The 57,671-nt window shown below is 43.3% G+C and carries 45 protein-coding genes (2 of these 45 running past the window's edge); 1 reads left to right on the top strand and 44 read right to left on the bottom strand.

Annotated elements, in window-relative coordinates:
• The 14 genes from ABE504_RS14120 to ABE504_RS14185 all read right to left on the bottom strand — a co-directional run.
• Nucleotides 1-697 carry the 5' end (the start) of a response regulator transcription factor gene (locus ABE504_RS14120; RefSeq protein WP_430089413.1) on the bottom strand. Its footprint begins 884 nt before the window's first position, so only the first 697 of its 1,581 coding nucleotides appear in the window; it begins with the start codon at nt 695-697; the stop codon falls past the left edge of the window.
• 6 nt (nt 698-703) lie between these two features.
• On the bottom strand, nt 704-1,570 hold the full coding sequence (locus ABE504_RS14125; protein ID WP_430089416.1) for a carbohydrate ABC transporter permease: 867 nt from the start codon (nt 1,568-1,570) through the stop codon (nt 704-706).
• Between the two features lie 12 nt (nt 1,571-1,582).
• Nucleotides 1,583-2,533: an ABC transporter permease gene (locus ABE504_RS14130; RefSeq protein ID WP_430089419.1), complete on the bottom strand. Its 951-nt coding sequence runs from the start codon at nt 2,531-2,533 to the stop codon at nt 1,583-1,585.
• A 168-nt stretch (nt 2,534-2,701) separates the two neighbouring features.
• The gene (locus tag ABE504_RS14135) at nt 2,702-3,457 is read right to left on the bottom strand and encodes a DeoR/GlpR family DNA-binding transcription regulator (protein ID WP_430089422.1); all 756 of its coding nucleotides are present in this window, start codon (nt 3,455-3,457) and stop codon (nt 2,702-2,704) included.
• Nucleotides 3,458-3,519: 62 nt separating this feature from the next.
• Entirely contained in the window at nt 3,520-4,734 is a 1,215-nt protein-coding gene (locus tag ABE504_RS14140) for a carbohydrate kinase family protein (protein WP_430089424.1), read from the bottom strand.
• Nucleotide 4,735: 1 nt separating this feature from the next.
• A complete protein-coding gene (locus tag ABE504_RS14145) occupies nt 4,736-5,911 on the bottom strand; it encodes a Gfo/Idh/MocA family protein (RefSeq protein WP_430089426.1) in 1,176 nt (391 codons plus the stop codon).
• A complete protein-coding gene (locus ABE504_RS14150) occupies nt 5,908-6,759 on the bottom strand; it encodes a class I fructose-bisphosphate aldolase (protein WP_430089429.1) in 852 nt (283 codons plus the stop codon). Before ABE504_RS14150 ends, ABE504_RS14145 begins: the two co-directional genes overlap by 4 nt.
• A 289-nt stretch (nt 6,760-7,048) precedes the next feature.
• Nucleotides 7,049-9,028, bottom strand: a complete 1,980-nt coding sequence (locus ABE504_RS14155; protein WP_430089432.1) for a beta-galactosidase trimerization domain-containing protein — start codon at nt 9,026-9,028, stop codon at nt 7,049-7,051.
• Nucleotides 9,029-9,907: 879 nt separating this feature from the next.
• On the bottom strand, nt 9,908-10,135 hold the full coding sequence (locus tag ABE504_RS14160; RefSeq protein WP_430089434.1) for a hypothetical protein: 228 nt from the start codon (nt 10,133-10,135) through the stop codon (nt 9,908-9,910).
• 72 nt (nt 10,136-10,207) lie between these two features.
• Nucleotides 10,208-11,050: a carbohydrate ABC transporter permease gene (locus ABE504_RS14165; protein WP_430089437.1), complete on the bottom strand. Its 843-nt coding sequence runs from the start codon at nt 11,048-11,050 to the stop codon at nt 10,208-10,210.
• A 3-nt stretch (nt 11,051-11,053) separates the two neighbouring features.
• Nucleotides 11,054-11,998, bottom strand: a complete 945-nt coding sequence (locus ABE504_RS14170; protein ID WP_430089439.1) for a carbohydrate ABC transporter permease — start codon at nt 11,996-11,998, stop codon at nt 11,054-11,056.
• Nucleotides 11,999-12,073: 75 nt separating this feature from the next.
• Nucleotides 12,074-13,396: an ABC transporter substrate-binding protein gene (locus ABE504_RS14175; protein ID WP_430089442.1), complete on the bottom strand. Its 1,323-nt coding sequence runs from the start codon at nt 13,394-13,396 to the stop codon at nt 12,074-12,076.
• 34 nt (nt 13,397-13,430) lie between these two features.
• Nucleotides 13,431-14,450, bottom strand: a complete 1,020-nt coding sequence (locus ABE504_RS14180) for an NAD(P)-dependent alcohol dehydrogenase (protein WP_430089445.1) — start codon at nt 14,448-14,450, stop codon at nt 13,431-13,433.
• Entirely contained in the window at nt 14,440-15,519 is a 1,080-nt protein-coding gene (locus ABE504_RS14185; protein WP_430089946.1) for a glycoside hydrolase family 88/105 protein, read from the bottom strand. The genes ABE504_RS14180 and ABE504_RS14185 overlap by 11 nt, the downstream gene beginning before the upstream one ends.
• 147 nt (nt 15,520-15,666) lie before the next feature.
• Between ABE504_RS14185 and ABE504_RS14190 the strand changes: the two genes are divergently transcribed.
• Nucleotides 15,667-16,539, top strand: a complete 873-nt coding sequence (locus ABE504_RS14190; RefSeq protein WP_430089448.1) for an AraC family transcriptional regulator — start codon at nt 15,667-15,669, stop codon at nt 16,537-16,539.
• A gap of 114 nt (nt 16,540-16,653) precedes the next feature.
• Here ABE504_RS14190 and ABE504_RS14195 read toward each other — a convergent pair whose 3' ends face one another.
• The 30 genes from ABE504_RS14195 to ABE504_RS14340 all read right to left on the bottom strand — a co-directional run.
• Nucleotides 16,654-17,613 (bottom strand): LLM class flavin-dependent oxidoreductase, encoded by a 960-nt coding sequence (locus ABE504_RS14195; protein ID WP_430089451.1) that lies wholly within the window; start codon nt 17,611-17,613, stop codon nt 16,654-16,656.
• A 13-nt stretch (nt 17,614-17,626) separates the two neighbouring features.
• Nucleotides 17,627-18,742 carry an aminoacyl--tRNA ligase-related protein gene (locus tag ABE504_RS14200; protein ID WP_430089453.1) on the bottom strand — a complete coding sequence of 372 codons (1,116 nt, stop codon included), beginning with the start codon at nt 18,740-18,742 and terminating at the stop codon, nt 17,627-17,629.
• A 10-nt stretch (nt 18,743-18,752) separates the two neighbouring features.
• Nucleotides 18,753-19,625, bottom strand: coding sequence for a sugar phosphate isomerase/epimerase family protein (locus ABE504_RS14205; RefSeq protein ID WP_430089456.1), 873 nt, complete (start codon nt 19,623-19,625; stop codon nt 18,753-18,755).
• The gene (locus tag ABE504_RS14210) at nt 19,606-20,553 is read right to left on the bottom strand and encodes a hypothetical protein (protein WP_430089459.1); all 948 of its coding nucleotides are present in this window, start codon (nt 20,551-20,553) and stop codon (nt 19,606-19,608) included. The genes ABE504_RS14205 and ABE504_RS14210 overlap by 20 nt, the downstream gene beginning before the upstream one ends.
• A gap of 1 nt (nt 20,554) precedes the next feature.
• Entirely contained in the window at nt 20,555-21,748 is a 1,194-nt protein-coding gene (locus tag ABE504_RS14215) for a hypothetical protein (RefSeq protein ID WP_430089462.1), read from the bottom strand.
• Nucleotides 21,745-22,008 (bottom strand): acyl carrier protein, encoded by a 264-nt coding sequence (locus ABE504_RS14220; RefSeq protein WP_430089465.1) that lies wholly within the window; start codon nt 22,006-22,008, stop codon nt 21,745-21,747. The genes ABE504_RS14215 and ABE504_RS14220 overlap by 4 nt, the downstream gene beginning before the upstream one ends.
• The gene (locus ABE504_RS14225) at nt 21,992-23,572 is read right to left on the bottom strand and encodes a class I adenylate-forming enzyme family protein (RefSeq protein ID WP_430089467.1); all 1,581 of its coding nucleotides are present in this window, start codon (nt 23,570-23,572) and stop codon (nt 21,992-21,994) included. Before ABE504_RS14225 ends, ABE504_RS14220 begins: the two co-directional genes overlap by 17 nt.
• Nucleotides 23,569-25,329: an ABC transporter ATP-binding protein gene (locus ABE504_RS14230; protein WP_430089470.1), complete on the bottom strand. Its 1,761-nt coding sequence runs from the start codon at nt 25,327-25,329 to the stop codon at nt 23,569-23,571. The genes ABE504_RS14225 and ABE504_RS14230 overlap by 4 nt, the downstream gene beginning before the upstream one ends.
• Nucleotides 25,330-25,331: 2 nt before the next feature.
• Nucleotides 25,332-26,588, bottom strand: a complete 1,257-nt coding sequence (locus ABE504_RS14235) for a glycosyltransferase (protein ID WP_430089473.1) — start codon at nt 26,586-26,588, stop codon at nt 25,332-25,334.
• Between the two features lie 79 nt (nt 26,589-26,667).
• On the bottom strand, nt 26,668-27,630 hold the full coding sequence (locus tag ABE504_RS14240; RefSeq protein WP_430089476.1) for a DUF6005 family protein: 963 nt from the start codon (nt 27,628-27,630) through the stop codon (nt 26,668-26,670).
• Nucleotides 27,627-27,905 carry an acyl carrier protein gene (locus tag ABE504_RS14245; RefSeq protein ID WP_430089479.1) on the bottom strand — a complete coding sequence of 93 codons (279 nt, stop codon included), beginning with the start codon at nt 27,903-27,905 and terminating at the stop codon, nt 27,627-27,629. Before ABE504_RS14245 ends, ABE504_RS14240 begins: the two co-directional genes overlap by 4 nt.
• Nucleotides 27,906-27,948: 43 nt before the next feature.
• Complete coding sequence (locus ABE504_RS14250; protein WP_430089482.1) at nt 27,949-28,212, bottom strand: phosphopantetheine-binding protein; 264 nt, start codon at nt 28,210-28,212, stop codon at nt 27,949-27,951.
• A gap of 8 nt (nt 28,213-28,220) precedes the next feature.
• Nucleotides 28,221-29,465, bottom strand: a complete 1,245-nt coding sequence (locus ABE504_RS14255) for an AMP-binding protein (protein WP_430089485.1) — start codon at nt 29,463-29,465, stop codon at nt 28,221-28,223.
• Nucleotides 29,462-30,484: a hypothetical protein gene (locus ABE504_RS14260; protein ID WP_430089488.1), complete on the bottom strand. Its 1,023-nt coding sequence runs from the start codon at nt 30,482-30,484 to the stop codon at nt 29,462-29,464. Before ABE504_RS14260 ends, ABE504_RS14255 begins: the two co-directional genes overlap by 4 nt.
• Before the next feature lie 76 nt (nt 30,485-30,560).
• Nucleotides 30,561-32,651 (bottom strand): methyl-accepting chemotaxis protein, encoded by a 2,091-nt coding sequence (locus tag ABE504_RS14265; protein WP_430089490.1) that lies wholly within the window; start codon nt 32,649-32,651, stop codon nt 30,561-30,563.
• 225 nt (nt 32,652-32,876) lie between these two features.
• Entirely contained in the window at nt 32,877-36,152 is a 3,276-nt protein-coding gene (locus ABE504_RS14270; RefSeq protein ID WP_430089493.1) for a DUF5695 domain-containing protein, read from the bottom strand.
• A 170-nt stretch (nt 36,153-36,322) separates the two neighbouring features.
• The gene (locus tag ABE504_RS14275) at nt 36,323-37,432 is read right to left on the bottom strand and encodes a DUF4432 family protein (RefSeq protein ID WP_430089496.1); all 1,110 of its coding nucleotides are present in this window, start codon (nt 37,430-37,432) and stop codon (nt 36,323-36,325) included.
• Between the two features lie 93 nt (nt 37,433-37,525).
• Nucleotides 37,526-39,946 carry a hypothetical protein gene (locus ABE504_RS14280; protein ID WP_430089498.1) on the bottom strand — a complete coding sequence of 807 codons (2,421 nt, stop codon included), beginning with the start codon at nt 39,944-39,946 and terminating at the stop codon, nt 37,526-37,528.
• Nucleotides 39,947-40,005: 59 nt separating this feature from the next.
• Nucleotides 40,006-40,839 (bottom strand): carbohydrate ABC transporter permease, encoded by an 834-nt coding sequence (locus ABE504_RS14285; protein ID WP_430089500.1) that lies wholly within the window; start codon nt 40,837-40,839, stop codon nt 40,006-40,008.
• Entirely contained in the window at nt 40,840-41,658 is an 819-nt protein-coding gene (locus tag ABE504_RS14290) for a carbohydrate ABC transporter permease (RefSeq protein WP_430089503.1), read from the bottom strand.
• Nucleotides 41,659-41,859: 201 nt separating this feature from the next.
• Complete coding sequence (locus ABE504_RS14295) at nt 41,860-43,293, bottom strand: ABC transporter substrate-binding protein (protein WP_430089505.1); 1,434 nt, start codon at nt 43,291-43,293, stop codon at nt 41,860-41,862.
• A gap of 217 nt (nt 43,294-43,510) precedes the next feature.
• The gene (locus tag ABE504_RS14300; protein ID WP_430089508.1) at nt 43,511-45,109 is read right to left on the bottom strand and encodes a response regulator transcription factor; all 1,599 of its coding nucleotides are present in this window, start codon (nt 45,107-45,109) and stop codon (nt 43,511-43,513) included.
• Nucleotides 45,110-45,145: 36 nt separating this feature from the next.
• A complete protein-coding gene (locus tag ABE504_RS14305; RefSeq protein ID WP_430089511.1) occupies nt 45,146-46,975 on the bottom strand; it encodes a sensor histidine kinase in 1,830 nt (609 codons plus the stop codon).
• A gap of 252 nt (nt 46,976-47,227) precedes the next feature.
• Nucleotides 47,228-48,628 (bottom strand): ABC transporter substrate-binding protein, encoded by a 1,401-nt coding sequence (locus ABE504_RS14310; RefSeq protein WP_430089513.1) that lies wholly within the window; start codon nt 48,626-48,628, stop codon nt 47,228-47,230.
• A gap of 31 nt (nt 48,629-48,659) precedes the next feature.
• On the bottom strand, nt 48,660-50,498 hold the full coding sequence (locus ABE504_RS14315; protein WP_430089515.1) for a sensor histidine kinase: 1,839 nt from the start codon (nt 50,496-50,498) through the stop codon (nt 48,660-48,662).
• A gap of 171 nt (nt 50,499-50,669) precedes the next feature.
• On the bottom strand, nt 50,670-52,628 hold the full coding sequence (locus ABE504_RS14320; RefSeq protein WP_430089517.1) for a glycoside hydrolase family 127 protein: 1,959 nt from the start codon (nt 52,626-52,628) through the stop codon (nt 50,670-50,672).
• Between the two features lie 35 nt (nt 52,629-52,663).
• The gene (locus ABE504_RS14325; protein WP_430089520.1) at nt 52,664-53,497 is read right to left on the bottom strand and encodes a carbohydrate ABC transporter permease; all 834 of its coding nucleotides are present in this window, start codon (nt 53,495-53,497) and stop codon (nt 52,664-52,666) included.
• Nucleotides 53,494-54,423: a carbohydrate ABC transporter permease gene (locus ABE504_RS14330; RefSeq protein WP_430089523.1), complete on the bottom strand. Its 930-nt coding sequence runs from the start codon at nt 54,421-54,423 to the stop codon at nt 53,494-53,496. The genes ABE504_RS14325 and ABE504_RS14330 overlap by 4 nt, the downstream gene beginning before the upstream one ends.
• Nucleotides 54,424-54,509: 86 nt before the next feature.
• Nucleotides 54,510-55,934 carry an ABC transporter substrate-binding protein gene (locus ABE504_RS14335; protein ID WP_430089526.1) on the bottom strand — a complete coding sequence of 475 codons (1,425 nt, stop codon included), beginning with the start codon at nt 55,932-55,934 and terminating at the stop codon, nt 54,510-54,512.
• Between the two features lie 105 nt (nt 55,935-56,039).
• Nucleotides 56,040-57,671: the 3' portion of a sensor histidine kinase gene (locus tag ABE504_RS14340; protein WP_430089528.1), read on the bottom strand. The gene runs 189 nt beyond the window's last position; only the last 1,632 of its 1,821 coding nucleotides appear in the window; the start codon falls outside the window, past its right edge; it ends in the stop codon at nt 56,040-56,042.

Genomic DNA, 57,671 nt, shown 5'->3' on the forward strand with positions numbered 1-57,671 from the left:
GTACATTTTTTAGCAAGTAAGAAGGTGAAAAATATTGAAGTGATTCTTCAGCCACATTGCCTATTGAAAAGAGCTGAAGTTCCACTTCCTTATCGCTGAGCGGGGATTCTTCTGTTAGACCGAATGCCACAATTCTGTAAGGTGAAGTCGTCAGCCAAACTAACTGCCACATTTGCAGTCGATGATAAATATGCTCTTGTAAATAGGTTTTCTTTGTACAAAAACTAACTAGATACTGATCCATCAACACCTTACTGCCGACGCGGGCATACTCCGCCCGATGTTGATGTTCAGATTTCTTGCGGCTTTCCTCAACAATCAACTCTACCAAATGAAAGACCTTTTGAATGAAGCTTTCTCGATCAAAAGGTTTCAATACATAATCCACTGCACCGAGGCGCAAACTGCTTTGCGCATAACTGAATTCGTTATAGCTACTGATCACCATTACCTTGGGATCAAAATCAGCAAGCTCTTTAATCTGCTCGAGTAGTTCTAACCCCGACTTTTTCGGAAGTACAATATCAGTTATGATGATCAGAGGCCGAAGAATGCGGATCATTTCCATCGCATCCTCGGCATTTCCAATCGCATACACTTGACCGACGGCAGGGTGTAGGGAAAACAGAGAAGACTTTATCCCTTCAAGAACGTCAATCTCATCTTCAACAATAATAATATCGATTTTAGACTGCATATTCAATCACCCCTTCACAGCTCCCATGACAATACCTTTCACAAAATATTTCTGCAAAAACGGATAAACTAGCAAAATCGGAACCGTAGCAAATACAATTGCTGCCGACTGTATATTGGCTGGTTCAATCTTCACATTTGTTGTATCACTGCTTGCTAAATTAGTAAAATTTTGATCGAATACAATTGTTTTCAACAGCACTTGCAGCGGCCATTTACTTGAATCCGTCAAATAAAACACGCCTTTAAAAAATTCGTTCCAATGTCCTACGCCATAGAAAAGTCCGACTGTAGCGATGACGGGGGTAGATAGCGGAACCACAATTCTTACAAGCAGCGTGATTTCACTGCATCCATCAATTCTCGCAGACTCTTCAATTTCTTTAGGCAAATCCATTAAAAAGTTGCGCATCAATATCAAATAGAATGCACTCACAGCCCCAGGAAGGATCATCGCCCAGATGCTGTTTAGCAGTCCCAATGCTTTGACGTTTAAATATCCGGGAATAATGCCCGCATGAAATGTCATTGCGAAGATTAATAACACCATAAATATATTTAACCCCGGTAGAGTTCGTTTCGAAAGTGCATAAGCTCCAGTAATCGTGAAGAGCAAATTAATCGCGGTCCCTAGCACAGTGATGATAACGGTAATTCCAAAAGATTTGACTAGTGTTGGGGTGGAAAAAACATATTTGTATGCCTGTATGGTTAGTTCCTTAGGGTACAACATCAGACTGACGTCATATACTTGATCTGGCCCACTCAAGGATACAGAAAAAACATGTACCACGGGTAATAATGTAATTATACAAGAGAAGATAAGCATTGCACATATGAAAAAATCCGTAGTTGTAATACGCTTAATTGCCATTTGATTGCCCCCTTACCAGATTGATCGTTGTCCCAATTTTCTCAGTAACGTGTTCGTGCCTAGAATTAATATGAATCCAATCACACCTTTAAATAAACCAACTGCTGTCGCCAAGCTGAATTGGCCACGCTCCAACCCAATCCGATATACATAGGTATCTATAATATCCCCGACCTCATATACAGACGGGTTAATCATGACATAGATTTGCTCAAAGCCTGCATCTAACAAGTGCCCCAAATTAATAATAAACATTAAGGTTATGGTTGGCATAATTCCCGGAAGCGTGACGTGTATTAGCTGTTGATACCTGCCCGCCCCATCTACGATAGCCGAATCGTATAGCTCCGGGTTAACCCCTGCTAATGCCGCCAAGTAAATGATTGCTCCCCAACCGAATTCTTTCATTATACTTGTAAGGACAATGATTCCGCGGAAATAATGGGGACTCGTCAGAAAATCGATCGGTTGCCAACCGACTCCAACTAGTAAGGCATTAATGACACCTGATGGTGTTAAAAATGTTGTAACGATCCCGCCGAATACAACCCAAGAAAGAAAGTGAGGAAAATAAGTAATCGTCTGAACTGTGCGCTTGAACACAATCATCCTCACCTCGTTGAGCATAAGCGCGAACAGAATCGGAGCAGGAAAACCAAATACCATTTTGTACAAGCTGATAAGCAGCGTATTTACCAACAGTCTTGAAAAATCGGAGCTATGGAACAGATCATTAAAATGTTTTAGGCCGACCCATGGACTACCAGAAATACCTTGAACCGGCATAAAGTCTTTAAATGCAATAGAAAGTCCGTAATAAGGGATGAAATGGAACATAACAAAATAGATGAGTGTTGGCAAAAGCAATACATACAGCCATGCATGTCTTCTTATTTTTAGCAAAAAATCGGCTGGTTTACTTTTAGCATGTGATAACGGATGAACATTTTGAATGGTTGGCATGTCGTAGGATCCTTTCTGTTTGTATCTTTGTATCTACTAATTATAGAAGGGTATTTTGTATGCAAACAGATGGAATGCTTCATTTATTAGGGGGTTTATTCAAGTTGTACGGCATTTATAGCGCAAAAAAAGCCGTCTTTTTGAAAGACGGCTTTTCTCTATGGAGCTTCAACTTTCCAACAATTCCACTGACGCTTCGCGGCAAGCCGTCATCAGTTCCGACTCCGGCAGACGATCTGTAATGATTCGATCCGCTTTAGAAAGCTCACCGAACGAAGCCAGCATCTTGGCGCCAAATTTCGTTTGATCAACGACAATATTCACCTCTGTAGCCTGGCGAATAGCAAGTTTTTTTATTTCCGCCTCGTACATGTTGGAGTTACTGTAACCGTGTTTGCTTGTTATGCCTGTTGCACCAAGAAAAATGCGGTCAAACGACATGGAAGAAATGGTTGCCGCTGCGATTGGCCCCACCATTGTCGACGTCGTTTCAAGCATTGTACCGCCAATCACGATGGTCGAAATTTTTTTACTGATTAGTTCACTGGCTACATTTAACGCATTTGTGACAACCGTAATGTTAGATCTCGGCTTCAAAGCGCGAACAATTTGTACCGTCGTTGTGCCCCCATCAATAAATACGGAGTCACCAGCCTGGATAAGATCAGCAGCTCGTCGACCGATCCTACTTTTCTCCTCAGTCCATAGGTCTGCTCGATCCTTAAGGGCAACATCTTTACCGATCATGATGGCTCCTCCGAATGTTCTCCGCAATAGACCGATTTGTTCGAGCTTTTCCAAATCCCGACGGATTGTCATCTCAGTTACACCGAAGAAATCTTTCATTTCCCCGATCTTGACTTCACCCAGCAGCTCCAAACGTTCCTTGATTTGCTGCTGTCTAGCATTTAACATTACCTGCATAATGCGCTCTCCCGATTGAAGATTAGTTTTACTTCTTATTATTGCAACCAATCCATCAATTATCAACCTCTGCTAATTGTGCGCCTTTCAAGAACACCCAAGTATGTGTGGGAAGGGAGAAAACCGCCTAGCTGCAACTTCGGTTCGTGTTGCACCCATCCTTCGTCGATACGATGCTGTACTTCACTCCAATGAGGGATGCCGCTCGTTGCATCTGGATGCTCAACATTGCAGGCTCCTACGCCGACTGCGCCGACAAGCACCGCCTCTGGGGAGAGCCCTTGCACCCAGCCAGCGAGAAAACCAGCGATCGTACAGTCCCCGGCTCCGGTTGTGCCGGTAACATCCACTTGATAGCAAGTGGTATAAAGCTCGCGCCCCGCCCAGATGGTGGCATCCTTTGGACGATACTTACCAAAAGAAGCAAACCGTGCTTCATCCGTGGTAGTTTTCATATATAATCCATATTCACCCAGCTTTAGTACCACGACAGCCACTCCCATACCTAGTAGCTCCTCAGCCAGCATACTTAACAGTTCACTGTCAGCAAACGGCAGCAAATCCGATGTCCCATGCTCAGCCTGCAGACAATCGTACAGTTCTCGGTGAAGCATAAACAGAATTTCCTCGAAGCTCGGCAGAAACAGGTCAACATGGGGCAGCGCTGCCCGCAAAATCTCCCTCCAGTCAGCACGACCGGCGTCCGATGCAGGATCTGGCTTTGCTAGATCAAGTGAAGTGGTAGAGCCTGCGGATTTGGCGACGGCCATAATACCCGCTAACTCACTCCCGCCGCCTTGGTACATTCGCTTCATGAGCGGCGGATAGCCAAAATGGAAAAGTCCCGCTTCACGAAGCTCAACCGCCTTCAGGTCGTCTTCTCCAAACGTGTCATTCGTACCCGTGCAATGCAAAAATACGCGATCAACGCCCGGCGGGCTGATGACAATCGTATACGAGCTCGCTTCGCGAGGTGCGACAATCATGCCTTTAATCAATCTTTCGTCCTGCCCGCCAATTATATCCAGAGTTGCACGCCCGAATAGATCATCTCCCACTTTGCCCATTAATGTTACTGGCACACCAAGACGGTGTAAAGCAATGCCTGTATTGGAAACCGCTCCGCCTGTAGTCAACACCGCAGGTCCAATGTCAACAAGTTTTCCAGGCTCGAATATCGCTTCCATGCTGGACTGCCATTCGTGTAGTGTCGGAATGATGTCTAGGCAGATATGTCCCCCAACAACAACGGGATACGGTAGTTTAATCTCGCTCAACTTATTCTCCCCAGTTCAAATAGACTGTTTGCCCTGTCTTATCCGACTGGAGTGCTGCAGTAAACAGCTTATGACTGTAGGCTGTTTCTTCTGGCGTCGCGCAGTGGAGAGTTTGCTGCATCTTGACGCCATTCGAGAGCTCGTCACAGAATGCAGCCCACATTTGTAAAATTGAATCGGAAAAACCGAATTCAAAAATGCCGCCTGTGATTGTGTTATACGCTGATCTATAGGAGGCGTCAGTTACATGCCACGACTGTGCGCTGCCCGGTGTGTAGGGCAGCGATACAACTTGTTTAGGATTTTTCGTTGAGAATTCTGCCGAAAACGCGGTACCGCTTATACGAATGAACCATGTATTCGCATGTCCGGGAGCGATCCGTTTCATGGACAGCATCATAGGGAATGCCTGATCGTCCGTTTTGACTTCACAAGCCAGAATCGCGTTGTCCCATGTTTCGCAAGGCACGGAACCTCCATTATCGTCGGGACGGTTCTCCACAACTTTCGACAGCAAGGAACGTACAGATCTAGGCTTCCAGCCAAACCTTAGTGGTAAATGTAATACATGCATGCCCAGATCTCCCATACAGCCATATTCACCGTTTGTCGCGATACGCCGCTTCCAGTTAATCGGTTTCGAAGGATCGAGATCGCTAGAATGCCAGAAACCCGCTTCCACTTCGATAATTCGACCAAATCGGCCTTGGCGTACCCACTCACCAATCTGAAATGCACCTGGGTAAAACGGAAATTCAGACGAGCAGCGAACAATGATCTCCGGGTGCATAGCCATCGCCTTAAGAATAGCTGTATTCGCCTCCGCATCGATACCGAACGGCTTTTCTCCAAGAAGATGCTTGCCGGCATGAATAATATCGGTATACAACTGGGCATGCAAATTGTGCGGCACTGCACAGTATATGGCATCTACGTTCGGATTAGCCAGTAGTTCCTTGTAGTCTGAGTACACATGTTCGACGGAAGAAATAGCCTGTATGAACCACTTCGTCGCAGTCGGATTAGCATCGCATACCGCCGTAATGCGCGGTTCGAAATCAACGTCAGTCAAATGGCACCACCGAGCAGCCGCACTAGCGAATTCTTTGCCCATCAAACCGCATCCAATGACACCAAAGCGAATAATCTTGCGGGCTTTTTCCTCTTTGTTCATCATAGTAGCTTACTCCCCTCGTTCAGAATGATAAGAGCCTCCTCAGACGTAGCTCCCTCATGCACAATTTCCATGAGCGCGTTCGTCATATTCTGAGGAGACGGATGCTGGATAACGTTGCGGCCGTATACAATGCCAGATGCGCCTTGCTCCATTAGCTTCACAGTACGATAGACAATTTCCTCATCGGACGCTTTCCCGCCTCCACGTACGAGCACCGGAATTCCAGAAGCGATCTCAATGATACGATGATACTCGTCGATGTTATCACATGGGTCTGCTTTAATAACATCTGCACCAAGCTCTACGGCTTGACGGACTAAAGGCATAATTTTTGTGATGTCACCATCCACCATATAGCCGCCTTTAAGCTCATTTGGAAGCATAACAAGCGGCTCGACCATTAATACCATACCGTACTGTTCACAGTCCGATTTCAATTTTGTGATGTTTCGAACACACTGGTGGTGCAGTTCAGGCTGCTTAGGTAGCGATAACAGATTGACACATACAGCTACGGCGTCGAGTTTAACAGCATGCTCGATAGCATTGTTAATGATTTCACTAAACAGGAACTTCGGCAGCATTGTCCCATAAATATTAGCTGCATCGGCACGTAATACGAGACCCGGTTTATGCTTACCAGGTATTTCCTGCAGATGGTGAGCCTGACCAATACTTAATTGCATACAATCTGGATTGGAAGAAACAATAGTTTTGACCGCCTGCTTCATGTTTTCGATTGAATTCAAGAATGAGAATTCGTTGAAAAAACCATGATCAACTGCAACGTCAAAACATTTTCCTTTCTCGCTGAACATTCGGTTCATTCTTGCTGTGGCTGATGCCATGGGAAACTCTCCTTTTGTTCCAAGTAATGTTATTTTAGAACATATAATGTTTAAATACAACATTATCATAAGTGAATACTAACTCATTGTCTATGTTTTTGTTATTTTATCCCTCCCCTTATCTCGCTATTGCCTTCTCAGTAGAATTATTGAGCACTTCCCTAGATAAAATTGTAGTTCAAAAAAGGGAAGGTATGGCCTTACTACATCGCCTGCTTTTTTTGGGAAATAAGCGAACTGGAGCATGGAACAACACAGAAAAAAGCCTGCAATTGCAGGCTTGCTCCGTTTATACTTCCATCACGACCATTTGATGACAATCTATCCTGGGCACCTCATAGTGCACCGTCCCAGTTGAATCCATTTCGAAAGCGAGCTCAGTCATCTGTGGTGCCAGATACACCCTTTTCACTGGCTTATCCAACCGTACCGACACCTTTGTTTCGAAAAGCGGCACTAGATCTTCAATTACCTCAATGCCTTTCCCGCGTTTAACAGGTACTGCATACAATAAATGATTAACAAAGCGCTGCTCTGAGGGTTGCTCCATAAGCGTAACGATGCCCTGTGCAGGCAAGTTCGTCGAGAGCGTTTTTGAAGAGCCCAATAGCTTGTTCAGCGCATACAGAACGGTTTCCTTGAGAACAAGGCTGCCCACCGTCGCATATTCCTCGAAGACATTCCACGCTATATAAATGCCGCTGCTGCTTTCAACCATCCCTGGTCCGTTCGACTGAAGAGTACTTGGGGTATGCTGATGCGAACAGAACGTATACACGTCGCGGTTAAAATAAGGATTCTCCCGGTGCCCTAGCATCATCCCTTCCCCGCTCAATTCAACTTGCTGACCCTTGGAATAGAAGACGAAGGACGCTTCCTTCACGCTTTCCAGCGCAAAATGCGGGTGAAAATAAGAAGGTTTATACGGACTCATCCCGGTATAACGCACCCCAAGATCAATCGAAAATTCAGTTCCCTCTAGGTTTAGCCCCGATTCTCCTGAAGCTAATAGTCTTCCACCCTGCGCAAGGAAATCGTTCAGTTTGGTTTCAAGCTCTGAAGTTATCAAAATACGATCCGGCAAAATAATAACACGGTAACAATTGAAATCGCTTTCCATGTCAATGACGTCAAACAGAATATTACCTTCCAACAGCATGCGAACTGCTCCGGCATCGGAATTGCCTGTTCGATCAACTTCGTCTCCATCTGACCTTGTGGCAGCCGCTTCAATCGTGAATAGCCCGACGTCTGCAATGCTTTGAACATTCGCACACCATGGTTCCTTGCTCTCCACCTCGGCATAAGCCGCGCCAATAATTGAATAAGTTGCAGGATCCATCCTGCCTTCCGGATGCAGTTGATCACCGATGGAGCAACAAGCTCCGTTTGCAATGCTGAGTGCTGTTTCGTAACGTAGTGCATTCGGATGCTTGTAGCCACCGAATTCTCCCCACGAAGTGTGAAATTTGCCTGTCATACCGAGAAATGGCATCCCAAGACCCTGCGCATAACGTGCGGAAAGCGGGAAATGATCATATCCCCATCCTCCCGTAGGCAAAGATTCCAGCTCCAGATGAGAGTTCATTGCGGCTAAATCGCGCCGCCCGCGACGAATATGCCCGCCGTTGTGAAACACTGGCAACCCTGGCTTAACAGCGTCAACTGTTTCTCGAACTCGGCGTGTGTACTCCGCGTATATGCGTTCACCTTGATCTATCACAGCTTTCAAGTTGCGGGGATCTTTTCCCTCAGACAGTAATTGGCTGACGCATTTGTGACAGTAGCATTTGCGCACGGCGACGATATCGAGAAAAATGCCGTCTGCATCATAACGCCGAACCACTTCGTCAATTTGACGCAGAAGCACGTCTAGATACGGTGAATTCATGCAAAAATGGTGGTACCCCGGCTTCATAAAACCATCTACCCAGATCGTGTTGTCGTTTATATCCCGAATCAGCCATTCGGGATGTCGGCGCGCTAGCTTTTCATCTACTCCTGCAGATAGATAGACGGGCGTTTTGACGCCAATATCGTGCGCTGCTTCAATCATCTCCCCAAGCAGGTCGAACGTTAAATGAGGATGTGTCTCGTTGGCTTCGGAAGGATGATAGGCCCACCCATGATGACATTTGGAAAAAACCGTGATCGAATCCACATGGCCCTTACGAAGCATGTCCTGGAACTGCCCTTTGTTAAAATCGCGCCCGATCCCTGAGATTGCTTCCGACGTATGAAAATCAAGGTGAACTTGACGAAAATGCATAGAACTGTAACCCCCTAAATATGTATTTATTTTAACTATAGCTTGAAAGATAAACATGATATAGCAATAGCAACGACTTAAAATAGCACATTTTCGACCAAATGGGGTTCCCACTTATGACGAACTGCTTGCAATTGCGCATTCCGCCCTTGCCGCAATTTCTCACCATCGGATTCTCTATTTGGCGGATTGGCGCCCAGCATTTTGGACGAACTTTTGATGTATACGATTTATTGTTTGTTCGCAGTGGAATGCTGCATATGACAGAAGGAGCATACGCATTGATGTGGGCCCCGGCGGAATGCTGTTGCTCGAACCTGGCATCTCGCACATCGGCCATAAAGCTTGCGAGGAGCCGACCGAGATTTACTGGGTCCATTTTAAGCATCATGCTCCTATCACAACTGCAAGCTTCATTACGGTCAGGCCGGCTTAGCAGCCGATCTTCCGTGATCGCAGCGCAGGTGATGCTTTATTTGGAAGTGCGCCTTCGAGAACCATATCATACTGCACATATGGAAGATGAGCTGCACTTTAACGAGGACTATGCTGCGCGCTGCCTTCGTAAGCATACTGGGCTAAGCCCGCTCCAGTATCATCATGTACTGCGAATGGAGGAAGCAAAATAAGATGGATATTTCGACCTATCTTGGATTGATATAATAACGAGAAGCAAATAAGCGGCAAATAGCCCTCACCATGATGAAGGCTATTTGCCGCTTTATTATTTCTCTAATTACGGAGCCACACGCACCGCAACATCATCAAAATAAACCTTGCTCATATGCGAATACACACCGATTAGCCACTACCCCCATTATGCCGCTCGTTGAATCGTTTTCCCCTTCGCTTCTACGCTGTAGTTGGTCCCCAATAAATTTAGACTGGTATTATCCTTCCATTAATTGGCCTTCGAAGTTTTTTTACTCCCTCAGTTCCGATTAGAGAGCCTATAGTTGCAATTATCGTACTCGAAGAAATCATTTCAAGAGCATAATAAATTGCTGTTCCAAGAACGATATCGAAAAGAATAACTTTTTTTATTGTCGATCCTTTTATAGTGTAAAAAATGATTATTTGTTTGTTGTTTATCTTCAAATGTACCATCACCTTCATCCTTTTTATCAAGGTATGTACTTGATGGATTGTCTCATTCTTTACGCCCTATTCAGCTTTTTATCATCCTTTAATCCCGGAGGTAGCAATCCCTTCAACAAAGTATTTCTGGCATACAATAAATATCGCGAAACAAGGAATCAACGACAAAACCGACATCGCAAACATCGGCCCCCAGTCGGACTTCGAGCTGGAATCCAGAAATAATCTTAATCCGAGCGGTACAGTAAATTTCGTGACATCACTCAAATAAATCAGCTGACTGAAGAAATCATCCCATGTCCACAGAAACGTAAATATCGTGGTTGTGATGAGAGCAGGAACCGCGAGCGGCAGAATGATTCTCCAATAGATTTGTACGGGTCCACAACCGTCAACTGTAGCGGCTTCATCCAATTCCCGAGGTAATCCGCGGATAAACTGAATGGTTAAAAAAATAAAAAAGGCATCTGTTGCCATCCACTTCGGCAAAATCAGAGGAAAAAACGAATTCACCAAACCCAGTTTGTTGAACAAAATGTATTGTGGTATGAGGGTTACATGATGCGGCAGCATTATCGTCATCAGCATCAAGCCGAAGCCTATCGATTTAAAGCTAAATTTCAAGCGTGCAAACGCGTAAGCAGCCATCGAACACGAGATGACATTTCCCAGTACTGCGCCTAAAGAAACCGTCATTGAATTCATCAAATAACGTGAAAATGAATTACCCTGGGTTGCAAACCACCCTTGGGAATAATTCGTCAGTACCCATTTCTTAGACCAAAGCCCAATTTCCGAGAATATTTGGCTCCCTGGCTTAAAGGAGCTAGCAAGCATCCAAAGCACGGGGTACAGCATGACGAATGCGATTAAAGAGATCGCGAGATGCTTTAACCAAACCGTATTTCTATGGCTGTATTCCATTCCTTACTTCCCCCCATCCTCGTAGTGCACCCACGCTCTGCTAGTGCGGAACACGATAAATGTGAACGTGCCAATCAGTGCGACCAGCACCCAAGCCATCGCAGAGGCATACCCCATCTGAAAGAAGGCAAACCCTTTTTGGTACAAGTACAGGGAGTACATCATGGTTGAATTAACCGGACCTCCCGTGCCGTTACTAATGACAAACGATTGCGTAAACGATTGAAACGAGGTTATAATTTGCATCACCAAGTTAAAGAAAATAACAGGTGAGAGCACGGGTAACGTAATACTAAAAAATTGCCGCAATTTCCCCGCCCCGTCGACGGATGATGCTTCATAGTAATCCGCTGTTATCTGTTTTAAACCTGCGAGAAAAATAATCATGGACGAACCAAATTGCCACACCGATAACAGCACAATCGAATACAACGCATATTTAGGATTAGCTACCCAATCAGGTGCATGAATACCAATGAGAAGTAAAAATTGATTCAGAAGTCCGTCGCCGCCGAGCATTTTTCTCCACAGCATCGAGATTGCTACGCTTCCACCCAGCAAAGAGGGAATGTAATAAACACTCCGATAAAACCCCAGTCCCCGAATCCCCTTATTTAACAACTGGGCGACTCCTAATGCGAATGCCAATTTAAGGGGAACGGAGATAAAGACATAGAGAAATGTCACTTTCAATGAAGTTATAAATAGCTTGTCTGAAGTAAACATCGTTTTATAATTATCAAAGCCAACCCAAGAGGGGGCGTTGAGAATACTGTAATCCGTAAATGAAAAATAGAGCGAAGCGATCATTGGACCCAAAGTAAAAAAAATCAACCCGATCAACCACGGGGTAAGAAAGAAAAGTGCTGCTCCGTTCTGACTATAACTCAACTTGGCTATGCCCTGCCTTTTTGTCTTGACTTTACTGCTTATTGCTTGTGCGTTCATGCAATCCCCCATCCTCTATGAAAGAGCGGACTAACCGCGATCCCGCATGACGATTAGTCCTAAAAAGCTGCTTCATTATTTGTTTTTGCTTAAAATCGTATTGGTGTTGCTCGTAAACTGACTAATAACATTCTCAATCTTGTCTTGTCCAAACGAGATTTTCTCACTTGCCGTCTTAAAGTTCTTATCAATTTCCGCGTAACCTTGAGGATATGGCGGGTCAATATCGCTGGAATGCTTAGAAACGTTATCAATAAAGTCAAATACGTTCTTATCAGTTGGCGAGAGAGATGGTTTCAATTGTTCTCTAATTTGAGAGTTAACGGGAATGCCTCGTTCAGAACCAAGGATTTGGGCAGCTTCCGGGTCGTTGACGAGGAAATCAATTACCATAGCCGATTCTTTTGGATGTGCCGACTTCGCACTGGCCGAAATGAACATGCTCGGCTTTAAATATTCCCCGATCTTCTTCTCCCCGGTCAAATGAGGAACCACTTGAATCTTGAGGGTATCACTTTGATTTTTCATGGCCTTTTGAAAGGCAATAATTTGATTGGACCAGACAACATCCATGGCAGCCGTTCCCAGAGCAAGCGGGCGAGTCTCAAGCGCATTCGACATGGCAGCTGTAACCTCCGCTGAAGTGATCCCACGGTTCTTACGCAACTCATCCCACATGGAATACCAGGATGTAAAATCTTCCGCAGACGCGCCTAGCTTATTGCCGTCAAACAACGCTCTCCCGTCTTGACGAACCAACATTTCAAAAATATTCGTTGTACCTGAAATATCTGTTGAACCGTAGTACCCCTTCCCCTTCGCTTGCGCAATTTTCACCGCGGTATCACTGAACTCTTTCCATGTCCAACTTTCTTTCGGCTCTTCGACTCCCACTTCCTTAAACACATTGGCATTATAGACAACGCCTAGGGCGTTGACTCCTAACGTGATCGCATATAACTTAGAATCAACCGAACCCGCTTTTAGCATGGTTGCATCGTGATTCTCCGTTTTAAGTGCCTTACTTTGCACGTATGGCCCCAAGTCTAAGAGAGCCCCGCGTTTGGCATAGTCCGTCAGAAATGCGTAATCCATTTGAATTAAGTCAGGGGCATTCCCTCCCGCTACTTGGGTAGATAATTTATCAAAGTAGCCGTCGTATCCCGAATACTCCGCTTTAATCGTAACCTCAGGGTGCTTTTGTTCAAACAACTTCAATGCTTTCATCGTCAAGTCATGGCGAGTTGAAGATCCCCACCAGGTCATCCGAAGCTCTACTTTTTTACCGCTTTCACTACTCGCCGCAGCTTTCATGTCGGTACTTTTCCCGCCGGCAGAGCATCCGCTCATCAAGAGTGCAGTAGAAAGGGTCGCCACAACCAAAGCTTTCTTCATCATTCATTTCATCCTCGTTTCGCTTTTTTGAGTCTAATTACGCATTAACAACTACAGTCTTTACGACCTCATTTGGATGCTGACTAGTATACGCAAATGCTTGACCAATTTGATCTAGGGAATAATAAATGGTGATCAGATCCTTGACATTGATTTTTCCTTCGCAAATCCACTGGATCGCGACTGGGAATGCGTTTGCATAACGATTCACAGCAACATAATCCAATTCCTTTTCTAAAAAGGTTGCGATATCCATGTCTACGATATTCCCACCGGGCCAGCCTACCTGCACCACACACCCACCGGGGCGGCAATACTTAAACGTTGAAGAAGTCGCTGTCTTGGCACCCGCGGTTTCAAAAACAACATCTGCAGCTCCTTCTAGACTTTCATCCATTGGGCGTGCAACCCCATCAATTCCTAATTTCTTAGCCAATTCAAGCCTTGATTCATTGAAATCTACACAGATGGCTTTTCCGCCACCCGCGGCTTTAAACGCTTGTGCAGTAAGTAGACCTATTGGACCTGCGCCAATGATAATGGCTGTTGCACCAAGGTTAAATCTTGCTCGATTGACAGCATGGATCCCAACTGCGACAGGTTCGACTAATGCCGCTTCTTCAAATGACAGCGTTGTAGGAATGCGAAATACCATATCATGCCGGATCGTCATGTAGTCACAGAAAGTACCGTTAACCGGTGGCGCCGACAAGAAGACAACATCAGGACACAAATTGTACCGACCGGATTTGCAATAGCCACAGCCCCCACAAGGTATCCCGGGCTCAATCACCACGTGATCGCCTATCGTTAGACCTTTTACCTCGCTCCCCACAGCTTCAATAACCCCACTGGATTCGTGCCCTGGCACGTAAGGCTGTTCCACAATAAAATTGCCTAATCTTCCTTCAAGGTAAAAATGAATATCGGATCCGCAGATGCCATTCGCTTTAATCCTAACCAAGACTTCATTAGGTTTCGGTGTCGGAACTTCCTCTTCTACGACAGTAAATTGATGGTCCGCGTCCAGGTATGCTTTTCGATTCCTAATTCCCATACAGATCCTCCAATTTCAAGGCTTCCGTTAAAAGCAAGAGCGTTAATGCCTGGCCATAAGTCATCGGGCAAATGGGCACAACTCTGTAATCCTCCAAGCTGTCGCTAATCGCCGTACCGTAGGAAACCTCAGTTACCGTACCATCTTCAGATATTCTCTCTAAAATAGCATTCAGACCCTTCATGCCGCATTCTCGATATTTGTCAGGAATATAGCCCATTCGAACCGCTTTCAAGATGCCATAGGCAAAGCCTGCTGTAGCGGATGCCTCCACGTAAGATTCGCGGTCAATAATCAACGTATGCCACATGCCATTTTCATGCTGATAGTGTTCTAAGGCTTTGATTTGAGCTAGCAGTGTATCTACCAAGAACCCTTTGACCCCTTGATGTTCTTCCCCTAAGAGATCCAGGTAGTCGACCACGCCAGAGGTATACCAACTGTTTCCTCTTGCCCATTGAATTTCGCCAAAGCTGTGTCGTCCGTTAAAATCAAAGCCGTGATTGAACAGCCCTGTCTTTTTATTAGTTAAATATTTAACATGCAGTAAAAATTGTCGGATCGACTCTGCCACATAATCCTGTCTTCCCAGAAGCTTACCCATTCTCGCCATAAAAAGAACCGTCATAAAGAGCGTATCAATCCATATCTGACCGTCGTTTTCTACGCCGGATACGATATGCTGCAGCCCCATCTCCTCTGTGCGAGGCATATCGTGCAGGACCCACTCCGCCCATTCCTTACAAATATCCAGGTACCTCTTATCCTGTGTGTACTCATAAACATACGTTAGAGTCAACAGAGGACAAACGGTGTTAATATTCTTTTCAGGCAACCCTTTTTGAATGTTGGACTCAAACCACCCCGTTAAGAAGTCGAGAACATTCTGATTTTTAGTTTCTGCATAATACTTTTGCATACCATATAAGCCGACGCCTTGCGCCCATTCCCATGTCCCCATATCGATAATGCTGATTGGACAAACTTCACTGACCCCTGTCTCATTTTCTAAGTTCTGCATTCTATAAGACACTTTTTCAAACAAACTCAACAAGTCATTTCTTTTCATTTTCACACCTAATTCCCTTCGATTTATGAACCTTGAATTTATTATATCGAGGGCTCAAAAAATAATATTGCAATATTGATTCTGTTTATTGCATTTTTGTGAAAACCTAATTAGACTTAATCTACCGACTAAGACAGGGGAAAAATGATGGATACTACGCTAAAAAAAATCAGAGAACTCTATAATGTCGACCTTTTATTGGAACACACGACTGGTACGGATAAAACGGAGATGAACTATTATCATTTCCATAACGTATATGAAATTTATCTGGCGGTTACGCCAGGGGCTGAAATGTGGATTGGCAACCAACGCTACACGGTTTCTCCCAACGATCTTTTTCTACTAAGTACCAGTGATCAACACCGAGTCGTTGTCCATGACCGCAAGCATTACGAGAGATTTATCCTTTATTTCAATTCACTCTACATTCAGCCGTTATGTTCCAATAACGCCAATCTCCTGGATTGTTTTGGCTTGCATAATTCTAAACGAATCCATTGTTTGAAGCTCGCTCCGGAAGAAAGCCTTAAGCTAATTTCATTATATCGACAGTTAACTGAGACGCAGGCTGCCGTAAATACCTATGCTTGGGAAATCAAAGTTAAAATTATGCTTGTTGAAATTCTTATTTTCATCAACGAGGTCTTTTTAAAAGGATTTCAATCGGATCAAGCCCTATCCGCCACTTCGCATCATGTCTTGGCGAATGTGATGGAGTATATCAATGGTCATTACCATAAGGAAATAAATGCCGAACATGTGTCCGAACGCTTTGGTCTCAATCGCCACCAGTTAAATCAGTTGTTCAAGGAAATAACTGGCATCCCCTTTCATAAATATTTGGTTAATACGCGCATTATCAAGGCACGGGAGCTATTGGAGCAAGACGACATCTCCACAACTCAGGCTTGTTATGACAGTGGTTTTAACGATTATGCTCATTTTATTCGAACCTTCAGTAAAGCTGTTGGGGTATCCCCAGGGAAGTATGCCCGACAATATCGAAAACATGAGTAATAGCAAGAATGTACACTGCGACATAATGAATAAACTTCAATCAGGAAAAACGTAACTTTAAACAAGAAATACTCCCAGTATAGTTGCATCCGGGAGCATTTTTTCGATTAGCTTCTATTCTTCTCGGAAAATCTCGTAGACATCTTTACCTATTGCTGCATTATTTGCATTCTGAATAATAAAGTGTTTAACGCCCAAATCCCTATATTGGCTTACATACCGAGCAATTTGATCGTAACTGCCAATCCACATCGGTGCATTGCCTTTATCACCATTAGTCGGATAAAATATATCATTTTCTTCGTCCGACAGCTGTAATCGGTCCTTGATGACAGATTTAGTAACAGCCCGAACACGAAACTGATGCGTCTTCTTTGCTTTAGATAGGGCCTCTTCTCTTGTTTGTCCCGCGATAATATTCACCTTTATACCCAATTCAAGCTTTTTCTCGGCAATCACTTCGGAGAACTGCTGACGATACTGATGCATACTTGTAGACATGCTGACTAGCACATCTCCGACTTTGCTTGCGGCGTCGAGACTTTCCGCAGATGATGAACCGCTTGCAATAAATATTTTGGGCATCAGCTCCAAAGGGAGAGCACTATTGATTCTTAGATTTTTATACTGATAGTATTGGCCATTAAACGTAAGCGGCTCATTCGTGCTAAGGAGCAGACGAAGAATTTGTGTGAATTCAATTAATCGAAGATAACGTTCGTTTTTGCCCAGTTGATCACCAATCTCATCAAACTCGCTAGAGACTTGTCCCGAAACTATATTCAGATACACCTTCCGTTGATAGAGTGATGCAAGCGAATGTACAATCTTAGCAGCGGTAAACGGTTGTAACGTATAGGGCTGTAACGCAATTAATGGAATATGATGCTTGGTATTTTGCAAGATAAACGAAGCCGCGATAAATGGGTCCAACGACAAATGCTCATAATAGACCAATGAACCCGTAAATAAATACTCATCCAGCTCTTGTGATAACATGCAATGTTCCATTAAAACGGATTTATTAAATTTATGGTGTACGGGACTTTCCGAATAGATTTCAACAGCTGTCATCTTCTTCCTCCAATTAAGAAAGCAGGGATTGGATTTCCTGTGGCCATTGGTTAAACTCGGGACCATACGTTCTTAGCAAGGCATATACCCAACGATCAATACCAAATGCAATACAGCCCGAATTTAAGTAATTATGATCCCGATCACAAACATTAAAGGGCTTTGTTAGCGTGTCGCTCATGTGATTAAAGGAAGTAATTGAAAAAGCCTCCGTTCCCAAAGAGACGATCAATTCATATTTCATATTGCCCATAAGCTGGTGTTGACTCTTCGCAACATCCTCAGAAAAATAAAAGGGATCACTTGCCGTCTCAATTTTCCCCTGTAAGCCCAAGGATTCAAATAACCCCCAAACCTCTTCCATATAAAACTTTCGCAAGGCCTCTACATATTCAGCATCGCCGAACACTACGATTTCTCGCATACTGAACTCCTTCAAACGATGCTTTCCTAAGCGCCATGGTGCTTCATGACGATAGCAGGTACCATTCGCAGTCAGGACCAATGGCTGATCTAATCGGCTGCCTGTCAATTCCTCATAACAGTGAAAGCATACTGCCGGAGATAAAGCATAAGAGCTGAGTCTTGCGATTTCATCTATCTGTTGCTTCTCCTTAACTTGCTTTAATACTTCCAATTGATGTGGAATCTCGGAAACAAGATGAATATTCTGTGGAAACGAGGTTATATATTTGCATTTATCAAGTGTTTGTAATGGAATCATGGAAGGATATTTTCGAAGCTTGGCTTCGTGACGATAGGCAAGCTTTAGAAACAGAGTGTCCAATTTTTCAAACAGCTGCACAGCAAAATTTCGCCGTATCGAACCATCCTCCACGAAAACGTCATCCACATCAAAAAGCTTTCTGTTGATTCCTAAGCTTGTTTCACTTTCTTTATACATACGCGGCTTTATAATGCGATGATGTTTCTCCCACTCCATCATTTGACCTATCGTATTCTCTAGTAAAGCCAGATCACATTCGACTGATGTGTGAACAACAATTTCTTGACTATCTGTATCCAGATAACAATTTGAAATTCCCTCTACACTGTACATCAATTTGGAAACCAACGATTCTGCTTGCATCGCAGTTAATATTCCTTGAGTAGCATATTTTTTCTCCATATTGACTCCTTCATGAATACAGATTGGCTTGATTAACTTCCAATTCTTGCGTCTTTAGCCATATCAGCTCTTTTTTCAAACAGTTGAATGGATCCTTGCCAAACCATTCTAAAGAAATAGAATGCTGCGTTTTACTTTGTTTAAGAGCAGCTATAATGGGCTTATAATCAACGACTCCGTCTGCCAGCATAACCATCCCGTCCGTCCGTCCACTTGGCGAATACACATTTTCGGGTTTAAATACTTCTAACAAGTGACGACCTCTCACATTTTTCAAATGAAAGTTGGATGTCCAAGGCATAAGCTTCTCATAGGCCTCAAGCGGGTCGCAATGCGCCTCCCACATATGCAAAAAATCCAAATTGATACGCAAAAATGGATGTTCAACCTGTTGTGCAAGGTGTAAGGTGGAATCCAACGTGTCAGCAAAGGTTTCCGGGTGTGTCTCAACAAGGGTGTAGATACCGTAATTGGAGGATAAACTTGCTAATCTTTTCAATCTCAAGATACAAAGTTCCAACTCTTCTGCTGATGCGCTTTTACTTGATTTATTGGCTGCAAATATTCGAATTTTATCAGTTTGAAAAAGTCTAGCCAGCCTAATCAATGTATGCCATTTGCTTTCTGTCTCAGCAAATTTATCAGGTACGCCCAATAAATCAACATAATCGCTAATCATGGAGACGCCGATATGATGCTGATGCATCTCTGTAACCATCCGAGTTACCTCTAGTGGATTGGTCTCTAACATTGATTTGGCGTGCACTCCCCAGAGTTCAATCCCTGAAAAGCCGGTTTGATGAGCAAACCTAACCAAATCACGGAAGGAAACCAACCCGTGTCGGAAAGAAATTGAGCAAATGTTATATCGCAACAACTTCATCTCCCTTTAATTTAATAAATTCCACACATTCTCTTTCCTTGCTTATCAAAGTCTCCAGATTTTGAGCAATCGCCGCAATAATGTTTTTTTCATTCTGCTTCTTTTTAAGCTTTAGCAGTAAAAAATTAACTGCCATCCATAATTTTACAACCCCTTCCACCAACTCCTGTCCCGCTTGGACCGCAGTAGCTGTCATCATATTCAGCTCGCAATAGCTTTGCCAAATCATTTTGCGCATTTTAACTATGGTTGTGATCGTGATGTTATTCTGATTAATCCAAGTCTCACGCTCCTGCTGACTCCATGATGGCAATGCCTCTAAATCGGCAATGAATAAATGAAAAGCCTTTTCTCCCGTATACTTATCTGCATTAATTTGTGATTCCCGTTTGAATATTTGGCTAACGCTTGGCTGCTCGAAGGATTGTGGGAATGAGAGCGAATAATAGATAAACTCGGTTTCTTTTAACGCACAATCCCTTAATTCGCTTTCTGTAATCTCCCCAATGAAATCAGCGATCGGGTCAATGACTAAAAAACGATTGGACTCCGCTTGATACCCGTAGAGCAGAATAAAGTGCTGAAACCCGTTCGCTTCATGGCCTGTAAACTTCTCAGGGAAGAAGCGCAGCTTGGAAGCTTGGCAAGCAAACATAACCAGTTGCTCTTGCTCCATGGCTTGGATAAGATCATAAGCATTTCCGTTGTGGCATTTAATTTGAGTGCCATATGCATAGAGCAAATGATTGCGCATGATATTTACTTCTCCAGAAAGTAGATTCTTCGCATAATAATTTAAATTCCAATAGCTTAATAGATAAAAACGATAATTTAACCCTGCTATGTTTAATGCGGTCATAATGCAAGAGGCCGCACATTCCATAGGTGCTACATGAATAATATTTTCCGGAGTCGCTCTGTAGCTCACTTTATGGACGGCCTCCTTCCGAATAAATCTTTCCATTAGCATCATAAGTGGTATCCATTATCATGCTTACAAACGGCTGACATTTTCCACTGACGGGATGGGGAGATATCTGTTTCACGCATTCAATGCTGATGCTAACTTCATTGGTGAATAGCGTCTGTTTCAGCAACGCTTCTAGTTGCTTCGTTGCAGCATCTAATTTTTCCTTATGGTAGCCTTCGGTTGCAACAACCAAGCGGAAAGACGTGTAACTTACTTGAATCATCTGAAATTGTTTAATTTGCATATCTACAGCCAACTGCTGATAAAAGGCGTCGAAATATCGAAAAATGGAGGAATCGACAGTTCGGTCAGGTAATTTAATTTGTGATGTTCGAAAGGGCATCAGTTCTAAAATCTTCTTTTTTGTAGCAGGGTCATACAAAACTCTCCCTATGTCGCCTGAACGATACCTGACAAACGGCAAACTCTTCATCGCATAAGATGTAATAACGATATCACCATATTCTCCCGCATCAAGACATTGCCCCGTGTGAGGATCTATGATTTCCAGGTGGACGAACTGTTCATCAATTTCCAGTTGGCCTTGCTTATTACTGAATGCGATTAGCCACATCTCTTCCATTCCATAATAGTCCAGCAAAGGCACCCTAAAAACGGATTCAATTAATGCTCTCTGTGCAGGTTGTAAGAATTCCCCCCAATTCTGGACGAATAAGAGAGAACTGGGAACTTGCAGGCCACTCTTCTTGGAAAAGTATTCTGCAATCTTATATAGCGCCGAACAACGGCCTTGAATCATATGCGGAGAGGTTTTAATAATTTGATTAGCAAAATGCGTCACCATTCTGGGATGCGAGAAAATCGTATCACCGAGGAGTACAGAGCGGTACCGCAAGGGAAGACCCCATTTTCGCCTGTGCCTATGAATGGCCATCGACAACTTCATTTGCTCATCTTCTGTTTTAATACACCGAAAGGGAATTCCGGTGCTGCCCGACGTAAATGATTCCAGTAACGAACCTGCATCAGTCAGGCAAAGGCTGTCACGACTTTCATTGACAGTAGCTTTATCGATGATTGGAAGCTCTTCAAAGCTAACACCGGGATAATTCCATTTATGATAATAAGGATAATTTCTCACTAATTCATGTGTCAGCTCCTGCAAGCGGTCATTGCAGTTGGCCAGAGTCATTGTGCAACCACCTGACCTTTTACGAATTCAATTACAGCGCTGACCGTGCGGAATAGCTCCGGACGCAGATCATCCACTTCCAGCTCAAAGCCAAACTTATCCTCCAACTCAGCAAGCATTTCTAGAAACTGTATGGAATCCAAGCCCAAGTCATCAACCAATACATGGTTTAACTGAATCGTTTGTGCATTCCTCTTGGTTATTTGTGAAATAATCTCAAGTACGAGACGATTGACGTTTTCTTCATTCTGTGCTTGCATCACTTTGCTCCTTTACTATGAATTGCAGCCTTCTACGATCCAATTTTCCATTTACCCGTTTGGGCAGCTGTTGAATCTGGATAATTTCCTTTGGACGTTGAACTGAGCTCAAGTGCTGTTGGCAATATTGATAGAGCTCCTCCAGCAATGACGGCTCCGCTGCTCCTGACTCTGTTGGAACAACATAAGCAATTGGCAATTGTCCCCAAACCTGATCAGCTATCCCTGTAACGGCCACCTCCTGAATCCATGGATGATTGGAGATTACTTGCTCTATGGATTCGGGATAAATGCTATGCCCTGCCACATTCAATGCGTTATCAAGTCTGCCTGTTATGAACAGGTAACCTTCCTCGTCCAAATATCCAATATCTGCCGTTCTCAGTCCGTACGCAGCCAATACTTTCTCACTTCTTATCGGATCATTGTAGTACCCCAGCATGAGATTAGGGCCATTTACAATAACCTCCCCTATTTCTCCAGGGGGATTGGGCTGTCCGTTTAGGTAAATCGTAATTTCAACACCTTGAATAGGAATACCAACCGAGTTCGGTTTAAGTGCCAAAGAATGACCAGGTAAATAACTTACTCTTGGAGAAGCCTCTGTTAAACCATAGCAAGGCATAATTTCAATCCATGACAGTAGTCGACGCAGTTGAACTAACAGTTCCGCTGGCATTTGACCGCCAACGATGATTAGCTTTTTCAAACTTATGAGGGCATCAATATTCCACTTCTTTAATTTAAGCAGCGGAATTAGCGTTGATGGTACTGTACACATGAAGCTGGAATGATGATCCCGAATAAGACCAACAATTTGTAAGGGATGAGCAAAACCAACCGCCATCTGTAAATTCGCCCCCGTGAGCAATGCTAATAACCATTCGCCTGTAATCGTCGAACAATAGCCCATAGATTTGGTTAACAGAATATGATCCATCTCCGTTATATGCAAATAGGCTTGAATGGCTTCCACATTTGACAGCAGGTTCTTTTCGGTTAAAAGAATACCTTTCGGCACCCCTGTTGAACCCGAGGACATAAAAATGACTGCCGTTTGAGATGGCGGACTATACTGCCTGACTCGCGGGCGTCTGCTTCCAGCAGCAGATAGTATAGAAGCATCTAATTTTTCTCCGCTCTCCCCCTCCAACCAATACATAGGTCCGAGATACGAACCTTCTTCACTTCCTTCAGATGCTATTCTTTGAATCTGCTGGACCTGAACTTCAGAAAGCAGAACGATCTCAGCTTCCAGCTTGCGAATGATTGCTGCCGCTTCTTCACCTTTACTGGCGGGATGCAAAGGAACGGGAATACCATTCGCGAGAATAACTGAAATAAAAGCCGCCATGGATGCAGGAGACTGGTCCATCCAGAGTACAGCAATAAACCGCGGTGGAAGAGATAACGCCGCCAACTGCTTTGCTCTGGATTCTGCCTGTTGATAAAGCGTGTAGTAAGAAACCCATTGTTTTTCTAATGCTCCTGCTTGTATGTATAAGCAGCCTCGGTCTGTGCGCGCCGTCTGTTTAAAAAACTCAGCCAAATTTGCGGTTTTCATACGCTGACCCCGAACTTGTTCATTTGAACCTCTTTACTAATCAAGGTTTGATACAAACCACTGCGCTTCATTAATTCTGCATGGCTTCCGCTATCGACGATTCGCCCCGCATCCATCACATAAATCACATCCGCTGCTGCAATTGTGTCCATACGATGTGTGGAAATCAATGTCGTCTTATCCTGCATGAGATTTTTTAATGCCTGTAAGACATGATCTTCCGATTCTCTATCCAGGGAAGCGGTCGGCTCATCCAATATCAAAATGTCTGGTTTCTTCAAAATAACCCGGGCGATCGCGATACGTTGACGTTGACCGCCTGAAAGCTGAAACCCCTTATGATCGATAGGGGTATACAACCCATTCGGCAATGAATCTATCAATGATTGGAGGTTAGCTTGACAAGCTGCCTCGTAAACTTCTTCTTCCGTAGCTGACAAATTACCGAGCGCAATATTTTCAAATAAGGTGCCCGCGAATATATAGCTTTCTTGAAAAACGACTCCAATATGCTTGGACAAGGATTGCCTAGACCACTGCTCATAGGGTAAATTGCCTATGGATAAACGACCCTCATCAATGGGCATAAAGCCTAATAACGTTTTAAGTAACGTAGTTTTTCCAGAGCCGCTACGACCGACAAATGCCGCGGTCTGTCCTCTGTTAACTGTAAAATCAACTCCATTGAGTAGGGGGATGCCTTCATAGGCAACAACCATGCGCTGGCAAGAAATCATGAGGGGCTCCATAAGTTTAACCTTGACGGTTTGGTTTGCTTCGATTTGGACCGCAGGCTCTGTGTCACTTAATAAGAAGCTCTCAATACGCTGCATGGCAACCTCCCCTTTTTGCAATTCACCAAAATAATTATTCATAATCTGAATCGGATTTAGCACATTATACAAATACTGAGTAGCCGCTACCAGCATTCCGATGGATAAAGCGCCTGCCTGGATTTGTTGACTTCCGTAACCATAAATAAACACAATGATCAAGCTAATAATGAAAAAAGCGATTTGCCCGGAAAGAACATTAAATAAAGTTTCTTTTGTGCTGGCTTTAACCAATTGGCCATACATCACATCATTTCTGCGTTTTTCCCAGGCATCCAGACCAAATGCACGAATTTCCCTGGATCCTTCAACACTTTCAAACAAATGTGTGCCTATCTCTTCATTATGCTTGCGTACATGCGTTACATATCGTTTAATCGGTTTGGAGAATATTCGTGGTATCGCCAGTAAGATTGGGATACTAATCAGGGCAATCACGCCAAGCCGCCAATCCATAAAAAAGATCAGGGTAATCGAAAACAACATCGTAAACCATTGTGTGGATAATTCGACGACGATATGATTTAGAAAATTCCCCATCACCGCTGCATCCATTCCCATTATCGCGACGAACTTGCCGGCTCCGTGTTTCTCAATTTCTGTTAAAGGAATTTTTCGAATATGTGAAAGAATAACATCGCGAATGTCCAAAATATTGCGGATACACAGATAGCGGAAGGTAGCGGAACGTATGATGTTCAGAATCACCGAAAGCCCTGCACAGCCAATAGATATACCTAACAAGGGGTACAGCCACTTAAGATCCTTATCAATTAAGACGTGATCAATCAAATAGGAAAGAATAATAGGCTGCATCAGATTTAAGGCTACACTGGTAATTGAACATATATACGCAAACGAGGTGAGCTTCCATCTATTTTTTATAAATGGTGTTAATCTGAAAAATAATCGAATAACTTTCATCGTCATCCTCCCGCATAATGGTTAATTATTGGCTTCGCCTTACTTATCCACGTACTTATTGGTTCGCGACTTGAATCAATTGCTAAGGATAAAAGAGGCACCTTTGAAAAAGGCAACGATTTCAAATTTTCAATTCGGTATATTTCCGGCAAATCCATGCATGATGCCAGAGCAATCTCCGATGCCTCTGGCATCGCTTTAACTGTGCATTCAACGGATTGCAATGCTTCTTTCATAATGCAGGGCATTATGCTTTTATAATCATATTCGTAGGCTGCTTCTTTTGCATTTCTAGAAAAATTCTTGTGAAGCGACTGATTTAAAAGCAAGCGCAAGGAATACGCGATAACTTGATCAAGGTTAAGCCGCGGCTCAGATTGATCTTGACTCCAATCGCAATCGATCAAATACCCATCTTTACCGTGTCTAACGACTTCTTGAAAGCCGTCCCAATTGCTGCAAATGACAGGAATCCCCCATATTTTGGCCTCCAACAAATTATATCCAAACGTTTCCCCTGGATCTGTAGACAAGTTGATTAAAAGCTCAGATCGCTGAAAGAGCATATCTTTAAATTCATCTTTAACGGGGCCACTAAAAGTAATTTGCTTTTCTAGTTCCAATTCGGCAACTAATTGATGCAGCAACTTACGATAGCCGGCAATCTGATCTGCCGTTTGTCCCGTATATTCACCTGCAATAGTTAAATGCAGCTGCGGGATCACTTTGCACATTTCTGCAAAACTAATCAGCAATAAATGAATGTTCTTAACATCCTCAATTCGGCCAATGGATAAAATATGCCTAAGTTCCCCTTTTTCCGCTGTCTTATTTGTAGGGGGTATACTCCTCATAGCGATGCAAAGTGGAATAAGTTTGACCAACTGATACCGAGGGGAAATATTCAGCAATGCCTGATGGCTGGATACCGTACTCGAAAGTAAAACATCTTTATGAGACAGCCATGGGGCTATACTGATCCAATGTTTTAACCAATATTCCGAACCAACGGAATGGGTCAGGAACAGCAAGCCTAGATTTAAACCTGCATAGCTCCGTGCCATGAGTATATATGGAATATAGCCAGGCAAATTGAAATATATCAAGTTGATCTTATAATGCTGACATAGCTCACTTAAGCTCTCTGCCAAGGCGTCCAATGAATGAGGCAGCCGATCTAACCATCGTTCAACCGATCCATTAAATAGCCTTATGATGCTTAATGGCGCTATAGGCACCAGTTCTGCGTATTCCCCCAAATATTGCGTCCATTGTCCATCGATGACTTGCTCATTTAAGCGTTTCGCGCGGCCATCAATATAGCCAATTCGCAGATGCTTAGACTTGACTTTTATGTGACATTCCTCCCCATTGCTCCTGCAACAACAATAATTCCTGTTTGATCGCAAGCTCCAATTGCAAGATCGCCATCAATTTGTCCTTCAAAGTAATCAGCCCAGCGTGTTTTCCCACAATGCCGAGTCGTACAATCGCTAGAACAATATTGTCCCATTTCTGTACAAGTTCATCGGCTTTTGAATATGTGTCGCTCACTTGTATATCGAGGGCTTGAGCTAAGAAAGAATATATATGGACATAACCATGAAAACGCTTTGCAAGAACAGATACCTGTTCAACCAATGGGAAGAGTCTGTCGAGTGCATATGTGCTGCCTATGCATACTACCCTGTCGATCAAAGCCATCATCTCGGTATACAGTAGACTCGGTGATAGGTCTAACTGCTGCTTCATGCATGAAGCAATTACCGATTCTTCAGGCTGCTGCATTTGACTCGTATCCAACATAACCATAACCAATAAATTTTCGAAAGCAAAGGCTTGGTCTAGCGTCTCAAAACTCACATAACCCTCCCAGGAGAAATAGGGATCGATAAGAAAGCAGCCATGTTCAGTAAAATGGTGACTGATCAACAAATGCGGACGGTGTCTGACTTGATAACACTTATTGGGATATGGCAGATAATAAAGATCAACCAATATAATCATGTGCTGATTCTGTGTTTTAGCCGCCATATGCTTCTTGAACGATACATAATTCTCAGATTTACTCTTCCTATAATTATGAATCGGAGTTATTGAAGTACCATAAAGGAGCTTAAATTGAATTGAAATTCCTTCCATTCCAATCGTGTCGGAATAGTAGGAAATGCCATTCTCTGAAACAGAGAACGGTGCATTCCATACCCCGCAATAAAGGGGCCGCTCGTCAAATCGACGTTCCATTTGGATAATATAGGAAATACAGTCCAAAAAGCAGTGCGTTTGCTTGACCTCAATCATGCATCAATTCCGAGCTTATCCAATATACTGCTGGCAAACAGTGCTACTGTCGAAAAAAAATCGATCACCAGCTCCTCATCTTCAAATGCAATACCAAAATGCTGTTCAATTTGAACAATCAGGTTAACCATTTTTATCGAATCAATTCCCATTTCCTTTATCGGATCATCGTTTTTAATTTCATGTTTCATTTCAGGATGACCTGTAATTTCGGCAATTTTCCCTTTTAAAAAATCAATAATCTCCTTTTTTTTGTCTTCTACGCCAGTTTGCATTTGCAATCGCTCCTTTGATAGATAGTTACTTCCTAATCGTGATCTATTCTTGAGTCAATCCCTGCATTCTTTGGATGAAACTTACCAAGGAACCCACGGTTTGAAACGCAAGCGGGTCAACATCTTCCTCTGGAATAACAATCGTAAACGCTTCTTCAATGTACACCATAAGCTGCAGCACCATGATTGAATCCACATTTAAGTCCTCATACAAACGGTCCTTTTCATTCAGTGAATTCAAATGTTTTATTTCCAAATTCTCGACAAGTAAAATCCTTATCTTTTCAATAATTTCATTGCGTTCCATCCTATCATTCACTCCTGTTCAGCTAGTAATTTCCGGCTCACTTTACCGGACGGCAGTTTGGGTATTTCTGTGACGATTTCGATTACACTTGGAACCTTGTAAGGCGGCAAATGTTGTATGCACCAAACCTTTACAGCCTCTATTTGAATGCCATCTGCAACCACTAACGCTTTTACAGCTTCACCCCACACCTTATGTTGGGTTTTATGAACGACAACTTCTCTTACCCCCTCTAACCTGCCTATTATACTTTCAACCTCAGCCGGGATCACTTTTAAGCCAGAGACATTAATGAGATCATCCATCCTGCTGAGTACATGCAACTTACCCGATTCCGTCCTATAACCAAGATCCTTTGTAAATATTTCACTCTTACCTGTTGAAACCACAATTTCATCAACAGGCATCGGCAGTGACTCCGCTTCTGAGTTAGCCATAATAGTCACTTGTAAATGAGATAATGGGACGCCAACATCTGAAGGCGAGGTAAGCTGATTGCCCAAAGCTATACAGCCTGCTTCTGTACATCCGTATTGCTGCCAGACCTCTACAGCTGATAGCATTAAACGAGATAACAGTTGTTCATTTAAGGGAGCTCCTGAACTAATAAGCTTATAATAGGTCAACCGCTCTTTGGATAAGCTTTCAAACAATTGATAGAAAAAAGGCACACCGTAAACAATACTTCGCTTATTTGACTCGATAAGATGAATGGCAAACTTCGGGTTCTTATTCTGAACTATTATTGGCTGCACTCCCCTCTGCAATGCGGCCAAGACTCCCGTAATTAGACCGTAGGAATGGGAAACAGGCACAAGAATAATCGGTACATCTTCGGAGGAAACCCGCTCATTGTAGCTTTTCAACTCCAAGTCTATCTCACTCCAGCTTCGTGCAATTAATTTAGGCTGGCCCGTTGTTCCAGAGCTATATTGATAAAGCGCAGGCTCCCTCAACTTTACATGCCCCTTTATTGGAACAATCGTGTTCCATTGCCCGTAAACGAGATAATGGCTGTTCGCCTTGTGAGCAAGCTCTACAGCTCGATCATAAGGTGTCTGGCCGACCAGTAACAGTACAGAACTTGAATTGTTCTTCAAAAACTGCAAAATACACAGTATATCCAAGGGGGATTCCATACAAATAGCGAATAGCTTCCCTTCCGACTGTTTATACTCTGAGAGTGTCGTGAGTTCATTCATTCGCAAGTAAAAATCATGCTGCGTAAACTCTTGTCGATCAATAGTAATCATGTAGCCCCCACTGCATCCGCTATTAAATCGCTTAAAATCTCTTTCTCTTTAGCTACTGAAAGTATTAGGAAATCTTTGACTTTCAAAATTAGAGCTTCTTGGCGGGCGTAAATAAATTTCATCAAGAGCCCTAAGCAAACTTCATGTATTTTTTTAATTTCTTCATACCTCTCATAAATCTCCTGATTCCGCAGATAACCATTGTTCAACATGTATTGCATCCGCAATAACATTAACTTTTTGTGCTCATGGAGAAAATAGATGGGGCGCAAATCAAGTTCAACTTCTCCCGTACTCATTCGGGTTAAATAGTCCTGCATGGCTTCATATACTTTAATGCCATATATATTTTCTTGGCAAATATCCAAATCCGGTGTAACCGAATTTATATATCTGCTAATCGAATCCACAACAAATCTGGTATCAAAATTCAAATATTTTTGGTATACGGAAAAGTGATCTTTCTTATAGGAAAAAGAGAATACTCTGCGATCAAACCAGTCCTTCGACAAGTCTGCATTTTTATAAGCCTGCTCCATTTCTTCAAAAGAACAAGTTGTTTGTATGTATTTGCCCTGCTTCATATTATCGGCAATGTATAACCTTCGAAGTTCTTTATCATATCCATAAACAAACATATCATGATTGTGCTCGTTCTTTTGATAGGAGTCAGACTCGCTAATATAAAATTGGTCGGCAAGAAAGTAAACATAATATCCTGAATCGATATTATCCATTACGAAATTGACGATACTGCCTTCCCATTTGTGCGCAATAAACCCTCTGTGTGTACTTTGTATATTTAACCATGGACAATCAAACATAATCGGATCATAAAAACATTCTGTTTTGTTGATATAATCCAATTTTTGCAGGGAGGAAAAGTAAACAACTTGAATAAAATTGTTACTAATCCATGGCAATGTCTCTTCATGGTTGATAATCATACTGAATAGATTGGAACAATTGGGATAGGTGCGATAATCATGCAGACCCATGGGCAGTATTTTTCTTGTCACAGTATTCATCTCCTCTTGAGGATAGTCATAGCGCAACTTTGTTCGATAGACGAATTGAGCCTCAGGCTTATTTAGATCAAGTGGTGCGAAAGCTAGACAACTGGGCCATCAAGTCCTTAGAGACTGCTTCAAGTTCATCGGACAGTTTAACAAGATCTTCGCTTATTTTATACTGCTCACTGCTGAGTGAGGCCACTTCCTCCGATGTCGCCGATGCCTCTTCCGCCACTGCGCTAACGTTCCCCATGGCTAGGGAGAGCGTATTTTGCGTATGTCCGAGTTGACTAATGGAATCTGACACAGTTCCGAGATGATCAACAAATTCATTCATCTGCTCTTTTACCGTATGGAAAATTTGATTAGCCTGCTTCACGGAAGTGATCTGTTCCTTAAAAATAGGGTGTGCACTAGACATTACGACGATTGTTTCTTCAATCCCGTTCTGAATTGTTGCTGTAATCTGGGATACTACACCAATGGACTGCCGGCTCTGGTCGGCCAATTTCCGAATTTCATCTGCGATGACCATGAATCCTTTACCTGCTGCTCCAGCACGCGCCGCTTCAATCGACGCATTTAAAGAGAGAATGTTTGTTTGTTTCGTTAGATTGCTGAGCACATCCAAGATTTGGTGTATCGAGTGTGTGCTCTCCTTCAGATAATCGACTTTCATCAGCATGCTCCGGGTCATCTCTTCGGTAATGCCCGTCTTTTCAATCAATGCTGACATATGAAGGGTACCTGTCTGGCTGGCTACCTCTACTTCCGATGCAGAAGAGCCCATTATGTCATTGGCGGCAATCACCCCCTGCATTCGATTCTCTATATCCCCTGTAAGTTCACTTCCATGCTCCGACTCAATAGCCAGACTCACTGCACCTTTGGCGATTTCCTCTGTAACTGAAGCTATTTCCTTGGCATTCGCCGCTGTTTTCTTAGAAGCTTCCGAGAGTTCACCAGCTGTTGCCAGAACACTCAATGCGGAATGGTTTGTACGGTCTACCAAAGCTGTAATCTGCATCATCATCTGATTAAAGCTCTGCGACAACTGGCCAATTTCATCCTTGCTCTTCACGGTGGATCGCACTGTTAGGTTGCCTTTCTCTCCCTCGTTCATTAAATTGCGCAGCCTCGCAAGCGGGATAACGATCATCCGAATGACTAACACTCCGATCCCGATAGCAATTAAAGCTGCAACTCCTGAGAAGATAATGGTCAAATTGCGAATTTGGTTTGCATCTTGTACAAGCGAGCTAACTGGAATAGTTCCAAGCAATTTCCAGTTATTATGTTTGAACTGCTGGTAAATGCCAAGCATTTGTTTTGAATCTGTTTCATAATATAGTTGACCTTGCAATGAATTCTCACCGTTACCAGGGATAGCTACCAAAGTGCTCTTTCCCAGTAATTCTTTGTTATTGGCATAGGTGATTAAGCCCGAAGAAGTAATGATTTGAAGCTTGCTGCCTTCCTCTAGTGTAATGTCACTTAGCTGATCTTCTAACGTCTCAAGTCTAACTTCAAGCAATAATACAAATAACGGGGTGTTGCTTGCAGCGTTTACGATGACTCGGGCAAGCCCGATTGTTGGTGCTTCGCCAATTTCATTGAATCCTTTCATTTGAACAGGAAGCCATATCACTTGCCCATTCGCTTCCTTAGCTTGTTTAACCCAATCCGAATCCTTCGCCACTGTATAGTTAATCTGACTGTTCCCCGCGCTTGTTCCAATCAGTTCGTCCTGAAGGGGAATCAAGGCGGCCCCATAGAGGTTAGCGTCGTTATTCATGAGTTCTGACATTTTCGTCTCTATCTCTTTGATAGCATTTATCTTTATACTGGTATCCTTTGATTTTTCCAATAGCATATAATCGTTCTGTAAATGGGTGTCTGTGAGGAATTCCATCGTCTTCCCCTCAAATTGGGAGAATACCAGATCGAGATGTTTGGCAACCTGTGCAATCGTCTCGGCACTTGAAGCGGCCATCTTCTCTTCGATAATACGCTTAGATTTCGAGTAAGAGAACATCCCCACAATAAGTACGCACACGAGAATCCCTACAAAAATAACTAGAAACAGCTTTACTCCCACAGAACTGAACCACCTTTTTTGTGTAAGCGCATTCGGTAATGAGGGGCGTGTTTTCAGCTGCTTGACAATTTCCATGTACAGTACCACCTTTTCGTATCTCAGACTTTATTTTATGTTACATGCCCCTTTGGAAACAAATTAGCCTCCCTGCATGACTACGATAGATTAATTGTAATGAAACCGCTATCATTATGAAATTATAAATATTCAATATTGGTGGATATTTTTTATTAAAAGACACGAGTTCGGACGGCAATGCCGTCCGAACTCGTGTCTTGCGTATTGAAAGTCCAGCAGGCGTTACGGACCTGCGTAGACATCCAACTCCGATGCAGCTACTCCTGAGTAGACACCACTAGAAGATGCACTGGCATAGAACGTAGCGCGCAGTGCTTTTGCCGACACTGCGGAGAATCCGACTGTGCTGTGCACTCCTCCTTCGTTCACTGGGTAAGTTTCACCCGTGTTCAGGGTGACTGACCGCCAGACATTGCTGGAATCCAGGTATTCAAGCTTCCAACTTGCGGGCAGAGCGACGCCTGTTCCGCTGCCTTGAGCGGAATCGTTCCAGAATCGTACACTCGCAGCCTTCACAGTGACCGGGCTGGACCAAGTATAAGTGACCGTGTCGGACGCCGGACGATTGGAGGAGCGGTACGTCCCCCACAGCTGAGCTTGGTTATCCATGCCATTTGCTACGAAAGTACCATTATTCAATGCGGCAAGGCTGTTCCAAGAAGCGGTGTAGCTAGCCGTAAGCGTTGCTGACGGGCCAATTTCCGCTCCGAGATTGGACGTGCTGAGCGCGTAGATTCGAACCACAGCTCCGTTAGGGATATTTGACAATGAGATCTTCGTCTGCTCACCCGTGGTGGTGAAGTAACGCACCGGGCTGCCGCCATTGACTGTAACCGCATAATTCCCGTTTGTAAGGTAGGTCAGCGTAATATCCGGTGATAGCGTCGAGCCGCTGACTGCCTGCAGCGTTAAGGAAACATCTCGCTGGTCGCTGCTCACAGTCGCCTTTGTATAGCGCGCCTTGTCGAGTTCCATATGCAGCTTATTCAGATTATACATTGTAAACCGCTGCCGGACGCCGTCCTTAGGCGTAATCGTGTAGACATTATTCGCCAAGCTCACTTGGCCGTCGTAAGCATACAGCCCGACAACTCGGTCGTTAACCACATTAACCGAAGCTGTCTTCAAACCGCCCCAGAAACCGAGGTCAGCTTCACCCGACCAAGCCCACCAGCCATTCACAAGCGGAATGTAGCTGTAGTTGGCAGCGGACCCTTTCTCGCTCTGGAATTGCCAGCTCGCTGCACCATAGTTCGCAGCAGCGCTGCTGATCTGTCCGGAGTTGATGTTAGCCCAGCCTGCATTGTAAGCGCTGTTAGTTGAGCGCATCTGCTCGTCGAAGTCCGTGCTGCCAACACTTCCGTAAGTGGTCAGATAGTCTTGCTGCTGCCAAGCCCCGAGTTGAGTTTCATAGCCCAGGTTCCACCAGGACTCGCCCATGTGCCTATTGTCCGAGCCCATGAAGTACCACAGCGGCTGAAGTCCCCTTGCAGCAAGAGAAGCATTCTGCACCTTGGCAGCAAGTGACGTGTTGCCGTACATCTTCGCGAGTGTATAGGAAGTCTCAAAGCCTGTCGTGTCAATGCTCATTTCTGAGGCAAACGGGTAGGCCTCAGCAAACATATAATCGCGTTTCTTTTGGATTTCAGTACGCAGATTCCCAGCTTGGCCACCCATTCCCTCTGTGTGCAGGTCAGCAAGCAGCTCGGTGTAGGTCGACTCTCCCATCAGGCCGAACTGGTGTGCGGCATCGCCTAAAGGATTCGAAGCGGGGATCTTCGTGTACATGGCATACAGCGTCTGGTAAGCCATGTCGAGATACTGCGGCGCCGTGAAACTGGTCGTCATAGATGGAAATGCTTTCTTAATCTTATACATCGTATAATAGGTATTTGCGATATGCATGTAATTATAAGCACGCCATACACCCTGGTCAGTTGGCGTAGAGTCAGCGCCATCGTACCAGCGGTAGACCTGCCAGGTGCGGTTGCCACTAGCGTCGCGCTTATTCTGCATATAACCTAGGATGAAGTTGTTAATATAGTAATCGATAGAACTAATTTCCGTCTGATTCGGTGCAACAAGATTTTTCTCCGCGAGGTAGAGCGCTGGCGAGAGACCGAGGTCATCCGATCCTCCGGCCATCCATTCCTTCCAGCCGCCACCCGGGTAATTGTCCCAACTAATGAGAGATTGCCGGGACATATCCCATTGTAAGAAAGCGCCGTTATATCCTTTGGTATTCTTTGCTTGCTGTTTGGTAACAAGGAAATTAGCATGTGAATTGATCAGCGTCTCGATCGGTTCTATGGCGTAATACTGAAGAACTGATTGCCGACTGCCGCCGTATGTTACGGTTACCTTCTGCGCTCCGAGCGTCGGCATGGTCAGCTCGTAGATATTGTAGCCGTTGCGAACGCCAAGCGAGCTAACCGTAATGTTTTTTCCGCTTTCACCTGTGACGCTATTGATACCATCCTTTGCTCGGACTGCTAATGTCGCCTTCTGGTCAGTCGGGATTACCATGCCAGGAAGCGAGATCGTATCGACCACACCTGCGTCGTAGAGCACATTACGCAGCTCGTTGTAGTCATTCGCCCAACGGAAAGTGAATCCATATGTTTTGGAAGCACCGGCGTTGAGTGTCAGTGAGGTTGCCGGAAGATACTGTGCTGACTTGCTCGCTCGCTCCACCGAAACATTCTTTGAGTGAATATAGTACTCAACAAGACCTTCCCAAGACGGGTCAACCTCGGCAAAAGGCCCCTCGTTATAGTGCGCTTTGTTCTTGAATTCCAGCGATGTCCCCGACTGCGGAATCATGACGAGGAATGGACCTATGCCATTGGGGCGCTGCCAGTACATGTAAGAACCGTCATCTGCCACGAATGAGTGACGCGCGACGTTCTGCTCATAGATGCCGGTTTGATTGCCGCCATTCCACCATGAATTCATGAGGAACGGCAGACCAACATCTTCGAATTCAAGCGCAGTGGATGATGTGTTTTTCAACGTGATGTTCCAGTTCAATTGAGTACCATTCGTGCCGCCGAGGGAATAATTCTCACTGAGTTCGAAGTTTTTGATCCCCGCTGCGTTCGCAGCTGTTCCTGAATACTTGACGGTCACGTCGGAAGTACCGGCAGTCACCGAACGTATATCGTCGGACAGGCTTGTAACCATCGGTGTACCGGCAGATGCTCCGCTTGGTCGGACTCGGAATACCATGTCACCGACCCAACGCGAGTCATTCACATTAAATGCCGAACGCAGGGTTGGGTTCATTACAAAGTTGGTACCGGTTGAATCACTTGGATTGGATAAGTTGAAAATCCCCCCTGTTGCTTGATCAACATCTACCTTAAAACTGTTTGACTGAAGTGTGTACGTACTTGCTGCATGTGAGACCGTTGGAGTGCTGAATACACTGATCAAGGCCATCACACCGCTTAAGGTTATGGCTAGACCTCTCTTGCTTGCTAGCATTGTTTTGTACAAATAACTCCCTCCTTTAATAAAATTTCCATCAATTTCATGACGGTAAACAAATCATAAACGAAAGCGCTATCATTTTATATTGTAAAAAAAATAGTTTAGTGGATTATTTTTTGAAAACACATGAGTTTTGTTAAGTTTCATCCCCCCTTTCCCCGTATTGAAGTATTCATCTATCGTTGCACGATACACTTTTCTAAAGCCTCAATTGTACTCACCTTCTTGGTTACACCGATGATGCACTGTGTAAAAGCACCTGCCCCTGGCAGAAGTATGAATGCTTCTCCGTCTATATGCTTCTGTGACATACGATTTGGCCTCGTCCGGCAAGGCTCGAAAGAAAACATAAAGCTTTCGCCAATTTCCTTCGCTATTAGCGACCGAGGATAGCTGCTTAGCGGTCTGATAATAAATCCGGCGGCATGGTTCCCATGATCCACCATCATTTCTGCCGTAAGTTCTCGGCTCTGCAATTTCCCTATATAAGCCCCAAGTTCATCAATATGCACCAAACCACAAACGGGCTCCGGCACGTATTGATAGCACCGAATCGGCTGAGGCCCCTCATCTCTGGAAGGAATCCGCAGCGGATCGTCCTCCCGTGGAGCTCCATCCCGAATAAGCAGACTCTCTCTCTTTGCAGGGAGTACGTAACGACCCCCTCCATACAGATAAGATCCTGACAATTGAATATGATAGCCGTCATCCAGCGTTTGCACTTCAGATGATATGTTCTCCGTGAACTCCTCTCGCAAGAGCAACGAAGTATGCCATGCTGTAAATATGCGGATTTGCTTTACAAACAAAGGCTTATCTCCATAACCTGCACATACGACCTCGCCTTCAATCCAGATGCCTTCTGTCCCATATGTGATACGTATGGTATCCGATCGCGCAGGTGAATATGAGCTTGTGCCGTGCAAAGTTAAGCCTTCGCCTGGCGTTCCAAACAATTCCGGCCCAATCGTAGCTACTGCGGAATAAAAGCCGTTCAGCCATCCCGTTCCTTGGCGTTCCTGCAAGCTTACATGCTCTGGATGTTGTAAAAAGGTCGAGCTGCGTTCCCAACTCATAAGCTCTTCCTCATTCCGTATTTCGCCAATTTCCATGCCTCTTGCAGGAAGTACGGTAAAAGCAAGATAGCCGTTATGTATTTGAATGACGGGCAACTCCGCATGTACAGCATCCGAAATGCTCCATTTTTTCACGCTTCCCCCCTGTGGGAGATGCCGTATTTCCTGTTCACGTAAATCCGAAACATGAATTGTCACTGTATTTTCCATAAAAAAAGTTCCTCACTTGATTCCTGAATAACAAAGAAAACAGCATACGTGTGAAAACGTTGCTGTTTTCTTTGCGCTTTCATAATATGACGCTTATGCCAGTGAAGCGGTCTGCGACGGAAGGCTAAAGGTTCCTCTACTCCAGATTACCGTGCGGACCTCTTGCCCTTGTTCAGCGAAGAACGAGACCTGTTCTTCGAAAAAATGAAACTGCCTAGGGTATGCCGCGTAGCTGGTAACTTCGCAAGAACCATCATCGCGGTCGATAATTTCTCCATTCACACAGCACACTTCCCCATCCCGATAATAAAGGAAACACTTTGTTCCAAAGCCGGCCAGATAAGCCGCTAATTCTTCTCCCATGTCCCAATCGTCACCGGATGATTGGCTGAACAGCTGCTCGAAAAGCCCGCCGTCTTTGGCAAATGCCGATTGTCCGAAGCGGTTTCTGGATAAATCCGGCCTATTCAGATTAGGTCCCGCAACACTATAGGTGGAAGCTGCTTGCCCCTTTTCCAGCTTTTTAGTGGTGGCCGTTGCATGCCAGTCGTAACAGTAGAATACTGGCATCGTCGAACGATACGAGGCTAGCAAGTATTCATTTGCCCGCAATTGCTCGTATGCAACCAACGTTGAGGCAGCAACCATCCCGCCCCACAACGAATGGATCATATAAGAGAGCGACTCCCACCAGCGGTCGGGATTCTGCGCTCGGAAGTCGTTGCTATACCCGATATTGGCCAATAGAAGCTCTCCGTAGCGGCTTGCCTCCTCGTTATGGCCCAATAAACACAATGCCTCGCAGGTCGGTCCGAACCCCGCGTTATCATAGAAATGCTCGGTGACAGCCCCCTTATAACCGACGGTTTCCTTGCGGATTCGTTCCCCGGATGCTGTCCACAACCGAGATAACGTGTTGTACTCCTTCGTCAGGTGATTCCGTTCGAGATCCTGCAACAACTGTTTAATGAACAAAATGTATACGCCAAGCATCTTCGTTTCTTCTTTTTCGCGCACATCCTCGTGTAATGCTTCGTCTAGCCTTACAATCATAATCTCTGCCGCCCATTGCAAGTATTCAAGCGGCTGACCATGCGTCAGTTGATCTGCGGAAAACTTGGAAAGCAAATAGTAGATATGACCAATGTAATCCAGGTCTATGATCCGATAGAAGCTGCCGTACAGCTTGGCAGGGGAATAGAAGTCCCCGTTTACAAACCATTTAGGCTTAATGTATTGAACTGCACTGTTTTCGACCTTCCGAACCTGCTCCTGCTCGAAGCGTCCCATTTCATTTTTCATCAGCACCAGAACCAGCTTGCCCAGGGATTCCCCTTGGTTTGAAACTGGCAGAAATGCGTGCGGCGTCTCCGTATTCTCATCTTGATACAAGCTGTTGCAAACATAGTCGACACGAGCTTCGATAATCTCCTTGACTGGCTCAATAACATTGAACACCACCCAATCGGTAAGACCGCTCTCCAAGGAAATGACGAGTTTCCTTTCCCCAGGACGTTCCATTCTGAGCTCCAACTGGTAGCCTTGCTCCGTCGCTTCCAGCAGCTCGGTCAGATCATGACGGCGTATGCCGTTGGCTTCGAAGGACTCTATCCATACGGCAGTCGGTTTTACAAGATTCGGCAGCTTAATGTGTGATTTAAATAAACCGCCGCAAACAGTTACTGGATCGTAATCCACGACTGGATGCCCAAGCTTATAGGCATGCTCGTAAAATTGCTGCTTATCCGTATACGGTTTAAGTACGAACGACCACTCAGCTGAACCATTTGGATCAAGCCGCAGCGCTCCCTCATCTCGCATGTAAATCCAATCAGATACATTCGCGCTTGGATCCGTTGATCCCGTCCCTGCGAGAACTAGCTGATGATAGAGCATCCCGTCAAGTGAAGGAGATACGTTCTTGAAGAAATTGTTTTCAAAACGGCAGTAGGTGCCTACCGATTTGGTTTCGCCACTCACCGCATAAACACCCAGATGCGGGCCGCTATTGCTGCGGCGGACACATCCAAGTTTGGTGAAGTTCTTAGAGATTGATGGGAATACCGCGCAGGAATGCTCGATATTCCGCTTCAGGTCGGCATCTCGAAACATGACATACGCCAGGGATGCCCATATGGTAAAGCCTTCAATGGACATTTCTTTCTTCGTTCGGTTGAAGAGACTGATTGTCCAGCGCAGGGATTCGTCATCGTTCTCGCCGTCATACGTCATATGAACGTCTACCAACTCGAAGGAATAGAATATCTTTAGCAGGTTAGGACGGATTCTCTGGATGATCGGCTGCTCTGAGCGGCTGCTGTCATATTCCGCTTGATTGACCATTATGCCAAATTGCCCAAACAATTTGTCTTCATCCGAATAACCGACTTGTTGCAAATAAGTCTGGTCGATGACCCAATTCATTTTTTCTTTATCTTGATTGATGAGCAGTTTATCCACATAGCCTCTATCGGAAAACTGAAGATAAAAGGCGGAATTTCTAATAGATTCCACTCGAATCACTCCTTCCCGATTATTTTGGCTTCAGTCGTATGAGGCGATGAGAAGCTCGATTACCCCTTCACACCACTCGTAGCGATTCCTTCAACAAAGAAGCGTTGTCCTATGAGAAACACGACTAAGGATGGCAATACGATAATCGAGGTAGCAGCCATCATAAGATGCCATTGCGCCGAATAAGAGCCTTGAAATAAGGTCAGGCCAAGCATAAGCGTGTAATTTTTCTCTGAAGAGATAAATACCATAGGTGCCAAATAATCGTTCCAACTTGCCAGGAAAGTCAGCATCCCGACAACAATTAAGGATTGCTTGCTAATGGGCATGATAATATTCCAGTAAGTGCGAAAATGACCCGCGCCGTCAATTTTAGCCGCTTCGTCCATTTCCTTTGGAATGGTCAGAAAAAACTGCCGCAGCAAAAAGATATTGAATACCCCTCCCCCAAACCATGCAGGAGCGATTAAGGGAACGAGCGTATCCGTTAAATGTAGATATTTCCAACCCAAAAAATGCGGAATCATGACAACAAAGAAAGGGAGCATCAAGCCTGTCAGGATGAAGCCAAACACTTTGTCCCTGCCCGCCCATGAAATACGTGAGAAGCTGTAGGCGCATACTGAGCTTGAAAAAACAACACCCGCAATTGAAAGCACGGTCACAATCGTACTGTTTAAGAAATACCTTCCAAAAGGGTTGCTTGTAAGCGCATCTTTAAAATTATCCAATTTGAATGAATTCGGCACAAAATCCGGTGGGATTTGAAACAACCCGTCCATCCCTACAAAAGCCGTTCGAAGCATCCAATAAAAGGGGAAAACGAAGATTGCTGCACCAATGATCAACACAATGTACAGGCTCAATGGGCCGACTAATGAGCGCTTATTCATTTACTTTCTCTCCTGCCCTTCGTAGTAAACCATCGAGTTTGAAAATCTGAATAGAATCGCCGTACACAGGAGGATTACTAGAAACAACAGGAATGCAACGGCACTGGCCGTACCGAACTTGGTGAATTGGAATCCTTCTTTAAAGAGATAATACACGATAAAGTAACTCGCGTTGTTCGGTCCGCCCTGCGTCATAACAGCGGGCTGCACGAACGTTTGGAAAGCGTTGACGAATCCAATAACCGTGTTGAAGAAGATAATGGACGAACTCATTGGCAGTGTGATATACCAAATTTTGTGGAAAGCATTGCCTCCATCGACATCGAGTGCCTCATACAAATGACTCGGAATGTTCTGAAGACCTGCAAGGAAAATAACCATCGTGTTCCCCGTCATCCACAGACTGAAAATTATAAGAGTTGGAATGACCGTCGTATCCGAGGACAGCCAATTAAATTTAGGCAGATGAAACAGACTCAAAATATAGTTGACAACCCCGAAATCGGGCTGAAGCATCCAAAGCCAAATAACAGAAGAAGCGGCAAGCGGGATAATAACGGGTAGATAAAACACACCCCTGAAAAACGCTTTCCCTTTAATTTTGCTGTTCAGCAGTATCGCGATTACAAAGGAAAATGCGATACCCAGCGGTACACTAACAAATACGTAGTAGAGTGTGCTGATGACGGAGTCGAAGAACAACGGTTCTTTGCCCGTAAACAAACGTACATAGTTATCTAAGCCTACAAACTTCGGAGTTCCGACCATGCTGTATTCGGTAAAGCTAAGTCCGATTGTAAAAGCTAAAGGTCCCAACACGAAAATGAGATAGCCAATGAGGACAGGCGAAGCAAACAGCAGCCCGTATTTAAGCTCAGTATTCTTTCGTTTCTTAATGCCCTTAGACGGTTCCGCTTCTCCGCGAATTGCCGTTTTAGCCGCAATCTCCATACCCTTATCCTCCTCCCCGGAGAGCACACGACTAGAGGTCGTGCACTCTCACAGGCTTGCTGTCTTTTATTATTTGCCGTAACGGCCTTGAATTTCCGCTTGAACTTTAGGAGCAACTTCCTTCAAAGCTTGTTCCGCTGTCATCTTGCCCAGCCACACTGGATCAAGCGCGGAGAACGCCAAAGCGCTTACCTTGCCGAAATTCTTCACATAATACACTGGAGATGCTGTGTTGTTGTTCAGCAGGTTGTTCATGAACGCGTCCTTGAAGCCTTCCGGATGCGCTGGATTATTCTCTGCCCATTGAGCTACAAGCGCCGGGTCTGTGTACCATTTTTTCAAAGTCGGCATCCATAGACCGCCTTTGTACAGATCAAGAGCGCCGGCCGGGTCAGCCAAAAACTTCGTCAACAACCATGTTTCTTCCGGATGCTTTGTCGACTTAAACATAGCGCTTACACCGCTAATGCCCATAGCCATACTGTTTTTCATTTTTGGCAGTACGCCGATCCCGTAGTTAACATTAGCTGCACCGAGGTCGAGGTTGATCCATTGACCGTGCATACTCATCGCTACCAGCTTGGATTGCAGGGCAACAGCCTGGGATGGAATTGATTTTGCCTGCACCGGATTTGGCGCCACATGGTAAACATTAATTAAATCAGCTAACTTTTGGATTGCCTCGACAGCTTCGGGCTGATCGAGTGCAAACTTCGATCCATCTTTAGAGATCAGGTCTCCTCCGTTATTCATCACGTGAGTCATAATTGGGCCGTACCAATTTTCAAACGAAACGCCGAATTGTTTAATATTATTTGGATCAAAGCCTGGTTCCGATGCGTTCTTGCCATTTTTATCGATTGTCAGTTTCTTCGCAACCTCTACGAACTTATCCCATGTCCACGCAGCGTCAGCCTTTGCGGGAGGCGTCTCTACGCCTGCTTGTGCGAAGAGATCCTTATTGTAGAATAATCCAAAGGTTTCGCCTGCCGAGCTGATCCCCCAAGTGTACTTCGGATCATCGCCGTTAAACCAAATGTAATCAAGGAAATCTTCCTTCTTCATATCCTTGTCTGTTGCAAACATGTCGTTAAAGTTGATGAACTTGCCTTCTTTTTGCCATGCTTCTCCGAGCTCACCGTGCACATAACCGCCATCCGGGGCTTCGTTGGCCGCAACCATTGCTGTGATTTTGGCATCGTAATCGCTTTCCGGAATGTGAACGGCATTCACCTTAATCCAAGGATATTTCTCTGTGAATTTCTTGGTAGCGTCTTCAATCGCCTTTTTCTCTTGAGGGCTTCCCCAGAATGTATACTTCAGGGTGACGGGCTCTTTATTCCCGGCAGCTGCAGTTTGTGTTGCTTCGCCGCCCGATTTCGGAGCTGTTGACGCACCGGAATCCCCACTGTTGGAATTATTGCTGGAGCACCCCGCGATGACAAGCGACGCACCGAGCATCAGTGAACCCATTGTTTGCAGTAGTCTTTTTTTCTTAGCCAATTTTATTTCCTCCCTGTTATTTATAAGTGCCATAGATGCTTCGTCTATGTTGATTTGATTATAATGAAACCGCTAACAAGATAGTATTATAAATATTCCATTAAGGTGGACTTTTTTCAGAATGCAAAGATACTGTTTTAGTAGATTGTTTTTGAGAATACATTTAAACTAAACAAGCCCATCGAATGATGAGCTCGTTTAGTTTTGTTCGCTTTACTCAAGACTCGCCTCGTTTCAAATTACGGGAAATCGAACGATATTCCTCTGGTGTTATGCCAAGCTCTTTTTTGAATACTCGGTTAAAATATTTCACGTCATTATACCCAAGACGAGTTGCGATTTGATAGACCTTCTCATCGGTATTTTCTAGGAACTCCTTCGCCTTTGATAACCGAAGTTGAGTTAAATATTGAATAAAATTAATATTAAGCTTATTTTTGAAGTACTGACTGAAATATGCAGCGTTAAATTCAAAGACTGCAGCTACCGATTCAAGCGAGAGATCCTCCATATAATGCTCTTCAATGTAGGCCATACACCGATAAATCTGCGTCTCCTTATGTTCTCTCCTCGCCGAAACCACAGCTTCAGCTAACTCATCCACCCTCTTAGAGGTTTCCGATTGCAAATCGCCTAGATTAGATTGAAGACTTAATGATGTCCTTACTTTTAGGATAAGTGCCTCACGAACCTCCATGTGAAGAAATTCAGCAGATTGAATCAATTTACACAATAATTCTTGGACGTATCTCACCAATTCCTGCGGCCTTGGATAACGCTCAGATCGAAGCAAACGGTCGAATAAACTGGAGACAGCTAAATCCGCTTTATGTACACCTGTTCCGAACACTGCATCTGAAAACGAAGCATCGTCCTTGGATGAGTGAATTAGAATGAGCTTCGGATCAATGCACGATCTATCAGCCAATATCGGTCGGCGATCACTCGCATAAAACCCTGATTCAATAGAGAGAAGCGCTTCATGATATAACTTCGCACCAGATTCAGCCAATTTATCAGACCAACGGGAAAGTCCGATAAAAAGCAATTGGCCGGAAGAGGACAAAACTTCTATAAGATCAGTTAACTCAGAAATTAGTTGTTCATTCGGAATTGTCTCAGAAATTGCTATTACCTGATTTGGAGTGATATCCGGCTCAATTAGATAGCAAGCACCTCGCTTGCCTAGCGTTTGATACAGCAAGTTCTTAATCTCTAACTTGCTTTTTCCCCTTTTACGATCAACTTCTTCAGATTTCACCTGCAGTTCTGCAATTAATAATATACCGCCTCCACCAAGCCCAAGAACCTTCAGTTCCGAGCTAGTCTCTTGAGTCATCTCTCCCCCCATCAGCCAGTCGTTTATAAGATGGTTGCGGTAAAAGTGAACGGTTGATTTTAACCTCCCTTCTAACATTGCATGCTCCTGCATTTGTAGCATTTCTTGCTGCAAACTCTTTTCTGCCCGTTCAAGAACAGCCGTAAATTGCTGTTTATCTACAGGCTTAAGCACATATTCAAATGAACCCAATACGATTGCTTTTTGCGCATATTCGAAATCACTATGGGCAGTTAAGAAAACAATTTTCAACGGCTTGTTACGATCGTACAGCTGCTCTGCAAATTTTAATCCGTCCATAACTGGCATTTGTATGTCTGAAATGATTATCTGGTAATCGCACGACTTACAAGCATTCAATGCTTCAATTCCATTCTTAGCGGTATGAATTATGTAATGGGGTCTGATTCGCCCTAAGAGTTTAGAGAGCCCTAAGAGATGACTTGGTTCATCGTCGACTAGCAATACATTATACAAAGTTTCCTCCTCCAATCCACGTTCTAAAAAATTCTATTAATATTGCTTTGGAATTCGGATCTTAACCTGCGTCCATTCACCCAATTTCGAACTAACGTCAATACCATACATCTCTCCGTACAACAATTTAATCCTATTTTGTACATTTGTAATCCCTACCCCAGTAGCGTCTGGTTTTGTCAGAGATGCAATGGTATCTGGGTGTATGCCCTTCCCGTTATCAGTCACAGCGAACTCGAGCATGCCATCAAGCTCTCGTCCAGATATCCGTAGCATTCCTCCTTGAGACTTGGAGGACAAGCCATGAATAATAGCATTCTCAACGATTGGCTGTAGGAACATTTTTGGCACCTTCGTGGATATTGGAATGAGATTAAGTTCATACTCTGTTTCAAACAAACCGCAGTAGCGCTGCTCCATAATATGTATATAACTCTTAAGCCAAATTAAATCATCAGTAAATAGGACAATCTCTTGCTTGTTTTTTACTGTATATTGCAGCATTGTCGACAGACTCACAAGCATTTTGCTAATCTCTTCCTCATCTTTATCCAATGCCATCCAATTGATAATATTAAGCGTATTGTATAAGAAGTGTGGATTCAGTTGCAGATTGAGGGCCATTATTTCGGCCTCTTTCTCTCTGAGCTTTGACTTATAGTTTTCATCGATTAGGTCGCTGATTCTATCATTCATTTGGTTAAACTTTTTGATGAGGATAGCGAATTCCAAATCACTTTGCTCCGGGATCTTGGTCGAGAAGTCACCGTTTCCTGTTAAATGGATTGCAACCAATAGTTTTTTAATAGGATTAGTCAAACGTCCCGCTATCATATAAGCAACTGTGATTGAAATCATGAGCAAAATCCCCACAATGTAGATACTATACTTGTGGAACTGAGGCAGATTACTAAGCAGTTGATCGTATGGCACCACAAGCAAATTTAACCATCCTGTTACCGCAGATGTGTCATAGCATATAAGTAACTTTTCTCCATCTTCCTCATAAATCGCGCTTCCAACTTTACCTTTAACAGCATCTTTAAGCCAGGATGCTATCATCGTATTTGTTGGATTGGACTGTTCTGGTGATGCCACTATATCCCCGTTCTGGGATACGACATACATGTGAGAGCCATCCATTGTATTTTCATTGCCCTTCAAAGTATCGAAAAAGCTTTCGTTGAAGTTAATAAGAAGCATAGGATATTCCGTACCTGACTCCCACTTGTTCACAACTCCATTCACTACAATTGAACTTTTAAGAATCTGCGCGGCGGAAAAGACAAATCGATACCTCGGATCCATGTTCTCCAGTTCTTTCTGGTCGAACTGCTTAGCAAAATCATATGTCGGAAACCATATCATTTTGCCATCAGCTATTGTTGCCTCTCGGTACAGGGCAGATGACTTTAGTTTGTTTGGTCTAACTGTCACTAACGTTGACCTACTCGTTAGTGAAGCCATTCCTCCAAAACTATAGTTACTAGTTACCAACTGTACACTGTCGATATAGGTCTCAGAGGCGAAGTATTTATTTAAAATGTCTGACACTTTGCGATCCATTTGAAAAATCTCAAGTAAATCCGTTGGTAGGGGCTTCTCAAATAAATGGAACAGATCTGAATCCGTGAGTAAGGATAACGACTGATCCTTGATTCGATTAAATACGATGTCTGTGTACTGATTGTTTTTTATTACTACCTCCTGCAAGCTGTCACTTGCATTCTTTAAAATGATGCCTGAGCTGGTTTTGTAGTAGGCATAACTGATTGAGATAATCGGAAGCGTTATGAGCAGAACGTAATAAATAATTAGTTTTGTCCTAAATCTCAATCGAGCAAACCATCTATTTAAGGACATCATAAAACTTATTTCACCAGCTTTCTGATTAGATTCCTGTTGCCTGTTCATTGAAAGTGGTTGGTTTTTATACTTAGCTTGAGAATAATCATAGTGTAATCATCTTATTGAAAACGCTGCCAATTATGAATTGTAAATATTCAATATTAGTGGACTATTTTTAGATAAATAATATTAACAGCAAGACTCCACTGCCTTAACTACCATTCTTTTTATAAATTAATCATATTTCTCCACTTAAAAACCAGCCATATCTTACTTCCTATCATATCGACCTTGGATAAATGGTTTTATTTCCCTTGAAATTCCATTCATTGCATCCTGAGCGTTCATTTGCCCCATCCATACTATGTCCAACCCCGAAAATACAATCGAATTTATCTTCGCTAGATTTTTAAGGTAGTACATAGATCCCGGTACGGAATTGTGAAGAAATTGAAGCATCATAGCCTCCTTAAAACCTGGAGGGTGAGCAGCCGGATTGGCATCTACCCATCTTGCTATGAGATCTGGATCCGTATACCACTTCTTCATTGTAGGCATCCACAAACCACTGGAATAAAGTTCAATGGCATTTTCCGGATTCGACATCCATTTGAAGAGCAGCCACGCTTCTTCTGGGTGCTTGGATTCTTTGAATATTACCGTCGCACCAGACACCCCGACTGTTAAGCTTTTTTTCAATTTAGGTAATACACCTATATCATAATTGACCTTCGCATTACCAAGATCCAAGTTCATCCACTGCCCGCCAATAGCCATTGCAGTTATACCTGATTGCAAGGCAACATTCATGGCAGGAAGTGATTTCGCAGTTAATGGGGATGGAGCTACATGATGCACATTGATTAGATCAGCCAACTTCTGAATTGCATCGGTTGCTTTGGGATCATTCAGAGCAAACTCTTTGCCATCCTCAGTGAGCCAATCACCGCCATTGCTAAAAATAAAATTATTAATCGGCTCATTCCAAGTCTCGAATGTCACACCATACTGTTTAATTTGCTTAGGGTCGAAGTCAGGATGAGCAGCATTATGACCATTTTTGTCAATCGTCAGCTTTTTGGCGTTCTCTACGAATTGTTCCCATGTCCATGCGTTCTCAGCTTTTGTCGGAGGTGTTTCAACGCCTGCGCTGGCAAGTAAGTCTTTGCGGTAAAACAATCCAAAGCTTTCACCTGCAGTGCTGACTCCCCAGGCATAATCTGGACTTTGTTGATACCAAATGTTATCCAGATAATCATCTCTCTTGATATCCGCATCTTGGTTAAACATATCAAATAGATTAATAAACCGATTTTGTTTGGCCCAAGCATCTCCTAGGTCCCCATTCATATACCCCGTATCCGGTAAATCGTTGGCTGCTGCCATCGTAATTAACTTGGTGTTATATTCAGAGCCTGGCAGTTGGATAGTCTCGACTGAAATCCATGGGTATCTCTTTGTAAATCTCGCTGCAGCTTCCTCAATTGCCTTCTTCTCATCTGGAGAGCCCCAATACGTAAATTTCAAGTTGACTTTATTAACGTTCTCAGGAGACTTAGTATTAAGTTGATTATCATTCTCTGTTATTATAGGGTCACTGCAAGCGCTTACCATTAGAGAAAATAAAATCAATACAACCAAATATGATATTTTGCGTGCTCTTCTGTTCATGTGCATGGTGCCCCCTCCCTATGATTAGTTGTCATTTCCCTGGAATTCTAATTAATACCTTCGTTCCTTGACCAAGTACTGATTCAAACGTAACGCCATATGACTCGCCGTACATAATCTTAATTCGTTTATTCACATTTTGAATTCCGACAGATGTCTCATCACATTTTTGAATTCGAGCTAACTGCTCATCTGACATGCCTTGACCATTATCCTCAACCTCAAATTGTAAGCAGCCATTGTGAACGCAACCTTTTATTAGAAGTACCCCACCCGCTTTACGCTTTTCAAATCCATGAACAAACGCATTCTCAACAAAAGGCTGAAGGAAGAATTTAGGAGCTTTATATGTATTAATTTCAGGATCAATCTCAGTTTCGACAAGAAATCTTCCTTCGAATCGTTTGCTCATAATCAAAATGTAACTTTGGAGATACTCCCAGTCATTTTTAAATGGAACCTGTTCTGTCGTTGTTCTCACGGTATATTTGAGCATATTAGATAAGCTAATAATCATCTCGCTGATCTCGTCCTGACCATTTTCTACAGAGATTAGATTAATGACATTGAGGGTGTTATACATAAAATGTGGATCCAACTGCAAGTTTAACGCCTTAATCTCTGCTTCTTTTTCCTTGATCTTGCTCTCGTAGTTTTCTTCGATCAGCCTCTGAATTTTTTCATTCATATCTTTAAATCGCTCACTAAGCACAGTTAGTTCTCTACTACCTGTTTCGTTTATGGAAATTTCAAAATTCCCTTCACCAGTTTGCTTAAATGCTTTCAACAAATTCTTCAATGGTTTTGTAATGCGTCCAGATACAAAATAGGATATAAAAACAAAAAACAATATTAAAAGGAGGATTGAGTAGACCGAGTAAAGCTTAATTGTCCTTAATATATCACGATTAAGTTGATGAGAGGGAATAACAACGAGAGATACCCATCCGGTAATCTCGGAAGTATCAAAACAAATGATAGAATCTTGTCCGTCAATGGCTACCCTTGCTGTTCCGCTACCCTTATCGATGATCGATTGTATCCACTCGTAGTGGTCATTTTTACCGATTTTCTCTTGGTTTTGATGAGAAATATACTGGCCGTCTTTCGTGACAACGAAAAAATAACTCCCCTTCACAGGAAGGCTATTCTGAAAAACTTGACGAAAAAAATCCTCTTTGTAATTAACAATGAGAACAGGCTTCTCGCTTTCAGGTGGAAAATCTTCGTACGTAGTTTCATCAATATAAGTGCCTTTAATCATTTCTACTGCTGAAAACATATAGCGATAATCAACGCTTACATCTTGCATGTAAGAAGCATTATACATTTCAGAGAAATTGTATGTTGGAATCCATACTAGCTTCCCTTCTTGTGCTAAAGCTTCGCGGTACATACTCGTTTGAATAATTGCACCTTCTGGAATGAAGTTTTTACTACTATACTCACCACTTGGGTGAATTGACGTACGAAAGGTTGCATAACTAGTCGCAATCTGTGCAGAATAGATATCTTTTAAATTCAAGAAATATTTGTCCATAGCCACGGATAGTATCTTATCTAATAAAGAAATTTGATAATCGTTATTCGGAATGACTGAAGAGAGGCCATTATGTAAATCCTTATCAATTAAGAACGAAACCATATTATCTTTCGCTTGAGAGAGTTTGGTGTCAATAATTTGATTGTTTTTCCTAACAACATCGTACATATTTTTCTCAGCAATATCGAATACAAGATTTCGACTTACGTCATAATAGTGAAATCCAAAAATAAAAAGCGGCAAAGATATTAAAATAATAAACGCAAAGACTAGCTGGGTTCTTAGTCCGATTCTCCGATTAATCGCGAGCAACCCCTCGATGTACATATAATGTCCTTCCCTGCCAGATTTAGATGATTGCCCTCGATACATTTTATGTTAATAAAATTATATCATGGGATATGCCGATTAACTATTCAGTATTCCTTCTAATTACTTCACTATGCATAACAAAGAGCCACCCAGGTTCATCAGGTGACTCCATGCAAATGATAAAAGCTAATCTCTTACCCAAACGGACATTTCCCCCAGTCCGCGATTTGCCCATGCAAAATATGGGATAAATGTAGCCATAATCGGCTCTTGCATGAATTCTTCATTTGGCTTGTACAATGCATCTCCCCACTGCTCGTTACAATCTCGGAGGCCCGGGATCTGTAAAGTGCCAATACCACCTAAAAGCTCTGGGTTCATCGTCACAATTGCTTCTGTAGAAGCTTGCAGACGAAGTTGATGCAGCTGTTTACCATTGTCTGCTTCTTCCAAGCAATAAACGAGAGGCCCACGTTGTATAGCAACTTTACCAATTGACTCACGCAATAGCGGGTGGCCTTTCATGCGTAAGACCGGCATACAAAGAACCCACTCCACCTCATCATTCGGCAACCATTCTCGATGGATACAAGCATATCCATTGTCAATGGCTTCTTTCCAATCTACCGGTTGCCCATTAATTTTTAATTCAGCGCCTTGACTCCAGTCCGGAACACGCAAAGCAAGAGTAAACGTAACAGAATTTGTAGTTCTTACGGTAAAATGAACCCTTCCCTCCCATGGCAAGTTCGAACTTTGATGGAGGGTAACTGATTGTCCTCCAACAATTAGCTCGGCATCTCCACCAATATACAAATGTGTATACAGACGATTATCTTGAATCGTATACATATATTGGTCCAAGGAGGCCAGCAGACGTGCAATGTTTGGAGGACAGCAGGCACAGCCAAACCAACCTTGTCTTTCTGGCTTCACATGTTCATAATTGTGGTTAATCCCACAGGCTTCCGGCCAAACCTCGAGTGGATTGACGTAGAAGAAATGCTTTCCATCCTTGGACATGCCTGCAATTACAGTATTGTACAATGCTCGCTCTAACACATCGGCATATTCACTTTTCGGAGCAATTTGCAGCATTCGTTGCGCAAAGAAGATTAGACCTATAGATGCGCATGTCTCCGCATAAACGGTATCATTCGGAAGGTCATAATCGAGCGAAAATGATTCTCCATAGGCCATAGAACCTATCCCACCTGTGATGTACATGCGTTTATTTACTATGTTATTCCATAATCTTTGGCAAGTTTCAACTAGACTTTGATCTTTCGATTCGATTGCCACATCAGCAATGCCTGTAGCCATATAGACTGCTCTTACAGCATGCCCTTCTGCCGAATGCTGCTCGCGGATGGGTACGTGAGTCTGACTGTACTTTTTGTCATGAATGACGTTAATAGCTGGCCAGAACGTCGATCTCCCTCGCTTCTCATACTCATCTAAATAGAAATCTCCTTGGCCGCGCTGCTCCAGGAAATATGTACTCAATTTCAAATATCTCTCGTTTCCTGTTACTCGGTAGAGCTTAACTAAAGCTAATTCAATTTCTTGATGTCCATCATAGCCTTGAATTTGATGTGGTTCTGGACCAAATACTGTATCGATATAATCCGCAAGTCGGATAACAACATCCAATAATTTGCGTTTTCCTGTTCCTAGGAAATACGCAACGGCTGCCTCGATCATATGTCCAGCACAATATAATTCGTGGCATTCACACAAGTTGCTCCAACGTTTATCCGGTTCTTTAACGGTGTAATACGTATTTAAATAACCATCAGGTTGCTGTGCTGCTGCAATAACATCAATGACACAATCAGCAAGCGCCTCCAACTCGTAATCAGACTCCTTAGCAAGTAAATAGCCAACCGCTTCCATCCATTTGGCTACATCACTATCTTGGAATACCATTCCATAATGCTCGCCTTCCTCTAAACCTGCAGCAATTTGAAAGTTTTTAATCGCATGGCTCGGTTCCGCACCTTCAATCTCATCATTCAATGCTTGCCATTGATAAGGTATTACGACATTTCGAACTAAGTCAATATAGCTTGACCAAAAGTGATCCTGAATAGAAACCTTGACCTCATTATTAGACGAGAAAATTAGTTCTTTCTTCAATCCCATCCGCTCCTTACATTATCTCTATAACTCCTGCATAATTATCCTTTAATTCCTGTCATTGCGATCCCTTGAATAAAATAACGCTGAGCAATTAAGAAGATGATTAACGATGGGAGAACGACAATCGCAACAGCTGCCATCATTAAATTCCATTGTGAAGAATAAGAGCCTTGGAACAATGTCAAACCTAACATGAGTGTATAATGCTTCTGGGAGGAGAGATATAGCATAGGTCCGAGATAATCATTCCAGCTATTTAAAAAGGTAAATAATCCGACGACAATCAGAGATTGAGAGCTAAGCGGCAAAATAATTTTGCTGTACACTTTAAAATGATTGGCTCCATCGATAAAAGCCGATTCGTCCAAGTCCTTAGGAATTCCCATGAAAAATTGACGCAATAAGAAAATATTAAACAGTCCGCCGCCAAAAAAGGCCGGAATCATCAATGGGAACAATGTGTCTGTAAGATGTAAGATGCGCCATCCGATGAACTGTGGAATAATCGTAACCGCAAATGGTAACATCAATGCGGTAAGCATAATACCGAAAACTTTGTCTCTTCCCGGCCAATCAATACGTGAAAAACCGTAAGCACATAGCGAGCTTGTCAGCAGCACCCCAACAATATTCGCTAACGTTACAATCCCGCTATTCATAAAAAATCTGCCAAAAGGTTGTGCCTCCATAGCATCAATAAAGTTATGCCAATGAACGGTATTCGGTATGATCGAAGGCTTTACTTCAAAAATACTTTCGCTTCCCACAACAGCTGTTCGGAGCATCCAATAGAAGGGAAATAAGATGATAATGGTTCCACAAATCAACATTGTATATACAAGTACATTAATTAGTATTTTGTGTTTTTTCATGATCGTTTGCCATCTCCCTCATAATGTACGAAAGATTTTGAAAACTTGAAGATGAGCAATGTGAATACTATTGTTACAACAAATAAGATCACGGCATTTGCACTTGCCGCACCCATTTTGGAGAATTTAAAGGCGTTTTGGTAAAGGTATAACACATAAAGGAGACTTGCATTATTGGGTCCACCCATTGCTCCGTTTGTTGCAGTTCCGCCGCTTGTCATAACAGCCGGTTGAACAAACGTTTGAAACCCGTTAATAAAGCCCATCACACCGTTGAAAAAAATGATTGGTGAGCTCATTGGAATTGTTATGTGGATGAGTTTACGCCATGCATTACCGCCATCAATTTCGACCGCTTCATAGAGGTGGGCGGGAATCGATTGCAGGCCTGCCAGGAAAATAACAATCGTGCTGCCACTATTCCATAAAGCAAAAAGAATGAAGGTAGGAATAACTGTATTTTCTGACGTTAACCATCTAGAGGTCGGCAGTCCGACAGCGTCAAGCAAATAATTAACGACTCCGAAGTCCGGCTGAAGCAGCCACATCCAGATAATTCCGGCGGATGCGAGCGGGATCACAACAGGGAGATAAAACACCCCGCGGAAGAAGCCCTTCGCTTTAATGTTCTGGTTCAATAAAATCGCTACAAAAAAGGAAAACACGATAATAAGTGGAACACTGAGAAAAACATAATAGAAGGTAGCCTTGACTGATGGAAAGAAAAACATATCTTTTCCTGAAAACATATCTATAAAATTTGTTAGACCAATCCATTCAAACTTTCCGCCAATTGTATAATCCGAGAAGCTGAGCACAATCGTAAAGATCAAGGGGATGAGAATAAAAATTGCATAACCCAGCAATACGGGGGAAGTGAAAAGTAACCCCGTTCTCAACCTTTTTAATCGCTTGGTGGAGGACATTGTTTCACAACACCTTTCATTACAGTTCGGGCAAGAAGCCGAACACTAGGTTCCAACTTCCTGCCCCAATCCGTCATTATCAAATATTACTTCGCGTCGTATCGTCCTTGTATTTCAGGCTTAATCTTTGCAGCTACTTCATCCAGTACTTCTTGAGCTTTTTTCTCTCCCAACCACACGCTATCAAGGCTCGAGGACACTGTAGCGTTAATCTTGGAATAATTCTTTAGGTAGTAAGAAGTTGTCGGGATGGAATTATTCAAAAACTGCATCAACATCGCATCTTTAAAGCCGGGTGGATGTGCCGCTGGGTTTGCATCAACCCATTTCGCAATAAGCGTTGAATCTGTATACCATTTCTTCATTGTTGGCATCCAAAGTCCACTGGAGTAAAGATCAAGCGCGCCTTCTGGATTAGACATCCACTTGAAGAGCATCCATGCTTCTTCAGGGTGTTTTGAGTCTTTGAAGAGAACTGTAGCGCCAGAAATGGCTACAGCTACACTTTTCTTCAATTTTGGCAGAACCCCGATATCATAGTTGACCTTGGCATTACCTAGATCCAGGTTCATCCATTGTCCACCTACAGCCATAGCTGCAATGCCAGATTGAAGAGCAACATTCATGGCAGGAAGAGATTTCGCAGCAAGCGGTGATGGCGCTACATGATAAACATTAATCAGATCAGCAAGCTTTTGAATTGCTTCTGTCGCTTTAGGATCATTCAGTGTAAAATCCTTGCCGTCAGGTGATAGCCAATCTCCGCCATTGCTAAAGATAAAGTTGTTAATCGGTCCGTCCCATGCTTCAAACATCACACCATATTGTTTAATTTGCTTTGAATCAAATGCCGGGTCATTTGCATTCTTACCGTTCTTATCAATCGTTAATTTCTTAGCTGCATCAACGAATTGCTCCCATGTCCAGGCATTTTCCGCTTTGGATGGAGGTGCACTTACACCTGCAGTCTGCAGCAAATCTTTTCGATAGAATAATCCGAAAGTTTCACCAGCTGTGCTAATTCCCCATGCATTGTCATCGCTTTGTTTGAACCAGATTGAATCCAGGAAATCTTCTTTCTTCACTTCCGGATCTTTCTTTAACATATCAAACAAATTGACAAATCGACCTTGTTGAGCCCAGGTATCACCAAGATCACCTGTCATATAGCCCGTATCCGGCAAATCGTTGGCCGCTGACAACGCTTGCATCTTGGGATTGTAGTCATCATTTGGAATTTGAATTGTTTCAACCGTAATCCATGGATATTTGTCTGTGAAACTCTTAGTAGCTGCTTCAATCGCTTTCTTCTCATTCGGGCTTCCCCAGTACGAAAACTTCAATTTAACGGGATCCTTCTTTGTTGCTGTTGTTGCTGCTGTACTTTTCGCTTGCGTACTGGCAGTCACTTCACTCGATTTGCTATCTCCATCTCCGCAAGCGCTTACTAACGAACTCAGTAGAATCGAGGCAGATATGAGTCCAATTGTTTTCTGCGTTCTTTTTTTCACTTTTAAGACCCCCTACGAATATGATATTTGGTACAATTTTATTGTAGTAAAAAGCAAACTTCCAAAAATGACATTATGATTAGTAAATAGGACGGTTTTTGTGATTTAATCCTCTGGGATTCGGATTGTAACTTTCGTCCATTGTCCATGGATGGATTCAAATGTAACTCCATAGTTCTCACCGTACATGATTTTAATGCGATTATTCACGTTTTGTACGCCTACAGCCCCTTCTTCACCGCGTTTAATCCTTTCTAACATTTCCTCCTCAATGCCGCTCCCGTTATCCATGACCTCAAAAATGCGACAACCATCTTGAATTCGGCCTGTTATGGTCAGAATGCCCCCTGATTTACGAGATTCAAAGGCATGGACAAAAGCATTCTCAACAAACGGCTGTAAAAAAAACTTCGGCACACCGAAAACAAATAATTCCGGCTCAATTTTAGTCTCTACGCGGAACCTGCCTTCAAATCGCTTACTCATAATGAGAATATAGCTCTGCAAATATTCCCAGTCGCTTGTAAAAGGGACTCGCTCTGCAGTCATTTTCACGGTATATTTCAGCATATTGGATAGACTGACAATCATTTCACTGATTTCATCCTGTCCATTTTCGATGGAGATCAAATTTATGATATTTAGTGTGTTGTACATAAAATGTGGGTCTAATTGTAGATTTAAAGCTGTAATTTCCGCTTCCTTTTCCTTTATTTTGCTCTTATAATTCTCTTCAATTAACCTATGAATTTTTTGGTTCATAGTTTCAAATTGCTTGCTCAATATGATAAGTTCTTTACTGCCTTTCTCATTCATGGATATTTCGAAATTCCCTTCGCCCGTTTGTCTTAATGCTTTTAATAAATTTAATAAAGGCTTCGTAATACGCCCCGTTACAAAATAAGAAGTGAAAATAAAAATAATGACTAAGAGAATGAAGGAATAGAATAGGTAAGATTTCATCGTACCCAACATAGCGCTTAACAATTGATCTTGTGGAATGAGGAGAATAGATACCCATCCTGTTGTTTTCGAGGTATCGTAGGAGATAAGCGTATCTTTACCATTAATGTGGACTTTGGCAACACCGCTGCCTTGGGTGATAATCGATTGCAGCCAATCGTAATGATCGTTTGTTCCAATCTTCTCGGAATCTAGATGAGAAACATATTGACCTCCCTGAGTCACAATGAAAAAAAAGCTGCCATTCACAGGAAGGCTGCTCTGAAACACATTACGAAAAAAGTCCTCTTTATAATTTACGATGAGCACAGGCCTCTCGATATCAGGGGCAAAGGCCTCATAATTGATTTCATCCACATAAGCCCCATTAACTATTTCAACAGCTGAGAACATATATCTAAAATCAATATCCGTATTCGCCAAATAAGGCACATTAAACATATCAGAGAAGTTATACGTTGGAATCCAAACCAGTTTCCCTTGTTGTTTAACAGCCTCGGTATACATCGATGTTCTCTTGATCCCGCCCACAGGTATAAAATTTTTGAAACTAGTCGCAATTGGTGAAATCGAAGTACGGAAAGTGGCATAACTCGTTGACAACTGCACAGAATAGATATCCTGCAGATTAGAAAAATACTTGTCCATTGAAAGCGAAATTTTCTTGTCTAATAAGGAAATCTGATAGTCATCTGTTGGTTGTATCGTCGTAAAGGCAGTATACAGATCGGGATCGACCAGAAATGAAATCATATTATCTTTGGCTTGAGACAA

The sequence above is a fragment of the Paenibacillus oryzisoli genome (assembly GCF_050467285.1).
Classification (GTDB): domain Bacteria; phylum Bacillota; class Bacilli; order Paenibacillales; family NBRC-103111; genus Paenibacillus_E; species Paenibacillus_E oryzisoli_A.

Coding starts and splice junctions, on each gene's coding strand:
- ABE504_RS14305 (WP_430089511.1), bottom strand. CDS start 46,975: ATGATGTCCTTAAATAGATGGTTTGCTCGATTGAGATTTAGGACAAAA.
- ABE504_RS14150 (WP_430089429.1), bottom strand. CDS start 6,759: ATGGCATCAGCCACAGCAAGAATGAACCGAATGTTCAGCGAGAAAGGA.
- ABE504_RS14325 (WP_430089520.1), bottom strand. CDS start 53,497: ATGAAAAAACACAAAATACTAATTAATGTACTTGTATATACAATGTTG.
- ABE504_RS14255 (WP_430089485.1), bottom strand. CDS start 29,465: ATGATTACTATTGATCGACAAGAGTTTACGCAGCATGATTTTTACTTG.
- ABE504_RS14185 (WP_430089946.1), bottom strand. CDS start 15,519: ATGAAAAGAAATGACTTGTTGAGTTTGTTTGAAAAAGTGTCTTATAGA.
- ABE504_RS14145 (WP_430089426.1), bottom strand. CDS start 5,911: ATGATGAACAAAGAGGAAAAAGCCCGCAAGATTATTCGCTTTGGTGTC.
- ABE504_RS14250 (WP_430089482.1), bottom strand. CDS start 28,212: ATGGAACGCAATGAAATTATTGAAAAGATAAGGATTTTACTTGTCGAG.
- ABE504_RS14320 (WP_430089517.1), bottom strand. CDS start 52,628: ATGGGATTGAAGAAAGAACTAATTTTCTCGTCTAATAATGAGGTCAAG.
- ABE504_RS14135 (WP_430089422.1), bottom strand. CDS start 3,457: ATGCAGGTAATGTTAAATGCTAGACAGCAGCAAATCAAGGAACGTTTG.
- ABE504_RS14195 (WP_430089451.1), bottom strand. CDS start 17,613: ATGACAGCTGTTGAAATCTATTCGGAAAGTCCCGTACACCATAAATTT.
- ABE504_RS14230 (WP_430089470.1), bottom strand. CDS start 25,329: ATGAAAGTTATTCGATTATTTTTCAGATTAACACCATTTATAAAAAAT.
- ABE504_RS14170 (WP_430089439.1), bottom strand. CDS start 11,998: ATGAACGCACAAGCAATAAGCAGTAAAGTCAAGACAAAAAGGCAGGGC.
- ABE504_RS14240 (WP_430089476.1), bottom strand. CDS start 27,630: ATGATTGAGGTCAAGCAAACGCACTGCTTTTTGGACTGTATTTCCTAT.
- ABE504_RS14225 (WP_430089467.1), bottom strand. CDS start 23,572: ATGAAAACCGCAAATTTGGCTGAGTTTTTTAAACAGACGGCGCGCACA.
- ABE504_RS14190 (WP_430089448.1), top strand. CDS start 15,667: ATGGATACTACGCTAAAAAAAATCAGAGAACTCTATAATGTCGACCTT.
- ABE504_RS14285 (WP_430089500.1), bottom strand. CDS start 40,839: ATGAATAAGCGCTCATTAGTCGGCCCATTGAGCCTGTACATTGTGTTG.
- ABE504_RS14330 (WP_430089523.1), bottom strand. CDS start 54,423: ATGTCCTCCACCAAGCGATTAAAAAGGTTGAGAACGGGGTTACTTTTC.
- ABE504_RS14165 (WP_430089437.1), bottom strand. CDS start 11,050: ATGGAATACAGCCATAGAAATACGGTTTGGTTAAAGCATCTCGCGATC.
- ABE504_RS14130 (WP_430089419.1), bottom strand. CDS start 2,533: ATGCCAACCATTCAAAATGTTCATCCGTTATCACATGCTAAAAGTAAA.
- ABE504_RS14175 (WP_430089442.1), bottom strand. CDS start 13,396: ATGATGAAGAAAGCTTTGGTTGTGGCGACCCTTTCTACTGCACTCTTG.
- ABE504_RS14200 (WP_430089453.1), bottom strand. CDS start 18,742: ATGGAGAAAAAATATGCTACTCAAGGAATATTAACTGCGATGCAAGCA.
- ABE504_RS14245 (WP_430089479.1), bottom strand. CDS start 27,905: ATGCAAACTGGCGTAGAAGACAAAAAAAAGGAGATTATTGATTTTTTA.
- ABE504_RS14275 (WP_430089496.1), bottom strand. CDS start 37,432: ATGGAAAATACAGTGACAATTCATGTTTCGGATTTACGTGAACAGGAA.
- ABE504_RS14160 (WP_430089434.1), bottom strand. CDS start 10,135: ATGGTACATTTGAAGATAAACAACAAACAAATAATCATTTTTTACACT.
- ABE504_RS14220 (WP_430089465.1), bottom strand. CDS start 22,008: ATGCAAGCACAGAATGAAGAAAACGTCAATCGTCTCGTACTTGAGATT.
- ABE504_RS14265 (WP_430089490.1), bottom strand. CDS start 32,651: ATGGAAATTGTCAAGCAGCTGAAAACACGCCCCTCATTACCGAATGCG.
- ABE504_RS14310 (WP_430089513.1), bottom strand. CDS start 48,628: ATGAACAGAAGAGCACGCAAAATATCATATTTGGTTGTATTGATTTTA.
- ABE504_RS14315 (WP_430089515.1), bottom strand. CDS start 50,498: ATGTACATCGAGGGGTTGCTCGCGATTAATCGGAGAATCGGACTAAGA.
- ABE504_RS14155 (WP_430089432.1), bottom strand. CDS start 9,028: ATGCATTTTCGTCAAGTTCACCTTGATTTTCATACGTCGGAAGCAATC.
- ABE504_RS14180 (WP_430089445.1), bottom strand. CDS start 14,450: ATGGGAATTAGGAATCGAAAAGCATACCTGGACGCGGACCATCAATTT.
- ABE504_RS14215 (WP_430089462.1), bottom strand. CDS start 21,748: ATGACTCTGGCCAACTGCAATGACCGCTTGCAGGAGCTGACACATGAA.
- ABE504_RS14205 (WP_430089456.1), bottom strand. CDS start 19,625: ATGAAGTTGTTGCGATATAACATTTGCTCAATTTCTTTCCGACACGGG.
- ABE504_RS14125 (WP_430089416.1), bottom strand. CDS start 1,570: ATGGCAATTAAGCGTATTACAACTACGGATTTTTTCATATGTGCAATG.